We start from the raw sequence: 56,375 nt of genomic DNA, 5'->3' as shown, positions 1-56,375 counted from the left end.
GCCATCCAGGCAACGGCCACATGGGCGAATTTGAACAGGCGGTCGGTAATGCCGCTTTCGTTCATCAGGTGGCCGGCCAGGACAAAGAACGGGACGGCGAGCAGCGGGAAACTCTGGGAGACGGTGGCGATCTTCTGCACGCCGATGGAGACCGGCATGATGTCGGACGTCAGAAAGAAGGTGAAACCGGCCAGGCCGATGGCGAAGGCGACCGGGGCGCCCAGAATGAGCAGCACGAAAAAGACGAGGGTGATCGCCAGCATGGTTCAGATGTCCTCGATCTCACCGGCTTCGACCGGGCTCATGTCGCGGGAGAAGATGTAGCGGCCTTCCGCGATCCGTCCGCGCCAGGCTTCGATCAGGTTGGAGATCATCGAGCCGAGGAGCAGCAGGCAGCCGGCCGGCACCGCAATGGTCACCCAGGCGTAGGAGAGGCCTGAATCGCCGAACAGCCGTTCCTTGTTGAGGATCGTCAGTTTGTAGCCTTCCCAGGCCAGAACCAGAAAGAACGCCGCGAACAGCATGGTGAGGAGCGTTTCCAGGACAAGACGCATCCGGGGCGGCAGGAGCCGGGTCAGGAAATCGACGCCGAGATGGGATCGTTCCCGCATCGCCTTGGCGGCGCCGAAGAAACAGAGCCAGATGAACAGAAGCTGCGCGAGATCCACCGACCAGATCAGCGGATAGCCCACAAAGCGCATGACGGCGGCGATGAAGACCAGCACCGTGATGACGGCCAGCAGGACGCAGCCGGCGATGATCTCGAGTTTGGCGAAAAGTCTGGACATGGCAGTTCAGCCCGGCTGCAGTTGACGTCAATCGGGTGACAAGGGACGGAGCGTGCAGGCTCCGTCCCTGTTTAAGTACACTGTGCTGGAAAACTCAGTTCGCGGCCATGGCGCGCAGCGTATCGCGCAACTCGCCGTAACCGAGATCGTCGTAGACTTTCGCGGTGGCTTCCTTGAACGGCGTGACGTCTACTTCGCGGACGGAAATGCCTTCGTCCTTGAGCTTCTGTTCGATGGATGCAAGCGAATCCTGGGTGCCGTAGGAAGCGACATCGCCGGCCTTCAGGGATTCGTCGCGCAGGATCTTCTGCAGATCCGGGGGCAGGGTGTCGAACCAGGGGCCGGAGGTGACGAGGCCGGTGATCAGGTTGATGTGGCCGGTCTTGGTGATATGGGTGATCACCTCGTCCAGCTTGGCGCCGACGATGGCCGGAAACTGCGCTTCCGCGCCATCGATCACATGAGCGGAAAGGGCGGAATAGACCTCGCCCCATGCCATCGGCGTCGGGGTGGCGCCCATGGCGGAGATGGTTCCGGTCCAGACCGGCGCGCCCGGTGTGCGCATCCGGATACCCGCAAGATCGGCCGGTGTGTTGATTTCCTTCTGGGTCAGCAGATGACGCTCGCCCTGCCACCAGTTGAAGGAGAGAACCTGAAGTTGGCCGTTGTCGTGGAGTTTCTTGACCCAGCCCTCGAACATGTCCGAGGTGACGACCTTGCGAATGCCGTCGTAACCGGATGCCAGGAACGGGGCGCCGAGGACGCCGAATTCGTGCTGGAAGACGGCGAGGCGGCTGCCGTCGACGACCACGGCAACAGGTGCGCCGGCGCGGGCCTGTTCCAGGACGTCCTCATCCGGGCCGAGCTGGGAATTCGGGAACAGTTTGACCTCGAGACGGCCGCCCGAGGCTTCGGCGACGTTTTTCTGCAGGGCTTCCAGGCCCTTGTAGAGCGGATCTGTCGTTGCCAGCGCGGTATTGACGGACAGCGTGTAGTCGGCGGCCAGGGCCTGGCCTGCGAAGAGTGCGGTGCCGGTCAGAATGGCGGTCGCGCCGAGTGTCTTGAGTGTCGACCTCCGGGTCGTCTTCCGATTCAGCATGAGTTCCTCCCTTTTGCTGAGACATGTCGGGTTTGGACGATCCGGATTGATGTCCTTGTCCCGCTTCATTTGTTTCCAGGTCGCGCATCCTCGAAGAATTCCGGCTTGCTCTCGGCAATGGCCGGCAGGTCATTGAGAATTTCTCTCAGATGCGTTCGCACAGCTTGTTCGGCAGCATTCGCGTCTGCAGCGGTGATCGCGCTCACAATCGCGGAATGCTGTTCAACCAGTTTGTCCATGGGAAAACGGCGGGTACTGAGATGGCGTACCCGGTCCATTTGCGCTTTCACGCTTTCGATGACATCCCAGGCGTAGACCTTGCCTGCCGCTTCGGCCAGGGTCCGGTGAAACAGTTCGTCCAGTTCGATGAAGCGGACAGAGTCGCCGGTTTTGGCCGCACGGGCCTGTTCCTTCATCTGCTTGCGCAATTCCGCTTCGAGGCCTGCGATCTTGCCCGCAGCAAGTTCCTTGGCGATATCCGCCTCGATGGCTTCCCGGACAAACCGCGCATCCATCACGGCCGAGGTGGCGATCTTGCGAACGAAGGTGCCGCGTTGGGGGCGCACTTCGACAAGGCCTTCTTCGGCAAGCTTGATGAAGGCTTCGCGCACGGGCTGACGGCTGACGGCATATTCAGCTGCAATTTCCGATTCCGAGATCCGGGTGCCCGGCTCCAGATCGTTGCGAATGATCCGCTGCCTCAGGATTCGATAGAGCTGCGGGCCGACTGCGGCCGCGACATCCAGAATGCGCTGAGACTGTTGCTGGAAAGCCATCTCGAATTTCTCCTCCGCGAATTTGGTTACACCATACTTCCATACTAGTCAACAGATGAAAACATTGCTAAGAAATCCCCAGCCCGTGCGACCGGCTTAAAAACAACAACGTGCGGCAGGGGAGACGATCTTATGAAGCAGACCTGGCGCTGGTTCGGGCCGCAGGACCTGGTCACGATCGACGACATGTTGCAGGCAGGCGCGGAAGGTGTGGTGACGGCACTCCATCATGTGCCGACCGGCGCCCTGTGGACCCCTGAAGAAATTGCCCGGCGGCAGAGAGAACTGTCCGTCACCAAAGCGGGGCTGCCCTCGGGGCTGAAATGGCAGGTGGTCGAAAGCCTGCCGGTTTCCGAGGATATCAAGAAGCAGAAAGGCGACTGGCGCCTGCACCTGGAAACCTACAAGGTCAGCCTCAGGCATATTGCCGACGCCGGCATAGAGGTCGTCTGCTACAATTTCATGCCGGTGCTCGACTGGACCCGCACAGACCTGCGCTGGAAGTTGCCCACAGGTGCGACATGCATGCGGTTCGACTACGCCGATTTCGCGGCTTTCGACATTTGCATCCTGAAGCGGCCATGCGCGGCAAGCGACTATCCGAACGAAATTGCCGAAGCGGCCAAAGAGCGGCATGCGGCGATGGATGACGCGGAGCGTCTGGCGCTTGCAAAGACTGTCGTCTTCGGCTTGCCCGGAGCTGCGGAAGGTTTCTCTCTTGACGATATCCGTCTGCATCTCGCCGAATATGAAGCCGTCTCCTCAGACCGGCTGAGGGCGAACTTTATCGATTTCCTCAGTGAAGTGGTCCCGGTCGCGGAAGACCTCGGTCTCAGGCTTTGCTGCCATCCGGATGATCCGCCGTTTGGTCTGCTGGGTCTGCCCCGGGTCATGTCGACGGAAGCAGACTACGGTCAGATCATGGATGCGGTGCGCTCACCGGCCAACGGCATCACACTGTGTACCGGTTCGCTCGGGGCGCGGCCCGACAATGATCTGCCCGGGATGGTCGACCGGCTCGGCGACAGGATCCATTTCCTGCACCTCAGAAACGTCAAACGCGAAACGGCAGCCCTTCGCGGCTCGTTTCACGAAGCAGATCATCTCGGAGGGGATACGGATATGGTCGCGGTCATCGCCGCCGTCCTGCGTGAAGAGCGCAGGCGCAAGGCGGAAGGACGCGCCGACTGGTCCATTCCCATGCGTCCCGATCACGGTCAGGACATGCTCGACGACCTGAACCGCAACGCCCAGCCGGGCTATCCGGCGATCGGAGGACTCAAGGGGCTGGCCGAGCTGCGCGGCATCATCACGGCCCTGTCTCACCCGGTCGAGGGACTGCGGGCCCGGGCGTAAACGGTCCGCCGGAACCAGCGTCCACACCAATTAAATCCTGCACTTTCAAATACCTGCCCGGATCTGTTCATCCAGTTGGCTGAATTCCTGTATTTGCGTCGTCGGCGGTTTGTCGATGGCATGGCTCCGCGGCTCCGGGGAATGCCTTCCCGTAGTTTTCCCTTCCTCCTTAAAATGTGCAACATATTGCTTGAATAGCCGTGCCTGATATGTATTAAATTGCAGAAACCGAAAGAGAGGGAACTCTATAGGCAATATAATGCATAAAATGTGTTGCGACCGCGAACTGATGGAATAGCGGGTCGCTTTTTTCTGGGAGGAGAAAATATGAAGAACCATCTGCTTGCCGCGCTTATGGCGTGCGCATCCGCGGCATTTGTCGCGAATACCGCTCATGCCGCCGACATCAAGGTCGGCCTGCTGCTGCCGAAGAGCGGTCCCTATGCTGCCCTGGGCAAGGAAATCGAAGACGGTTTCAATATGGCCCTCGAAGAGGGCGGAAAGTCCGAAGACTTCAAGCTGGTTACCGAAGACAGCGAAGCCAAGCCCCAGGTCGGTGTGGCCAAGGCGCGCAAGCTCGTGCTTCAGGACGAGGTGGATGCCATGGTCGGTATCGTCTCCTCGGCTGTTCTCGGTGCGGTCCGTGACTTCGTGGACGGGTCCAAAGTGCCGCTGGTCGTGGCCAATGCCGGTAACGACGAGGCAACGGGCAAGAACTGCAGCCGCTACATCACCCGCGTGTCCTTCTCCAACGCCCAGATCAACCGGCCGATGGGCGAGTGGATGGCCAGGATCGGCGTCAAGAAGGTCTACACACTGGCTCCGGACTATGCGGCCGGTCATCAGATGATCGATGCGTTCGCGGAATCCTTCAAGGCAGCAGGTGGCGAAATCGTCGGCTCCGAGTACACGCCGTTTGGCAAGACCCAGGATTTCGGTCCCTACCTGACCAAGGCCAAGGCCGCCTCTCCCGACGCGATCTACGTCTTCTATGCCGGGAAAGAGGCGATCACTTTCGTCAAGCAGTACGACTCCTTCGGGTTGAAGAAGGATATTCCCCTTTACGGCTCCGGCTTCCTGACGTCTCCGCTTTATGTGGCGGCCGAAGGTCCGGCGGCAATCGGGGTGACGACGGCGCTGCACTACGTGCCGACCATCAACACGCCGGAAAACAAGGCGTTCGTGGCTGCCTTCAAGGCGAAGTTCGATCGTGCGCCGTCCGAGTTCGCCGTCCAGGGCTATGATGCAGGCCGTGTTCTCGTCGAAGCCGTCAAGGCTGGGGCGACCGACCGGGCGTCGATCACGGAGCAGCTTTCCAAGGTGTCCTATTCCGGGCCGCGCGGACCGCTGACTATCGATCCGGCGACCAACAACGTCATTCAGAACATCTACGTCTATGAAACCGTCGCAGACGGCGACGGGCTGACGCAGAAGATGATCGGCACCATCGGTCTGGTGCGCGATCCGGCCAATGGCTGTACACTGAAGTAATATAAAAGAACGCCCGGCGCGGGTCGCCCGCGCCGGGCTCTGCCAATAAGATATTCGGTGGGAGGGGCGAATATGGTTGCGGATGCCGACTTCTGGCTGACGCAGTTCCTCAATGGAATGCAGCTTTCCATGCTGCTGTTTCTGCTTTCGATCGGTCTGACGATCATTTTCGGTCTCATGCATTTCGTCAATCTGGCCCACGGCGCCCTCTACATGGTAGGGGCCTATGTGGGGGTCAGTGCGGCGGCCTCCCTTGGCAACTTCTGGCTCGCGCTGATCGCGGCACCACTCGCCGTCACGATCGTCGGGATCTTTCTCTACGTCGCCGTCATTCGACGCATGCGCAGGGCGGGGCCGATGAACCAGGTTCTGGTGACTTTCGGCCTGATCTTCGTGCTGGTCGATCTGGTGCGCATTCTGTGGGGCGATATCGCCCTCGGCATGGAGCAGCCGGCGATCCTGTCCGGCCCGGCAGAGATTTTCGGCGTCTCCTATCCGGCCTACCGGCTTTTCATTATCGCGGTCGGACTTGTTGTAATGGTCGCGCTCAGTCTCGTCCTTTCGCGCACACAGATCGGCGCCATGGTCCGCGCAGGCGTTGAAAATGACGCCATGGCCTCCTGCCTCGGCATCAACGTCGAACGCCTGTTCTTTGCCGTCTTCTGTGTCGGTTGTGCGCTGGCGGGGCTTGCCGGTGCCGTGGCGGCACCGGTTTTCTCGGCAACGCCGTCCATGGCGACCGACATCCTCATCCCGACTCTGATCGTGGTGGTGATCGGCGGGCTTGGAAGCCTTGGCGGCGCCATCGTCGGATCGTTGATCATCGGCTTCATTCAGACGTTCGGAGCCGTGGTCCTGCCGGGATTTGCGTCCGTGCTGGTCTATGTGCTGCTCGCAATCGTCCTCATTGCCAAGCCGGCCGGCCTGTTGCCGGCCAGGAGCTAGCGCATGTTCTATCAGACACCCCTCAAGTCGGTCACGGTGATCGTGATCCTTGCCGCGCTGGCTTTGTACGCGATCCTTGGCGGCTATTTTGCGGGTGAAATCGTCGTGGAGATTGCCGTCCTCGCGATCCTCGCGATCAGCCTGGATTTCGTGGCCGGATACGGCGGCATGGTTTCGCTCTGCCATGGCGCAATCGCCGGGATCGGCGCCTATACCTTCGCCGGCCTCACGGCGCTTGCCGGTTTCGACGGCTTTACCGCGACCCTTGCAGCCCTTGCCGCCACGGCCGCGTTCGGCCTTGTGGTCGGTGCGGTGACGGCCAATATTTCCGGCATCTTCTTCATCATGGCAACGCTCGCCTTCGGGCAGATGGCCTACGTGGTCGTCTTCGAATGGAAGGCGCTCGGCGGCGACGACGGAATGTCCGGCGTGTCGCGCTACGACTTTTCCGCCATCGGTCTCAACATGAACGGTTCCGTCGAGTTCGCGCTGTTCTGCCTGCTGGTGGTCCTGATCGTCTATGCGGTGGCTGCCTATGTGCTGCGCAGCAGTTTCGGCCGGACGCTGATCGGGGTCCATTCCAACGAGGACCGGATGCGGGCCCTCGGCCTCAGTGTCTGGAAACACAAGGCGGTCGCGTTTTCATTTTCCTCGCTTCTCGCCGGCTCCGCCGGCATTCTGGCGGCCCAGCACACGCTGTTCGTCTCGCCGGAGCTGCTGGTGTGGACCGTGTCCGGTGAAGTGCTGATCGTTGTCATCCTCGGCGGTCTTGGAACGCTCGCAGGTCCCATTGCGGGCGCGGCCCTTCTCGTCTTCCTGAAACAGCAGGTGAGTGACTACACCGAGCACTGGCATCTGGTGATCGGGCTGTTCTTGATTGCGGCCGTAATGGCCGGCGGGCGCGGCGTCTACGGCCAGGTGGAACATGTCCTCCAGCGCAAGGCCCGGAGCGACGCCAATGCTTGAGGTCCGTGATCTTAGCAAGAATTTCGGCGGTCTGCGGGTCTCGCGCCATATCCACATGGCGCTTGAAAAGGGCGAGCGGCGGGTGGTTCTCGGGCCGAACGGGGCAGGCAAAACCACCTTGTTCAACCTTCTTGCCGGTACCTTGCAGCCGACGTCCGGCGAGATCCTGCTCGACGGCAAACCGATAACCAACCTGAATGTGGAACAGCGCGCACGGCGCGGACTGTCGCGCAGCTACCAGAAGAACAACCTGTTCGAAGGACTGACCGTCGGCGAGAACCTCGCGCTTGCCGCCGCAACGGCCCAGGGCAGGACCTTTTCCTGTTTCTCTCGTGCGCACGAGAGCCGCGCTATCCGGGAGACGGTTGAGGAAGTGGCCGAAATGGTCGGTCTCAGTGACCGGCTCGATCTCGGGGTCGCGCATGCCTCCTATGGCAACCGCAGGCAGCTTGAGGTGGGGCTGGCGCTCGCCACGAAGCCGAAGCTCCTGTTGATGGACGAGCCGACCTCCGGTGTCGGTCCGGGCATGATCGATGCCTTCCACAAGCTGATTGCCACGCTGCCCCGCGAATTAACGATCGTCATCATCGAGCATGATCTCGATCTCGGCTTCGACGTGGCCGACAGGATCACCGTCCTGAACTACGGCGAGGTGGTGTTTGAAGGCACGCCCGAGGAGACAAAGGGAAGCGACGTGGTCAGGGAAATCTATCTGGGCGATTGGCAGGGCGATGCTTGAGGTTCGCGATCTTCACGCCGGCTACGGCGAGACCCAGGTCATTCATGGCGTCGATCTCACCGTCGACGAGGGGCGGTTTCACGCCATTCTCGGCCGGAACGGCGTCGGCAAGACGACGACCTTGAAAACCATCGTCGGCCTGCTGCCATCCTTCAGTGGCGAGGTCATGTTTGATGGTGCGTCGGTTTCCCGGAGCAGGCCCTTCGACATCGCCCGCATGGGTATCGCCTACGTGCCGGAGACGCGGGATGTGTTCGGTTCCCTGTCGGTCCTGGAAAACCTGAGGCTTGCGGCGCGGCTTGCGGCCGGGACGGACTGCAAGTGGACGGTGGAACGGGTGTTCAATTTCTTCCCCAATCTCGCCAGCCGGCGCGACAACGGAGGCAATCAGCTGTCCGGGGGGGAACAGCAGATGCTTGCCATCGGCCGTGCGCTGGTGATGAACCCGAAGCTGCTTATCCTGGACGAACCGACCGAGGGGCTCGCACCCATCGTCGTCCGCCAGATCTTCGACAAGCTGAAGGAACTGAAAGGCGAGGGCATGACCATGCTGCTTGTCGAGCAGAACTTCCATTTCGCTACCAGGCTTGCCGACACGGCCAGTGTTTTCGGGCGCGGCAAGTGCGTCTGGAGCGGGACCTGCGAAGCTCTGCGGGCGGACGAGGATCTGCACCGGCAATGGCTTGGCGTGTGAGAAAAGGCGATTTTTAAGAAGTGTATTATATTGCTTAAATTTCTTGAAATATGTATTATTATGCATAACACCGCCTAAGGCGGATCTCATCGCGCTGTCGGCACAAGGAGGAGGACGGAATGTCAAAGCAGCAGTTCCTGGACACGATATCAACGATTGCCGAGCGTATTGGCGACCGGCCGCTTGATGACGCGCTGGCGTCTTATCTTAACTCGGAATTTCCCGCTGACGGAGACACGTTCACCGCACTGAAATCGCTGTGTGCGGAAGGCGAGGCGGATGGCTGGCTGATGTCCCGCGAGGCGGGCGGCATCAAGTTCGGACGGGCCGTGAAACCGGGCGCGGAAGCCCGGAACTTCAGCGTCGACGTGGTGCGGATGAAGGACGTCAAGGGACCGCATCATGTTCACACCACGGGCGAAATCGGCGCCGTAATGCCGATTTCAGGGTCGCCGAAGTTCGATGACTTTCCCGAGGGCTGGTACGTCTACGGGCCCGGTTCCGATCACCATCCCACCGTCACGGGAGGAGATGCCTACGTCCTCTACCTGCTCCCCGACGGCGCAATCGAGTTTACCGGCCGATAGGTCGCGAGTTCTGTCCGGCTACTGAAGTACGGCTGGGCACGATAATGCATCAGCGCGCAGGAGGTGACGCGCGCGAGGGAGGACCGATGACGACTACGAACGAGAATGCCGCCGTCTACTTTGTGGACCGGCATGCGGATGAGGACTACAGCGACAAGGCGGCCTTCATCGAAAGCGAAACCGGTGTGAAGATCAGCTACGCGGACCTGTCGCACGAGACCGGCCGGGTGGCCGATCTCTACGAGCGCCACGGCATTCGCCGCGAGGAGCGGGTCGCGATGCTGGTCCTCGACTGTATCGCTTTTCCGGTCATCTTCTGGGGCAGCCTGAAGGCCGGCGTTGTCCCTGTTCCGCTGAACACGCTGCTCGGATCGGATGTCTACGAGACGATCCTGAAGGACAGCCGGGCGCGGGCGCTGTTCGTGTCCGCGCAGCTGCTGCCGGTCATCGAGCCGGTCCTGGCGAATTGTCCGTGTCTGGAACGGATCTTCGTCATCGGCGGAGCGGAGGAGGGAGACCATCTGTCCTTTCGCAAGGAACTTGCTGCCAGCTCGTTCCGCGAACCGATCGATGTGTCGTCTGACGAATGCGCGTTCTGGCTCTATTCCTCCGGCTCGACCGGCCAGCCCAAGGGCGTGCGCCATGTTCACGGCAATCTGAAATTTACAGCGGATACCTACGGCGCCCAGGTGCTTGGCATCGCGCACGACGACATTGTCTATTCCGTTGCCAAGCTTTTCTTTGCCTATGGTCTGGGCAATGCGATGACCTTTCCCATGTCCGTCGGCGCGACCACGGTGCTGCTGGACGCCCGTCCGACCCCGGATTCCGTCTGCAAGGTTCTGGATACCTACAAGCCGACCGTGTTCTGCGGCGTTCCGACTCTTTATGCAGCACTTCTGGCCCATATCGACAGCGGCCAGGGAAGCATTTCTGCGCCGCTGCGCCGCTGCATTTCCGCCGGTGAAGCGCTTCCGGAGAAGGTCGGATCCCGTTGGCGCGAACTGACCGGGTGCGACATCCTCGACGGTGTCGGCTCCACCGAAATGCTGCACATCTTCCTGTCCAACCGACCGGGCGATGTCGTCTACGGCACATCGGGCGTGGCCGTTCCGGGATACGATATCCGGGTCGTCGACGAAAACGGCGCGGATGTCGGCACCGGCGGCATCGGAGAGTTGCTGGTCAAGGGCGCGTCCTCGGCCTCCGACTACTGGAACCAGCGGGACAAGAGCCGGTCGACCTTCGAAGGCGCGTGGACCCGGACCGGGGACAAATACGAGGTGACCGAAAGCGGACGGCTGGTCTACTGCGGCCGGACGGACGACATGTTCAAGGTCAGCGGCATCTGGGTCGCGCCATTTGAAATCGAGCAGGCGCTGGTGTCCCATCCGGCGGTTCTGGAAGCGGCCGTGGTCGCGGCAAGGGACGAGGAGGGGCTGGAGAAGCCCAAGGCCTTTGTCGTCCTGAAGAACGGCTTTACCGGCGATCATCTGCCTGAAGAGCTGAAGGAAATCGTCAAGGAACACATCGGCAAGTGGAAATATCCCCGTTGGGTGGAGGTCGTTCCGGATCTGCCGAAGACCGCGACCGGCAAGATCCAGCGTTTCAAACTGAGGGACGATTACCATGCCTGAGTTCGAGTGGCGTGATGGTGTTGCAACCACCATCACCGTGAACGGCAAATCCCTGGAGGCGGTCTGTTACGGTCCATCGCCGGATCAGGCGCCGACCATCGTCCTGCTGCATGAAGGCCTCGGCTGTGTGGCTTTGTGGCGTGAGTTTCCGAAGAAGCTGGTGGAGGCGACCGGTTTCGGTGTCTTCGCGTGGTCCCGTGGCGGTTATGGGCAATCCGACACGGTCGACCTGCCACGGCCGCTCGACTACATGACCCGCGAGGCCGTGCATGTGCTGCCTGGGGTGCTCGACACCATCGGGTTCAAACACGGTATCCTTGTCGGTCACAGCGACGGTGCGTCGATCGCGGCGATCTATGCCGGCAGCGTGGAGGACCACCGGGTTCGCGGTCTGGTGCTGATGGCGCCGCATTTCTTTACCGAGGAAGGCGGACTGAAATCCATCGCCGAGGCGAAAGAGGCTTACGAGACCGGTGATCTCCGCTTCAGGCTTGCGAAGTACCACAAGGACGTCGACAACGCGTTTCGCGGCTGGAATGACGCCTGGCTCGATCCCGGGTTCAAGTCGTGGAATATCGCCGAGGCAATCGATTACCTGCGCATTCCGGTGCTCGCCATCCAGGGCGCCGACGATCAATACGGTACGCTGGCGCAGATTGAGGAAATCGAGAACCGGATCTATTCGCCGGTCGATGTCGAGATCCTGGCAGACTGCAAGCATTCGCCCTTCCTGGAACAGCCGGAGAAAACCCTGGCGGCGATCTCTGAATTCTGCGCGCGCCTTGAGCGCATCGAAACTGCGGAGGTCGAGATCGCATGAAGCTCGAGAACCTGATTTCGGGAAAATGGACTCCGGGCGCCGCGGACGGCCGTCCGCTGATCAATCCGGTCACCGGAGAGACCGTCGCGCACGCGGATGCGAGCGGGCTGGACCTGGCCGGTGCAATGGCATTCGCCCGGGAAAAGGGCGGTAGCGCCTTAAGGTCCATGAGCTTCGCCGAGCGGGGCGCGCTGCTCAAGGCGGTAGCCGATGTTCTGAGCGAGAACCGCGCCAGGTACGAGGACATTGCCCGGATCAACAGCGGCAATACAAAGGTCGACGCCTCCATCGATATCGACGGCGGTATCGGCACGCTGAAATATTATGCCCGCCTCGGCAAATCCCTCGGCGATGCGACGACGGTTCTCGAAACCGGTCAGGATCAACTGGCCAAGGACCCGGTGTTCTTCTCCCGTCATTTGTGGACGTCGCGGCCGGGCGTTGCCTTGCAGATCAACGCGTTCAACTTCCCGTCCTGGGGCATGTGGGAAAAGATTGCGGCTGCGACCATTGCCGGCGTGCCGAGCATGGCCAAGCCCGCGACGGCGACGGCATGGCTGTCCCACGAAATGATGCGCGACGTCATTGCCGCCAATGTGGTCCCGGCCGGCGCGTTCAATCTGGTGTGCGGCAACGGCGTAGGCCTGCTCGATGCCCTCGGGCCGATGGATTCCGTCGCCTTCACCGGGTCTGCAGATACCGGATCCACGATCCGCTCGCATCCGGTCGTCCTCAGCAGTGGCGCACGCGTGACCATCGAGGCAGACAGCGTCAATGCCACGATCCTCGCGCCGGATGTGGCGCCTGGTGATGCCCTGTTCGATCTTGCTGTCCGCGAGGCCGGCAAGGCGCTGTCGGTGAAGGCCGGGCAGCTTTGCACCAATATCCGGCGTATCCTTGTGCCCAAAGGCCATTTGGATGCGTTCTCCGAGGCGGTCGTAGCGGCGGTTTCCCGCTTCCCGGTCGGTGATCCGGCCGACGAGGCGGTTCGCGTCGGTCCGCTGGTCAACAAGCGGCAGCAACAGGACGCGTTGGAAGGGATTTCCCGGTTGGGCAGCGAGGCGCGTGTCCTGACAGGCGGTGGCATTCCGGCAGAGCTTGACGGGGCAGGAGCCTTTGTCGCGCCGACGCTGCTCGCCTGTAACGATCCGCACGGTGCGGAACTGGTCCATTCGGTGGAAGTCTTCGGTCCATGCGCGACGGTCATGCCCTATGACGGGATTGCAGACGGGTTGAAGATCGCGGCGAACGGCGGCGGCTCGCTGGCCTTGAGCCTGTTTTCGAACGATGCCGATGCACGGATGCAGACAGCGGTCGGACTGGGGCCCTGGCATGGCCGGATCCTGATGGTGGATGATGAGACAGGGCGTAATCACACCGGCCATTCGATCGTCATGCCGCAGTGTGTGCACGGCGGACCCGGTCGGGCCGGTGGCGGTGAGGAACTGGGCGGACTGCGGGGTCTGCGGCTGCACATGCAGCGCAGCGCGATCCAGGGCTCGCCGTCGGCCTTCAACGGTCTAGCGGAGCGCGCCGCGGAAGCGGCGCTGTGAGCGGCGATGGGTGCGGCGGATTTTCCCTTGCCGGACTACCGGCACATTCCGGGCCGGAACGAACGGCCGGCTGAAGGGGCATTCGCCGGGGTCAAGGCGACTGCACCCGCGGTCACGTCGTCGGGGACGGCTGGAGACAACACGGCATGGTGCTACGGGATCCGGCTTTTGAACGAGGGCTATTTCTGGGAGGCGCATGAGGTGCTGGAGCAGGTCTGGCTCAATGCGCCGCCGAACAGCCGGGAACGGCGCCTCGTTCAGGCGGTTATCCAGCTGGCCAACGGTTGCCTGAAGGAGACCATGGATCAGCCGAGGGCACGGCTTCGGATTGCGGATTTGTGCCGGGCCGCATTGGAAGAGGCCTATCCGGAAGGCCGGAGCACGCGGCTGATGGGACTGGAGAAAGACGTGGCGCTGCGGGCCGCTGCGAATCTTGCCGAAGGCAGGGCGCCGGTCCGCCTGATAATCGAATGTGAAATATAATACATAATACGCCAATTTGGCGGATAATCTCTCAACACATTGAAAAACAACGAGTAAAAAGTGCATTAAAATTCTTGTTTCGGCGTTGCTTTTCAAAGGAAGAGCATTATAATGCATAATTGCTTGGACGGAGCGGGAGTAAACAGGTGACCAAACGTATCGATTTTCAAACAGACCCTTCGCGTTACCGGCACTGGCGTGTCGAATATGACGGTCCGGTGGCGACGCTCTATATGGACGTGGATGAAAAGGGCGGCTTGTTCGACGGCTATGAGCTGAAGCTCAACTCCTATGATCTGGGTGTCGATATCGAACTGGCGGATGTCGTTCAGCGCATGCGTTTCGAGCATCCGGAAGTGGCTTCCGTGGTGCTTCGCTCGGGCAAGCCCAATGTCTTTTGCGCCGGCGCGAACATTCGCATGCTGGGCGGTGCCGCGCATGCGCACAAGGTCAACTTCTGCAAATTCACCAATGAAACCCGCAATACGTTCGAGGCGGCGGGTGCCGAATCCGGCCAGCATTATATTGCTGCGGTCAAGGGCGCCTGCGCCGGCGGCGGTTACGAACTGGCGCTCGCCTGCGACCGGATCATCATGACCGACGACGGCTCCACGACTGTTGCGCTTCCGGAAGTGCCGCTGCTGGCCGTGCTGCCGGGTACCGGCGGTCTGACCCGGGTCACCGACAAGCGCAAGGTGCGCCGGGACCTGGCCGACGTATTCTGTTCCACCGAGGAAGGCGTGAAGGGCCGCCGCGCGGTCGACTGGCGCCTTGTGGACGAAGTGGTGCCGAACTCCAAGTTCGACGAGAAAGTGGCTGAACGGGCAAAGGAAATTGCCGGAGGCGAAACCCGGAATACGGGCGCCAAGGGCATCGAACTCACCCCGCTGGATCGGCGGTTCGAGGACGACGGTTCCGTTATCTATTCGCTGGTCGAGGTTCAGGTCGATCGGGCCAAGGGCATTGCAACGATCATGATCACCGGACCGGACGGCGACGCTCCGGCTTCCGTGGACGCGTTGCATGAAGAGGGGGCGTCAGCCTGGATCCTCCGCCTGGCGCGGGAACTGGACGACGCCATTCTGCACCTGCGCCTCAACGAGCTTGAGGTCGGCGTGGTCGTCTTCAAGTCCCAGGGCGATCCGGAAAAGGTTGTGGCGCACGAGAAATTCCTTCTCGACAACAGGGACGCCGACTGGCTGTCCCGGGAAATCCTGCTCTACTGGAAGCGGGTGCTGAAGCGCATCGACCTGACGTCGCGCTCGCTGGTGGCGATGATCGAGAACGGCTCCTGCTTTGCCGGCTTCCTGGCCGAAATCCTTTTTGCCTGCGACCGCAGCTACATGATGGAAGGCGATTTCGAAGGCGACAATCGCCCCGTTGCCACCATCACCCTGACGGATGGCAATTTCGGCCCCTATCCGATGTCGAACGATCTGACGCGGCTGGAGACCCGGTTCCTCGGCGAGCCGGAGCGTGTCGATGCTGCCCGCGAACATGTCGGTGAAGCGCTTGAAGCCTTCGACGCCAATGATCTCGGCCTGGTGACCTTTGCCTATGACGATGTCGATTGGGAGGACGAGGTCCGCATCTTCCTGGAGGAGCGGGCGAGTTTCTCGCCGGATGCAATGACCGGCATGGAGGCCAATCTGCGTTTTGCCGGTCCGGAGACCATGGAAACCCGGATATTCGGCCGCCTGACCGCCTGGCAGAACTGGATCTTCCAGCGCCCGAATGCGGTCGGCGAGAGCGGTGCGTTGCAGCGTTACGGCACCGGCGTGCGCGGTGAATACGACATGCGCCGGGTCTGAGCGGCCGGCGACAGGAATTTTAAGGGAGACACCGAAATGCTTGATCTGATCAATGTCAGCTACGATACGCAGATACCCAACAACGTCGGGCTTTCCTCGGACAAGAGGGTGCTGAAGGCCCTGGAAAAGTGGCATCCCGGCTATATCAACTGGTGGAACGATCTCATTCCGGAGAATTTTCAGCAGAGCCTGGTTTATCTGCGCACGGCCGTCAGCGTGGATCCCAAGGGCTGGGCGAAGTTCGATTATGTGAAAATGCCGGAATACCGTTGGGGCGTTCTGCTTGCGCCGCAGGTCGAGGGCCGCAGGATCCCGTGCGGCGAGCATGCGGGCGAGCCGGCCTGGCAGGAAGTTCCGGGCGAATACCGTGCCCTGATGCGCCGCCTGATCGTGATCCAGGGCGACACCGAGCCGGCTTCGGTCGAACAGCAGCGCTTCCTCGGCCTGACCGCGCCGTCGCTCTACGACATGCGCAATCTGTTCCAGGTGAACGTGGAAGAGGGCCGCCACCTTTGGGCCATGGTCTATCTCTTGCACAAGTATTTCGGCGCCGATGGCCGTGAGGAAGCGGACGATCTGCTGCGGCGCCAGTCGGGGTCGGAAGAAGCCCCGCGCATGCTGGGGGCCTTCAACGAGGAAACCCCGGACTGGCTGTCCTTCTTCATGTTCACTTACTTTACCGACCGGGACGGCAAGATGCAGCTGGAAAGCCTGGCCCAGTCCGGTTTCGACCCGCTGTCACGCACCTGCCGGTTCATGCTGACGGAAGAAGCCCATCACATGTTCGTCGGGGAAACCGGCGTCGGGCGTACCATCGAGCGCACCTGCCAGGTGATGAACGAGAACGGCATCGAGGACCCCTATGACACCGACCGGATCCGCGCACTCGGCGTCATCGATCTTCCGACGATCCAGAAGAAGCTGAACCTGCATTACACCCTGTCCCTGGACCTGTTCGGCCAGGAGGTGTCCACCAATGCGGCCAATGCCTTCAACGCAGGGATCAAGGGCCGGTACATGGAAAGCCGGCTCGACGACGACCACAAGCTGACCGGCGACACCTACAAGGTTCTCGATGTGGACGGCGACAGGATCATCACCCGCGATGTGCCGGCCCTGACGGCGATCAACATGCGCCTGCGCGACGATTACACCCGCGATGCATCGGGCGGCGTCGGCCGCTGGAACAAGATCATCGAAAAGGCCGGCATCCAGTTCGAGATGAAGCTGCCGCATGAATCCTTCAACCGCAAGATCGGTGTCTTCGCCGACAAGCTGTTCAACCCGGACGGCGAACATGTCACCGGGGCCGAATACGACGAGGGCATGAAGAACTGGCTGCCGACCCATGCCGACGGCGATTTCATCCAGTCCCTGATGAAGCCGGAACGTGAGCCGGGTAAATATGCCAGCTGGATCGCACCGCCCAAGGTCGGCATCAACAACAAGCCCGGCGATTTCGAATATGTGAAGCTTCACATGGCGTAACGCCGGAAACAGGGGAGCGCGCCCATACCGCGCTCCCTACATAACAAAGCGCCGGAAAGAGCGCTGCGGGAGGACCGATGAGCCAACCTCAAAAACAGCACCTGATCGATCCGGAAATCTGCATTCGCTGCTACACCTGCGAAATGACCTGTCCGGTCGAGGCGATTGTGCACGACGACAGCAATGTCGTGGTCGATTTCGACAAATGCAATTTCTGCATGGACTGCATTCCGGTGTGCCCGACCGGGTCCATCGACGAATGGCGCGTTGTCGAAACGCCTTACTCCGTCGAAGATCAGTTTTCCTGGATGGAATTGCCGGAACAGCAGGACTTCGGTCCTGCCGGGAGCGGCGTCGACACGTCCATCGAGGCGCTGGACGAGCAAATGGCGGCCCTGCTCGCCGAGGCCCACTCCGGTGCCGGCGGCAAGTCGAAGGCGCCCGCATCGGCTTCGAAGCCTTCCGTCAATCTTTATACGATCGGCAAACCGGCCGAAGCGACGGTTCAGGGCAATTACCAGCTGACGGCGGAAGGCGCGGACAGCGACGTTCGTCATATCATCCTGGATTTCGACGGCCACCCGTTCCCGGTTCTCGAAGGCCAGAGCATCGGCATCATTCCGCCGGGCACCGACGACAACGGCAAACCCCACCTGCCGCGTCTCTACTCGGTTTCAAGCCCGCGCGACGGCGAACGGCCGAACTACAACAACCTGTCCCTGACGGTGAAGCGGGAGCCGAATGGCGTCTGCTCCAATTACGTCTGCGACCTGAAGGTCGGCGACAAGGTTCAGGTCACCGGGCCTTTCGGAGCGACCTTCCTGATGCCGGACGATCCGGATGCAAAACTCCTGATGATCTGCACGGGCACCGGATCCGCGCCGTTCCGGGCCTTCACCATGCGCCGCCAGCGCAATGCGGCCGGGCGGTCCGGAGGCATGACCCTGTTCTTCGGTGCGCGGACCCCGCAATCCCTGCCGTATTTCGGGCCTCTGAAGAAGGTACCGGAAACGATGCTGCGCAAGCATCTGGTGTTCAGCCGGATCGAGGGCGAGCCGAAACAATACGTCCAGGACAAGTTGCGCGAGGAGGCTGCGACCGTAGGCGATTTGCTGAAAGATCCGAACGCCTACATCTACATCTGCGGCCTGCGTTCCATGGAAGAAGGGGTGGAAAGCGCCTTTGCGGATATCGCACGGCGAAATGGACTGAACTGGACCGATGTGCGAAACGGGATGCGGGAAGAAGGCCGTTATCACGTAGAGACCTATTGATGGATGATATTTCAAACCGCGCTTCGCAATCGAAAGTCTTCACGCACGTCATCACCGTGCGGTGGGCGGACTGCGATCCAGCGAAGATCGCCTATACCGGGCGCCTGCCGTATTTCGCTCTCGAGGCGATCGACGAATGGTGGCTCGTGCACACTGGCTACGACTGGTTTCGCGGCAATGTCGAACGCAACGTCGGCACGCCCTTCGTGCACCTGTCGATGGATTTCCGCAGTCCGGTCACCCCGCGCCATCCGCTTGTCTGTGAAGTACGGCTGCTGAAGCTTGGGGAAAGTTCAATACGGTTTTCGGTCCGCGGCCTGCAGGACGGTGTCTTGTGTTTCGAAGGCGAATTCGTAGAGGTGTTCGTCGAGGCGGAAGCACACCGCAAGATACCGGCGCCGGATGACATGAGAGCCAAACTGGAGGCGCTGGTCGTCGATTAAGCGTGTTTTCGATAAAAGGGGGAGAATTTGGAACCGATCTGGAAATATATTGCACATCGTCATAGCGGCGAATAGTTTGCGTTTATAAGAACGCAATCGGACCCGGTGATGAACGAGATCACGAACTTTCGCGGCGAGGTGGTACCCGACGAGCGGCTTGTGTCGCGCGAAGGCGACGTGGATGCCTTTGTCGCTGCCGTCGGCGAACGGGTGCGCAAGGCGCGTGAGCGGAAAGGCATTGCCCGTCGGGTTCTGTCGGAGCTCTCCGGGGTCTCCCAGCGCTACCTTGCCCAGCTTGAAAGCGGCGGCGGGAATATCTCGATCGCGCTGCTGTTCAAGGTCGCCAATGCGCTCGACCATCGCGTGGAATGGCTGGTCGGCGAAGATGATCCGTGGAGTTCGGAAACCGCCCGGGTTGCCGAGTTCTACCGTCAGGCGACGACCGAACAGCGGCAGCGGGTCATGCAGATCCTCGATCCGGGCCGGCCGGCGCAGCTTCGCCGCCAACGCATCTGCCTGATCGGCTTGCGCGGCGCAGGCAAGTCGACGCTAGGACGTCTTCTCGGCGAGGAGCTGTCGGTTCCCTTTATCGAGCTCAACCGGGACATCGAAGAGCAGAGCGGCATGCCGGTCAGCGAACTCATGGCGCTTTACGGCCAGGAAGGATATCGCCGGCTGGAACGTCAGGCCATCGAACGTGTCGTGGCCACTTCGGACTCTGTGGTTCTGGCTGTCGGCGGGGGCATCGTGTCGGAGCCGGAGACCTACGGCTTCCTCCTGCGGAATTTCCACACGATCTGGCTCAAGGCGTCGCCGGAAGAGCACATGAACCGGGTGCGCGGTCAGGGTGACGAACGTCCCATGGCAGGCAATCCGAAAGCCATGGAAGAGCTGAAGTCCATCCTGACGAGCCGTGAGGTGCTTTATGCGAAGGCGGAAAGCATCGTCAACACCAGCGGCAAGAGCGTTGAGGACAGCCTGCAGGATCTGACGGCAACGATCCGGGACCTCGGTATCTTCTGAAGCCTTGTTTCCTTCCCGCAGCATCTCTTACAGCAATCCCTTGAGCCAGGGCGGCTTCGGCTGCCCCACGGCCTCGATTTCACTCTTTATTCCAACGAACAAACAAAGACTTGCACAGGCAGTTGCAACTGAAAGGTAAGCGTAGATGCCGGTAACGATCGAAAGGCGGGGAACCGCCGCTATCGTTTTGATTGATAACCCTCCCGTCAACGGCATCTCCGCCGAGATCCGCAAGGGGCTGTTCGACGCGGTGACCGGTCTCTCGGCCGCCGGCGATGTGGATCGGGTGATCGTGACCGGAGCCGGCAAGATCTTTTGCGCAGGCGCGGATACCCGCGAATTCGACCTGCCGCCGGTCGAGCCGCATCTGCCGGATGTGATCAACGCAATCGAGGCAAGTTCAGTTCCCTGGATCGCGGCGATCAACGGCGCGGCCCTAGGCGGCGGTGCAGAAATCGCGCTCGCCTGCCGCTACCGGATCGCCTCGCCGAAATCCACCATCGGCCTGCCGGAAGTGACGCTTGGCGTGGTTCCGGGCGCCAGCGGAACCCAGCGCCTGCCGCGACTGATCGGCATGGCAGCCGCGCTCGACATCATCCCGCAGGGCAAGGTGCTGAAGACCAAAGCGGCTCTTGAAATCGGTTTGATCGACCGGATCGAGGACGATCCGGTTGAGGCTGCGCTTGGTCTGGATGCGGACGTATTCTCAAGTGTTGTTCCGCTCGCCGAACGGGCCGCGCCGGAGGCTGACGAAGCGGCAGTGGAAGCCGCCAGGGCACAGGCTTCGAAGCGGATGCGCGGGCAGACGGCGCCTCTTGAAGCCATCGATCTGGTCGCCGCTTCTGCCAATACGCCCTTCACGGACGCCCTGACGCGGGAGCGGGAAGCCTTCCTGCGGCTGCGATCAGGCGATCAGGCGAAGGCCCTGAGGCATATCTTCTTTGCGGAGCGGGGAGCAAAGGTACCGGAACCGATTGCTTCTGCCGAGGCTGCCGATGTCCGACAGGCTATTGTGGTTGGCGGCGGCAATATGGGCGCCTCCATTGCCTATGCGCTCGACAGTGCGGGCATCAGCGCCACCATCGTCGAAACCGACGCGGATGGAGCGGAGCGGGCGGCCGCCAACGTGGCCCGGCTGGCCGATGGAGCGGCGAAGCGGGGGCTCTTGACGGCGGAACAGGCCGAGGCGTGCAAGGCCCGCATTGCCATTGTGACCGGCTACGACGACCTTCCGCCCGCGCAACTGGCGATCGAGGCGGCGTTCGAAGACATGGACGTCAAGAAGACCGTCTTCGCCAACCTTGAAAAGGCGCTGCCGGAAGACGCAGTGCTTGCGACCAACACCTCTTATCTGGATATCAACGAGATCGCGGCGAGCGTTTCGAACCCGGCGCGTGTAGTCGGTCTGCATTTCTTCAGTCCTGCCCACATCATGAAGCTTCTGGAAATCGTGCGAGGTTCGGCCAGCGCCGACACGGCGCTTGCCACCGGCTTTGCAGTTGCCAAACGGCTGCGGAAAATTCCCGTTCTCTCCGGCGTCTGCGACGGTTTCATCGGCAACCGGATCCTGGCCCGTTACCGGGAAGCGGCCGATACGGTGATGATGGACGGGTCGAACCCCTGGGAAGTCGACGAGGCGATGGTGGACTTCGGCTATCCGATGGGTCCCTACGAGGCGCAGGACCTCTCCGGTCTCGACATTGCCTATGCCAACCGAAAACGGCAGGCGGCAACCCGCGATCCGAACCGCCGTTACATCCCGATTGCCGACCGGATGGTCCACGAGGGACGGCTCGGCCGGAAGACCAGCGTGGGCTGGTACCGGTATCCCGGTGGAGGCGGAACGGTGGTCGATCCGCTGGTGGAGGATCTCGTCCGCGAGGAAGCGCATTTCGCCAAGGTGACGCGACGCGATTACACCCCCGACGAAATCCGCACCCGGCTCGTCTGCGCCATGATCAACGAGGCCGCCGATATCCTTGAGGAAGGGATTGCCCATCGGGCCAGCGACATCGATCTGGTAACGGTGCACGGTTACGGCTTCCCGCGCTGGCGCGGCGGGCTGATGTTCCACGCCGATCAGATCGGTCTGGATAAGGTGCTCGCGAATATCGACGCCTTCGCCGAGGAAGACCCGGTCGCGTGGAAGGCGTCGCCGCTGCTGCGGCGGCTTGCGGAGAGCGGCAAGACGTTTGCGGAGCTCTGAGGGGAAGGGACATCAGGTCCGGCCGGAGAACTCCGGCCGGATTTTCTTAGAAAGATCTATCGCTAATAGCGATTACTCGGCTGCGACGCCGGTCCGGTCGATCTGCTTTGCCTTGCGCTTGAACGGATTGTCTTCCGGTACGTCGAAGTCGAGCTTGATCTTGCCCTTGGCGTAGGCGTCCGCCATGTAGCGGAAGGCGTTCACGGTCATGCGCATCAGATGCTCGCCGGCCTTGATCGGCGGGTATCTTTCGATCGTCTCCGGCGTGCGGAACTTCGGCAGCGGTTCGACCACGGCGTCATAGTCGAGGCCGAAGAACAGGGGCATGGAGTAACGCTCCCGGCCGGAATTGACCACCCGATGCTGGGTCGACTTGTACTGGCCGCCGGACCAGGTCTCGAAGATATCGCCGATATTGACGATGAAGGTGCCGGGAAGGGGCGGAGCCTCCATCCAGTAGTCGTCCGCATTGAGCACCTGCAGACCCGGGCCGCCCTGGAGCAGGATTGTGAAACATTCGAAATCGGAGTGGGCGCCGATGCCGACCATGTCCTTGGACGCCGGGACATCGTTTTCGACATATTTCAGGAGGCGAAGCTGGGAGGTCGGATTGTTGATGTACTTGATCAAGGTGCCGGATTCGACGCCGAGTTCGAATTCCAGCGCGCTCAGCATCTTCAGGCCGAGCCCGAAGATGGCATCGTAATAGCTGGAGATGGTTTCCTTCCAGCCGGGAAGGTCCGGCCAGATATTGGGGCCGGTCATGCGCCAGCCGGCTAGGTAGTCCGGATGGTCGGCAGGTGCTTCAAAGGACATGTCCCAGGCTTCGTTGAAGTTGATCTTCTTCGGAAAATCGGAGCCGTTTTCCTCAAACGGTACATAGCCCCTGTGGTGCGTGGTGAAGCCGGACCAGTACTTCATCTTGTAACTGCGGGTCTGGTCGTGAAATTCGCGCGAGGCGGCCAGGGCTGCATCGATCAGGCCTTGGTCAACGCCATGGTTCTTGATGTAGAAAAAGCCCGATGTGCGGGCCGCTTCACCCAGGGCTTTGGCCACCGCGGCCATGTCTTCCTGGGAACCGGTATGCAGGCCGGTCAGGTCGATGACCGGCAATTCCACGTTTTCCGCGCTGAGTGCGATTTGATCGTCCGTACCATCGATCGGCGTTGCCGTTTCGGTGGCGGCAGTATCCAGAAGATCTCGCATGTTCGTCCCTCGGTAGTGACTTGTGCACGGGTCGGCCCGCGCGAACCCGGACATGCATTCCGGGCGGTTTTTGAGAGGAAACGGCACGTTCCGTTTTCCGGAGTTCGGGGTTGCAACACGGCAGGCCAGTCAATGGCGGCTGAGGCGAACTCCATTGAAATTGGTAACATTTGCACTAAAATAGGGCGTGATTAAAATTTATACTTCTTGCTGTTATTGAGGGCAGGGAAAAATTACTTGCCTCGGCGTAAATAACGCTAAAAATCATCATTTTATCGAAAAATCGAAATTGGCATGGTCGATGCATGCATCCTTTACCCGGTTGCTCGTGCCGTATGGCGCGGCAGCCGAAAAGCAGGGGAATCCCTTGCATTACGGGTTCAGGAGAAACTTCCCATGACACAGAAGAAGATCAGCGGCCGGTTCGACAGCTTGACGCGGCGCGACATCCTGCGTGCAGGCGCAGGCGCTGCCGCACTCACGGCCGGAACATCCGTTCTGGGCATGCCGGCCATTGCGCAGGAACGGTCCATCAAGATCGGGTCCTATGGCGGCTACTTCGAAGACAGCTTCAAGAAACACATCTATCCGGTCTTTACCGAAGCAACAGGCATCAAGGTGGAGTCCGTCACCCAGCCGAACTCCAGCGACTGGCTGGTGACCATGCAGCAGGCTGCGGCTTCCGGGACGGCTCCGGCCGATCTGTCGCTTTACGGCAAGGACACCATGATCAAGGCAATGCGTATCGGCGGGTTGCTGAAGCCGCTCGATGTCGCCAAGATCCCCAACGCCTCCAACATGAAAAAGGACTTCCTCTACGAAGGTTCGGACGGACTCGTGGGCGTGGGGGCAATGGCCTGGTTCACCGCGATGGTGATCAATCCGAACGAGATCAAGCCGGCGCCGACCAGCTGGAAGGAATTCTGGGAAAATCCGGCCCTGGAATCGTCCCTGGGTCTTTCCAAACAGTATGACGCCCGCTTCCTGGATATTACGGCTGCCACCTATTTCGACGGCGCCGAAACGCTGATGACCGAGGAAGGCATCACCGCGGTGATCGACAAGGTCGCCGAAATCAAGCCGAACGTTGCCCTGTGGTGGACGGCCGAAAGCCAGATGGAACAGGCCATGAAGAATGAGGACGTCATCGGCGGCATGTACTACCTCGACGTTGCCGGCCTGATGGCAGCTGACGGCTTCCCGATCGCGCCGATCTTCCCGAAGGAAGGCAATCCGATCGGTTACGGTTCCTGGTGCCTGAGCCCGCTTTCGGAAAAGTCCGAGGAAGCGGCCGAGTTCATCAGCTTCTCCTGCGATCCGGCAACCCAGGCCCTGATGTCGCGCAAGATCGGCACCGCTCCGCTGGTGGACAAGAGCCTCACCGGTCTTTCCGACGAGGAATATGCTGGCGTGTCGGGCGAACCCTACATTACGCCGGCCTATGAGGCCTATCTCGATAAGGAGAGCTTCATCAAGGAGAAGTGGGACGCAATGCTCGCAGGCGCCTAAGGGCGCTTGTCCGATCTGAAACTCGGCGGGAGTGTGTCGTTCCTCCCGCCGACCGTCCCTGAATTTCTCTCTCAACCCGAAAGGAACGGCATGCCCGGTCTCGTCCTTGCTGGTATCAAGAAAACCTACGGCCCTGTAACGGCGGTCGACAACATCGACCTCACCTTTCCGAAGGGAAAGCTGACGGCGCTTCTTGGGCCGTCCGGTTGTGGCAAGACGACACTCCTTCGCATGATTGCCGGTCTGGAAGACCCGAGCCGGGGAACGATCTCGCTGGACGGCGACGACATTACCGAAAAGCCGGCCAACAAACGCAAGTTCGGCATGGTCTTCCAGTCCTTTGCGCTGTTTCCGCACATGTCGGTCGCCGAGAACGTTGCCTACAGCCTGGCGATCGCGGGCGTGGACAAGGCCACCCGGCGGGCGCGCGCCGAAGAATTGCTCGATCTGGTCAAGATGGCCGGGTTCGAGGACCGGCGGATCGGGCAGCTTTCGGGCGGACAGCGCCAGCGTGTCGCGATCGCCCGTGCGCTCGCGCAGAAACCGGATGTGTTCCTGCTCGACGAGCCGATGTCGGCGCTCGACGCCCAGTTGCGCGAAGCCATGCAGGTGGAACTGCGGCTCCTGCAGCAGAAACTCGATATCACCACGATCGTTGTCACCCACGACCAGCGCGAAGCGATGACCATGGCCGACCAGATCGTGGTCATGAGCAACGGCCGCTACGAACAGGTCGGCAGTCCTTCCGAAATCTATCACCGGCCGGCGACTGCCTTTGTCGCGTCCTTCATCGGCAAGGCGAATTTTCTGAAAGGAAAGGCCAAGGACGGCGGCGTTGATGTCGGCGAATTTCATTTCCGTCCCGAACCGGCGGCCTCGTTCCTCAACGGGTCCGCGGTCCAGATCGCCTGCCGGCCGGAAAACGTGACAATCGGCGCGGCCGATGAAACCGGGCCGAACCGGGTTTCGGGAACGGTCACCTTCCTGCGCGATATCGGACCGACCCGGGAAATCTATGTCGAAACGCCGGTCGGCTCCGTCATCAGTGAGATGCCTGCATCCACTGAACTGGTCTTTGCCAAAGGCGAGACGGTATCAGCCGAATTTCCGGCGCATGCGCTCCGCCTGTTTCCCGATACGGGGGACACCGCCGGTGCAAGTCACGGATCCGGCGCCGGAGACCGCAAGGTTACAGCCGTGTCGGACAAGCGGGACGTAGCGGCATGAGCTATCCGGCTGTCTCCGGTGATATTGAGGTTGACCGCGAGGCCGGAAAAGGCGGCCCGGCTTTCGCCGCCTACATACGGGGGCTGGGTCCTGCGAACATCATCATGGGCGTCATTACGGCGGTTATTCTGTTCGTTTTCGTGGCGCCGTTTCTCCTCGTCATCGTGGTCAGCTTTGGAGAAAAGATCGAAGGCGCCAGCTGGGTCTGGGGCTTCGATTTCAGCAACTACATCCGGGTGTTCGTGGGGGTCGACTGGCCGAACAGCGTCACCCTGCTTTATGCGCTAAAACTCTATTACACGCTCGCCTATGCGGTGCTTGGGTCGCTGATTGCCGTCGGCTTTGCCTTTCCCTTCACCTATTTCATGACCCAGGGGTCGAGGCGCAGCCAGGCCATGTGGCTGGTGTTCGTGCTCGCCAGCCTGTCCATGTCGGAAGTCTTCGTGGTCATGGGCTGGGATATTCTGTTGTCGAACCGGTCCGGCCTTCCTGCACTCCTGAAGGCCGTCGGGATCACGAGTTGGCTGAAAGATACCGGCTGGCTCGCCGTCTTGCGCGACTGGGACCTGGCAAGCCCGCGGAACGTGAAATTCAAGACCTCCCAGCTCGCCACGGTGCTGACCATGGCCTATCTGGTCTGGCCCTACGCGGTGATCCTCCTGTTTGCCCCGCTGTCGCGGATCGACCGGTCGATGATCGAGGCGGCGCGAACCATGGGGGCGGGATCGCTGACGGTCCTGCGCACGATCGTTCTTCCCGCTGTGCGTCTGCCGGTTCTGGGGTCTCTGCTGCTGCTCTTTGTCTATCTGCTCGGCACCTATGTGTCCGTGACCTATTTCGCAGCGCCCGCCCATCAGACACTGCCGGTGTCGATCTACGAATCCATTCGCGGAGCGACCCTGAACGCGCCGTTCGGGGCAGCCCAGGCGGTGATCCTGCTGATAACGGCGGGCATATTCATCGGTTTCAGTCTGATGCTGGCACGACTGGCGGAGCGCAAGGCATGATCAAGGCCGCGTTCAAACAGGGGTTCATGGTGCTGTGCGCGATCTATGTCGCCCTGCCGATCATGGTGGTCTGCCTGTCGGCGCTGAATGGCGGACGCTCCATGCTGTTTCCGCCGGAGGATCCGACCCTTGGCCGGTTTCTGGATTTCTTCGTCAACGAGCCGGTGTGGCTGAACTCGCTGGAAAACTCGGTCATTATTGCGCTTTCGGCTGCGACGCTCGCCATCCTGATTACCTGGCCGATCGCCTATGATCAGTGGAAGAAGGACACCAAATTTTCCAAGGTCCTGGCGAGCCTCGCCGGGCTGCCCTTTGCCTTGCCGCCGATTGTCTTCGGGGTCGGCCTGAGCTTCCTGTGGACCTTCATCGGCGGACTTGGACACATGTTCACCGGCATCCTGAGCCACACCGCGCTTCTGGCGGCCTTGCCGCTGGTGACGATTTCCATCGGGCTGCAGTCGATCGACCGGGCACATCTGGACGCAGCTGCAACGATGGGGGCGAGCGAGGGAACCATCCTCAGGACCATCATCCTGCCGCAGACCCTGTCCTATACGCTGTCGGGTTTCTTCTTCGTGGTTGTGCTCAGCTTCCACGAGTTCATCGTGATGTTTTTCGTCTCAGCGTCGTCCTACGCGACCGTGACGCTGCAGATCTTCAATTCGCTGCGCAACGGCTTCACGCCGACCATGGCGGTCGGGGCGATCACGTTCCTGATCGTTTCGCTCATCGTGTTCAGCCTGACGGCCCGTTTCGGCGACTTGCCCCGTTTGATGGGCGCCGATCAGGCGCGGAAAGATTAGAGAGAAAGGGAATATCACATGGCTGCGCAACCGCTTCTCGTCGGAAATCCCGTGCTTCTGGTGATCGATATCCAGAAGAGCGCCTTTCTTGAAAACTATGACGGCGGCATTCCGAAGATGACCGCCTACACCCAGGCGATGCGCCAGGCGCGCAAGGTGATCGATGCCGCCCGGGCAAACGACGTTCCGGTGATCTTCTTCCAGGAGGCGCACCGGCCGAACATGGTCGACTTCGGCCGGGAACTGGACGGGACTGAGGACGTGCACTGCGTCGAAGGGCGCGAGGGCACCGAGATCGCTGAGGATATCGTCGGCCTGCGTCCCGACGATTACGTGATCAAGAAACGCCGGTATTCCTGTTTCATCGGGACCGATCTCGACATCCTGCTGCGCGGTCTTCGGGCGGATACGCTGGTCATGGTCGGCGGGCTGACCAATGTCTGCGTGCACTACACCTTTGCCGACGGCCATCAGAAGGATTTCTACTGCCGGGTGGTGAAGGACTGTGTCGGCGGTTCGAGCGACGATGCCCATGACGCCGCACTCAATGCCATGGAATATCTGCAGACCGGCGCGGTGCGCATGAGCGAAGAGGTGATCTCCGCCTTTTCCAGCCACAAGGCGGCGGCCGCTTGAGCGCGCTGGCCGAAACCCTGACCGGGGACATTACCGATCGGGATGTGCTCGGTCTCTGGCGGCGGGCCTATATCAAGGCACCTGCCGAAAACCCGTCCCATGAGGATCACGAAACCCGGGTCTACTGGTTTCAGGCGCCGGAACTCTACGCCGATCTGCGGGTGCCTGCGGAATTCGCATCGGGCTTCGGCGGTGCGGCGCTCAAGGACCTGGACACCGATACGCTGTTCCGTCTGGGGAAATGCGAGGGCTTCGCCGGCATTTCGACGGTGGAGGACAGCGTCTGCACCTGGCGCCGCTTCATCAACCTTCAGGGACCGGAGGAGGGCAAGGACATCGGCCGCCTGTGCCACGCGCCGGACGGCATGTACGAATACGGGGTCGAGGCCGATTTCGTCGAACTCTGGCAGAATGATCCGTCAAGGTCGTCGGGAATGCGCGCGGAAATCTATTCAGACGGTGACGGACGGATTGCGATCCTCGTTCATTCGGCGACGCATTTCCTGTTCGCCTGCGATCGTCCCGAGCGAACGCGGCGGCTGACGCCGTTCCAGGTTGAACTCGCCGACGCCCTGATCTGTCCGAACCCGCAGATGGACCTGCTCAACAGCCTGTTCGAAGCCGAATACAGTTTCGGCCATCTGCACAGCGGGGCTGCGGTCATCGACCTGTCCACCTTGCCGACCCGGGTCGGGGACTGCCTGTTTGAAGACGTCCCTGTCAACGGTGATCCGTTCCGGACGAACCACCGTTCCTTTGACGGGCTGCCTTATAACAGGCAGTGGTACAAGGTGGCGCGGGACCGTCTGCCGGAATTGCTCTAGACGCCCCAGATCCGGAAGTAATGCTCGACGATCTCATCGAGCCGCTTCTTGTCGAAACTCGGATCGTGGCCGCCATGGACGATGGACACGTCCAGCGCCTGCAGCTTTTTCATGGTCGCCACATACTCGTCCACGCTCATGCCCGGACCGTCATAGATGAGCGGTCCGTCGTAGATCGCATCGCCGGCAAACAGGATGCCGGTCTTTTCTTCAAACAGCGCAATGCTGCCGGGTGAGTGTCCCGGCACATGCAGCACCGAGAATTGGCGGTCGCCGAGATCGACGGTATCGCCTTCCTCCAGAATACCGGTCGCCGGAGCGCCCGTCAGGGAATAGCTCTTCGGATCGTAGCCCGCATAGGGCAGGGCATCGATCAGGAGTTCATCCAGCGGCGGGTAGCCGGCCTCTTCGAACAGGACGACCAGCTTGGGGTCGATTTCGTCCCGGATGATGGTGTTCATGCCGGACGGGGCGGCCATTTCATCGGCCTCGATCGGGTGAACGAGGCGGATATCGAATTCATGCACGCCGCCGATGTGGTCGATGTGGGTGTGCGTCGAGACGCAGACAATCTCCGAAAACGGCTTTTCCGTCAGCGGTTCCACATAGGGGCGGATCGGCACGATGCCCATGCCGGTGTCGATCATCATGTCCCGGTCGCTGCCGCGCACGAAGAACAGGTTGGCCTGTTCGAGCACATGGACATGAGGCTCCAACAGCATGTCTGTGGTGTCATCGACCTTGGTGACCGAAAACCATTTTTCCGCGATCGGGTAGCTCTGGAGATCCATTCTTTTCCGCCTTCTGTTTTTCTGTCGTCCCGAGACGAGCCGGTTTTGACCGGACTGTTTCAAGGTGTGCAGTCGCAAGGTGTATGCCAGATGAGGCACGCCCTACGGAAACGTCGAAAAAGGGGCCGATCTTTAGCTATTCGGGGCGTTTCGGGGCTGCTGGTCCCGGCGGAAAATGTTGGTTTCGGATAATCCTTGAGCGCCCGTTGCCGTCTTTTTGATCAGGGATCGGACCGTCGGCCGATGACCGCGCAGGGACCGCCGCCATCCGGGCCCTGGTGTTCCGCGCCGCCGGAGACGAAGAGCTCGGTCTGGCCGATGAGGCCGGCCAGAACGCCGGCGACGAACCCGCGGGCATGGCGGGTCGAGGAAATATCGCTGTCATCCAGCATTGTGTGCCGGAAACCGCGCGCATGTCCGGACTTGGACGCCTCCGCCTTGACGAGGACGGCTGTAACCCGCTCGCGGGTTTCTTCGGGGAATTGCCCCGGTGCGGATATGCCGAGATTGGAAAGCGTCTCTCGGATCGGATCGATGTCCAGCGCATCGCGCATCAGCGCGTGCCCGATGGTGAGCGGTCCGGACCACATATCGCTCATGCCCATGACCAGGATTTCGCAGCCCATGAGTTCGACACCGGCTGAACAGGACGCGCGGGTGCTGTAAAGCGAGAGATCATCGCCGATCGCGGTATCCGAAAGCGCGGTCTCGTCGATTTCCCCGAGAGCCACTGCCACGCCAAGGGCCGATGCGCCCCGGGACAGACCCATCGAGCGCAACGTGTCGGCGGTTGCGACCGCATGGGCGCCGCCGGCCGCGCGAACACGTTCGGCCGTGAGCAACGGGCATTTGATCTGGACGAAGTGAACGTCTTTCGGATCGGAAATGCCTGCCTGCACCATCGCCTTGCGAACGCCATCGGCGACTTTTGTCACCTGGGCCATCCGGCCGATTTCAACGGGCGCGAAGTCCTCCGTGACATGGACACCGAGGGCGAGGGCGGGCGTTTGCGTCACGCCGGTGGCGGGCAGGGCCTCCAGCACGATCCAGTGGGGCGAAAGCGCCCCTTCCGTTCCGCCGGACATGACCATGCAGATCCGGTCCAGATCCGCGGGCTCCATGTAACGGCCAAACAGGAAGCGCAGGGACTGGACCGCATAGCCCCGTGTGAAGTCGTTGACGCAGCCGTTGCCCTCGGTCTTGCCGAGGACGGCGACCACGGCTTTCGGGTCGATCTTGCCCTGTTCGACCAGGGTCTCGATGGCGGAGGTGTCATCCGGGCTGGACATCGGCAGCCGATGCACGCGCGCCTCGCGCAGCAAGGGGTCCATCAGCAGCATCCCTTGTAGAATTCGGCCACATGCGGTTCGATCGCGGCGAACGCCTTCCGGGACTCTTCCGTGGTGGGCAGGGCCGCGCGGTATTGGGCGCGCAGCTCGGTCTCGACCGCTTCGAGATCGAGACCGGTCAGCTTGCCGTTCTGAAGAGTCGTCCGGCCGCCTGAGACCAGTTCGACGATGTGATCCTGTTTCGCGCGGGCAAACAGATACTGGCGCGGATCGACCGGCATGAGGCCGTCGCGGTCGAGGGCGTCCAGATCGAGGAACATCAGGTCCGCCGGCTGTCCGACCTCGATCGTTCCGCCCGGTGTCAGACCCATGGCGGCGCGTCCGGTCGAGCAGGCGGCTTTCAGGGCATCACCCGGTGTCAGGTCCTCAGCGAAACTCCAGCCGGCATTGAGCAACCGGAACAGGCGCAGTTCGCGCAAGGCATCGTCGTCTTCGTCGAAGGCGCAGCCGTCGAGGCCCATGGCAAAGGCTACGCCTGCCTTCTTCATTTCGGCAACCGGTGCGATGCCCGAGGCCAGATGCAGATTGGACGAGGGATTGACGGATATGCGTGCACCGTATTCGGCGATCAGTTCCAGTTCGTCGGGCCGTGCCCAGACGCAATGCGCCAGTGTGAGCCGGGGAGACAAAAGGCCGATATCGGCCAGGTGGCGGACGATGCCCTGCGGATAGGCCTGATCCGCCCAGGTCCGCTGCGGGAGTGTTTCCAGAAGGTGCATGTGCACGCGCCGGCCGGTGCGTTCGGAGGCTTCGGCTATTGCGGTCAGGAAATCGTCGGTGCACCACTGCACGCCGTTGGGGCCGTATTGCACGTCAACTCCGGGCATGTCGGCGACGGCGTCTGCGACAGTCTCCACCAGGGCAATCTGGTCCGCCGATGGCCGCGGTGCGCCAAGCCAGGTCTGACGGACAAGGTCCTGGATGTCCTGGGGCAGGCCGCGCAACATCGGTTCGTGATCGCCGTAGACCAGGGGATTGCGGTCGCGAATGGCGATGGCAAGACCGATTTTGAGACCGGCATCGGACGCCGCCCGGGCGATCTCCTTTGCTTCCTCCGGCAGAGATGTTAGGCCCATCGGGCGCGTCAGGTGCGCCATGGCGCCGACACAGCCGCCGCGAACTGAGCGGCCGAAGGCGGCTGCGGTTGCCAGGTAAGGGTCAACGGATGGCATGGCGACCAGGCTCGGCAGCCATGTTTCCAGCGGTTTCAGCCCGCAGCCGAAGGAGGTGGTCGAAATGGGACGGGCGTGGTTATGAGCGTCCGCCAATGCGGGCATGGCGAGCAGCCGTGTGCCGGAAGGGACTTCTTCCAGCGGTTCTATTGCCGAGATGAGCCCGTCTTGAACCGTGATTTCCAACGGTCCACCCGGTTCATAGGCCGCTCCGAGCAAGGCATCGGCAACCTGAAAGACACGTGCGCCGGTCATTTTGTTCTGATCCCTTTCATTGGCCGTTTCCCGGTTATTGCGGCAGGCCGACATAGGCTTTCGGGTTGGGCGGTGCGTAGGCGCCCGTCTTCGACGTGACAAGTTTCATGCGAACCAGAGCTTCGGCCAGTGTGACCGCCGCCCGGACGCCATCGATGACCGGGATCCCGAACCGGTCGGACAGTCTATCGGCGAGATCGGTCATGCCGGCGCAACCCAGGACAACGGCTTCCGCATGGTCGTCCGTGAGAGACGCCTCGATCTCCAGCGCCAATCGTTTTTCTGCGGTTTCAAGGTCTTCGTCGAAGGCGAGAACAGGCGTCTCCGCCGCGCGGACCCGAATGCACCGCTTGGCCAGTCCGTAAGACGCCAGATTGCGTTCGATGACAGGGATCGAACGGGACAGGGTCGTAATGACGGAAAACCTGTGACTGACAAGGCTGGCTACGTGAAAGGCGGCTTCCCCGATCCCGATCACAGGTGCGGCGGCGGCAGAGCGCGCTGCGTCCAGTCCGGTATCGTCGAAACAGGCGATGACGTGGGCGGCGGCACCTGCGTCTTCTGCCCTTGCGATTTCCCGCAGGAGGCCGGGCACGGCGAGGGCGCCGTCATAGGGGCCCTCGATTGACGCCGGTCCCGCCGCGGAGGTTATAGCGAGGATTTCAGTTCCCGGTGCCGCAGTGGCAGTCGCCACACGGCCGATGGCCGTAGTCATCGATGCTGTCGTATTCGGATTGATGACGGCGATTTTCATTCCGTGTTACCGCGCCTTTAGACCATGCCCTTGCCGGCATCCGATCCATGCCGCTTGCGGCGGCGCTGGACGATCATCACGGCAACAAGGGACGTGATGATGACGGCGAGCGAAATTGCTGTTGTCAGAGTGCCAAGGGCATAGATCGCCGGCGTGGTGACCGTCGTGGTCAGTCCGCGCAACGTGATCGGCAGCGTGTTGTCGGAACCGACCGCCTGGCTGGAGCGGGCGATTTCGTCCCACGACAGGGTGAACCCGAACAGGGCCACGCCGAAGACCGAAGGAACGATGATCGGCAGCACTACATGGCGAAAGGTCTGCCAGGGCGTCGCGCCGAGATCGCGCGCGGCTTCCTCGAAGGCCGGATTGAAGCGGTTGAACACCGCGAACATGATCAGGAGCCCGAAGGGGAAGGTCCAGGTCAGATGGGCGCCGAGACCGGAGGAGAACAGGCCCATCAACGTGGTGAAGTTGTCCCAGATCCATTCCACCTCATAGGCATCGCCGATCGCGTTGATCGTGTCGTCGGCGATCCGGAATTCCAGGGCGATGCCGAGGGAGACGACGATCGAGGGAACGATCAGGCTCGCGATGGCCGTATAGAACAGGAAGCCCGAGCCCTTGAAATTGCGCCGGAAGGCAAGGCCGGCCATGACCGAGGCAACGACCGTGATTGCCATCGTCAGCAGGCCGAGTTTCAGGGAATTCACCAGTGCGGAGCCGATGTCGACGACGCCGATGCCTTCGAACAACTGGTAAAACCAGTGCAGGGAGACACCGTTCATCGGAAAGGTCAGGCCGCCCTGCGGCCCCTGGAAGGAGAGGACCATGATGGTGAGCGTCGGGCCGTAGAGGAACAGCACGAAAACGCAGAAGAAGGCGGCGAGCCAGTAGAATGAGGCCGGTCGGCGGTCCATGGTCACAGCTCCTTCCGGATGTCGACGATGCGGGTCAGAAGCAGGATCATCGACAGGACGGTCACCAGCAGCAGAACCGCGTTTGCGGCTGCAAGCGGGAACTGAAGGAAGTTGGTCTGGACCTGAATGATCTTTCCCACCGAGGCGATCTGCTGGCCGCCCATGACACCGATGGTGATGTAGTCGCCCATGACGATGGTGATGACGAAGATCGAGCCGATGGCGATCCCGGTCTTGGAGAGCGGAATGACCACATTGACCAGGGTCTGCCAGCCGCTGGCGCCGGTGTCATAAGCCGCCTCGATCAGGGATTTGTCGATGCGGAACATGGAGTTCAGCAGCGGGATGATCATGAACACCGTATTGAGGTGCACGAAGGCCAGCACCACGGAAAAATTCGAGTAGAGCAGCCAGTCGAGCGGCTGGTCGGTGATCCCGAGGCCGAGCAGCGCCTGGTTGACCAGCCCGTTGCGGCCGAGCAACGGGATCCAGGAGATCATGCGGATGACGTTCGAAGTCAGGAAGGGGATCGTACAGACCAGCGCGAGAATGATCTGCATCGTCAGGGTTCGGATGTGGAAGACCAGGAAATAGGCGATCGTGAAGCCGATCACGAGGGTCAGGGCCCAGACGATTGCGGCGAACTTGAGGGTCGAGAGGTAGGTCTTGAAGATCGTGCACAGTTCCGGCAATCCGGCGATGCAACCGTCGAAGATCTCCGTGTAGTTTTCCCCGGTCATCGCCGGCTGGATGGAATACTGATTGTATTCCCAGAAACTGACGACGAAGGTTGCGATCAGCGGGACGATGAAGAAGACGGCGAAGACCAGCGTCATCGGCGCGGCTTGCCAGTAGGGTGTCCAGCGGGACTGTGCGATCATGTCGGCCTCTCGGCGGCGGAGCCCTGTATTTGAGCGGATTGCCCCGGGGATCGGCTCCCCGGGGCAGATGGTCGTTGCCGGTTATCAGGCGGCGATGAACTCGTTCCACTTCTTGATCATGTACTCGTTCTCGTCCATGACCGAGTTCCAGCAGGCGACCGAGCCCATGCGATCTTCGTAGGAACCGCCGTCGCGGACCGCGCCGGCCTTTTCCAGAAGGCTGCCGTCCGGCGCGTGGATGTCCTTTTCCGCCGGCTTGCCTTCCATCCAGAAGGCCCACTCGTAGGGCTCCATGTTTTCCTTGGCCGTTTCCAGAACGGCGGAGTAGTAGCCCTGGCGGTTCAGATAGGCGCCGGCCCAGCCGGACAGGAACCAGTTGATGAACTCGTAGGCCGCGTCGAGCTTCTTGCCCTTGAGCGTCTTGGGCAGGCCGAAGCCGGACGCCCAGGCGCGGTAGCCTTCCTTGAGCGGCTGGTAGGTGCAGGCAATGCCCTTGGACCGGACGGCGGTGACGGCCGGGGACCACATGGACTGGATCACGACTTCGCCGGAGGCCATCAGGTTGACGCTCTCGTTGAAGTCGGACCAGAACGCGCGGAACTGACCGGCCTTCTTGGCCTCGATCAGGAGAGCGATCGTCATGTCGATCTCTTCCTTGGTCATGTTGCCCTTGTCCGGGTAGGTGTACTTGCCCATGGACTCGACGACCATTGCGGCGTCCATGATACCGATCGAGGGAATGTTGAGGATCGAGGCCTTGCCCTTGAATTCCGGGTTGAGCAGTTCCGCCCAGGTTTCGATCGGACGGCCGATCAGGTCCGGTCGGATGCCGAGCGTGTCGGCATTGTAGGTCGTCGGGATCAGGGTGATCCATTCGGTCTGTTCGGACGCGAAGGTCTTGCCGCGCTGCTTTTCCAGGTAGAATACCTTGGCCGGAGCCGTGCCCTGCAGGCCGATCTTCTTGCCGTTGATTTCGCCCTTGGTCATCACGGTGGCGAGCTTGTCGGCATATTTGATCTTGTTGGCGTCCATGCCGATCAGGTTGCCGGACGGGATCAGGTTCGGCAGGGAGAAATACTCGGAATCAACGATATCGAAGGAGTTCGGCTGGGTGATGATGCGCTTGGTCACGTCATCGGTGGTGACCGGGATGTATTCGATCTTGATCCCCAGGTCTTCCTCGACCTTCTTGGCGATGTCGGCGGACTGGTTCACGGCGGTGCCGAGATAGCGCAGTGTCACCGGTTCGGATGCGATCACGGCCGGGAAGCCGGTGATCAGCTGAGATCCGGCAGCTGCGCCTGCAATGGCAGCGGAGCCTTTCAGCACGCTGCGGCGGGAGATCCCTGAGTTGTTTTTACTGCTCATTATGTTGCTCCTGTTGGAAGGTCTGATTCGTGATCACAGGGTTATGCGAGCGCGTGGGCGTCCTCCGATGCCCATGCGACTGAAACCTTCTCCCCGGTTTCCATGGGGGACTCGAAGAAACTGCGTTCCGGAAGAGTGACCGAGATGTCACCCGCCTGTTCCGTGACAAGGGTCAGCAGAACCGTTGATCCCTGGTATTCGATGCCGGTTACCGTGCCGGCGAGGGACGTCGGGGAAGACGGTTCAGACGGGTCGACGATCTTCAGCCGGTCGCTGCGGATGCTGATTTCGCCGCCATCCACGGGCACCACATTGTGTCCGCCGATGAATTGCGCGACGAATTTCGTGCGCGGTGCGTTGAAGACGTCCCGGGGGGAGCCGGACTGCTCGATAACGCCGTTGTTCATGACCACGACCAGATCGGCGAGCGCCATGGCCTCTTCCTGGCTGTGGGTGACGTGGATGAAGGAAATGCCGAGATCGCGCTGAAGCCTCTTCAGTTCCGCCCGCATGCGGATCCGCAGGAACGGGTCGAGGGCGGACAGGGGTTCGTCGAGAAGCAGGATGGAGGGCTCGGTGACGAGCGCGCGGGCCAGGGCGACACGCTGCTGCTGCCCGCCGGACAGTTGGGCCGGAAGCCGTTCCGCATAGGCTTCCATGTCGACGGTTTCAAGCATGGCGCGGGCGCGCTCGTGGCGAACGGCCTTGGTTTCGCCGCGCATTTTCAGGCTGAAGGCCACGTTGTCGAGAACAGACAGGTGCGGAAACAGCGCATAGCTCTGGAACATCATTGCCGTTCCGCGCTTTGCCGGCGGATCGTCGTTCACGACCCGGGGACCGAGAACGATATCGCCGTCGGAGACCAGCTCGTGACCGGCGATCATCCGCAATGTCGACGACTTGCCGCAGCCGGACGGGCCCAGCAGGCAGCAATAGGTTCCCGCCTTGATTTTCAGATTGATGGCTTCGACGGCGATCGTGTCGCCGTATTTCTTGGAGACTGACGCAAGTTCCAGATCCGCCGGCTGACTCATTAGGCTTGGCTCCGCTACCGAGACTGTGTACCGGTATCCGCAAGGGGCGTGCCAGTTTTGAGAATGCTCTGGGTGAAAGGCCTAAGGCATTGAAAAGTAATAGAGAAAAATACTTATTCTGCCTGTGGCTACAGAATGTGCGGCGCGCTGAAGATGATTAATAAATATGCGTGAGTGCACGTTTATCCGGCAAATCGTATACAATCTGGAAGTTGATTGGGATACAGCCTATCTCTCGGTTATGAATGGAACCTGCGGGCAACAGCGCGCGCACTGTTCAGGAGACGTGAGATGGACGAAATCGTCCGGATCAATTCGGATTTGCCGCCGCTTCGCCGGTTGCCGTTGGCCGGGCGGGCAGGGGAAGTCTATGACGGGATTCTGAAGGCGGTTCTCGATCACCGGCTGATGCCGGGGATGAAATTGTCCGAAGACGAGGTGGGTGCCGTTTTCGGGGTCTCCCGCACCGTGGTCCGTGCCGCGCTTCAGGCGCTGGCCTTTGAAGGAATTGCCGAGATATTTCCAAATCGCGGCGCCTTCGTCGCGAAGCCTTCGACCGAAACCGCAAAGCAGGTATTCGAAGCACGGGCCCTGATCGAGCCGGAACTGGCAGCCAACGCGGCTGGCCGGCTGTCTCCCGAAGATCTCGAAGGACTGCGCCAGCATATCGAACGGGAACATGCGGCTCTCCACGCGGAAAATCAGGGCGAAGCCATCGCGCTGTCCGGGGCATTCCATATCCGGATCGCCGAACTGTCCGGGCAGGCGGTGCTGACGGGCTTTGTCCGAGAGCTGATCTCACAGTCCTCACTCATCGTCGCGCTCTACTGGACGCGGCGGGAGACAACCTGCGAAAGCGACGATCATGGCGCCCTGATGGAGGCTTTCTCCGCAGGCGACAGTGCGCTTGCCCGCTCGGTGATGCGGGATCATATCGAGCGCCTTCGCGACGGGCTTGACCTGACAGACCGGGAAACCAGGCCGGTCAGCATTGCAGAGGCGCTCGGCCGGGTTATGGCTTGAGGTCGGGATTGAGGCTTGTAGTTACAAATTAACGATTGGCAGCGTTGGGCTAAAATCGTTCCTGAAAAGGAGAAAAGCGCAAGAAAGTGTGGCCCACTTTCGAGCATTTTCGACGTCTTCAGGGGCGATTTTGGCCCAACCCCGGAGGGGCCATAGGGAAAACGGGCCATTTCCGCGTCCTTCGTCGTCGAATATGCCCCGCATGTCCTCCTCCTCACTCCTAAAACTGGCCCGTTTTCCCTGTGGCGATGCCAACCGCTAATTTGTAACTACAAGCCTAGGATCCGTTCCGCGCTTTCGTTCCAGACATCCATCCGCGTGATCTTGCCGTTGCGGACTTCGAAACGGTCGATATAGCGGTTGCCCTCGAACGGGGTGCCGTCGGGCCATTCGCCGTAGAGCGTGCCAAGGCTGTAGACGACGGTGTGATCATCCTTTTCGACCACATCCATCTTCTCGTACTGCTTTTTCACCCATTTGTAGCGCCTGGCATTGAAGGCGGACGCTTCATGAGGGCTTGTGAACTTGCGCCCGGTGAAGCCGATCTGGATATCCGGCGCGAGATAGAGCGCGGCTGTATCCGGATCCGGCTTCATGGAAGCGTCAAGGAAGGCGGTGACGATTTCGGCATCAGTCATTTTGGAGGTCCCTGGATTCAAGAAAAGTAGGTCTTCAAGTGGCGGGAATCAGATTGGCGAAATGGTCCGCGATCGCACCTGACGTGGTCCACCAGACGCGCTCATCGGCAAGGGTCTTTAATTCGGTGAGTGCCCGGCGAAGATGTCTCAGCCGGTAGGGCTGTCCGAACAGATAGGGGTGCAGGGCTATTCCCATGACCAGAGGCTGATCGGCCGATTGCTCCAGCATTTCGGCGAAGTTGTCGATCACCATGTCGGCGAAGGGGGCTGCGTCCATCTTCCGGCCGACGATCATCGGAATGTCATTGAGTTCCTGCGGATAGGGGACGCTGAGGATCGGGCCGGACCGGGTTGCGAACCAAACCGGCTGGTCGTCGTGGCACCAGTCCAGCAGATAGCTGTAGCCTGCCTCTTTCAGAAGGTCCGGTGTGACCGGGCTCTGCGAGATCCAGGGGCCGAGCCAACCGTTGGGCCGGTTGCCTTCGGCCTGTTCAATCCGGTCCGTGGCTTCCTTGATCAGGGCCATTTCTTCGGCTTCGGGCAGAATGCCCTGGCGTTCGGAATTGGTGCGGCCATGGCCCACAATTTCATCGCCGCGGGACCGGAACCGGTCGACCAGGCCCGGACAGTCGTCATAGAGATTGGAATTCACCAGAACGCTCAGGGACAATCCGAGGTCATCGAAGAGATCGGCCATGCGGAATGCCCCGACACGGTTACCGTAGTCGCGCCAGGCATAGTTCAGCACGTCCGGCTGCGGTCCGCCCGGCGCCAGTTCCGCGCCCAGTCCTTCGCCGAAGCGGAACGTCTCCAGGTTCAGGCCGATATAGACCGCGAGCCGGCGTCCCTCCGGCCAGGAGAAATCAGGCCGTTGGGTAATGGGGACATATGAATAGCGCCTGTGCATCGGTCAGCCTCTAAGATGTGCAAGCGTTACACGGCGCAAGCGGAAAGCCCGCGCGGCATAACATCTGCTGTCTGTTTGCCGGATTTGAAAGCAACAACCGTGCCGGTTCAAGAATGGATCTGGCCGGGAGGCGAGTATCAGGCTTTCGGCGGGAACAGGGAACCGAACTCGACCCGGGGCAGGCTGTTGAGGTTACCGCCGACGCCGGCATTGGCCAGCAGACGCCCGTCGCGCTCAAACGCGGTTCGCGCGAAGGCGAATTCCTCGTTGGCATTGTCCATCAGCGGCCGGCGCGCCTGCACCTTCTTGTCCGCTTCATGGACGTTGTCCTTGCCGGTCATGGAATAGAAATACGGCTGCTCGCCGCCGTAATCCAGATCGACGCCGGCGACATAGACCTCGTCATAGCCGAGGAAATACAGGATCTGCAGGGCGATGATCATCACCGTGCCGCAACTGCCGTAGCCGAGATAAGGCGTCGGCTTGAAGCCGCGCTCGAAAATGCTCTTATGGCCGACAACCATGAAATACGGAACAGACCCCTTCTTCGGCAGCCGTTTCCAGGTTTTCCGTCCCCAGATGCCGAAGAAGCGCAGCGGGATGTCGTAGCGGAGCGCATAGTCCTCGATGTCCTCGGCAAAACGGACATAGCGGTTCTTGTCCGTCGCCACATGGATCGTGACATGGGGCAGGATGCTGTCGAGTGCGCGCAGGCCCATGTTGACCACGCAGACGTCTTCGCCTTCCAGGTGGCTCAGATCGAGCTTGGCAAGCGAGGGGCCGTTTGCCAGGAGAAAGACCCGCTTGCCTTTCTTGGAACCCTGAAGCCTCAGCAGTCCCGGTAGGCCCAGGTTCATTTTCGCCAGGTACCAGACGTAGCGCATGCGGCGCGAAAAGGCTTTGCGCAGGGCAGATATCGGTCCGCGAGCTTCCATCGAAATCATCTGTCTTTCCGGCTGATGTCTGAGGGTGTCCGGGATCGGGTCGTCTCATCGCCTGCGCGCACGAAAAACGCATTTTCCTGCGATTTCAGGCGATGCCTGCTCGGCAATTCCGGGCGCTTTTCAGCCTTTCAACGGCAGGCTGAATTTGCTAAGTGTCGCCGAGTTCGTCAGTTCTAGTTATTCGGCGATGTCCGTGTCAATCGGCAAACGGCCGCCGCAAAATCCGGTCACAGGACCATATTCCGACAGGTGCCGGGATCCAGGGAGCATGGAACAAGAATGAGAGAGCGGTATTTCGCAACCGCCCGGAAAGAGGTTTTGCCTTATCTGCCCGAGGGTCCCTTGCGCATTCTCGAACTCGGCTGCGGCGCCGGTTCGACGATCAATCTGATCCGGCAAAACCGGCAGGTCGACTGGACCGGGGGACTGGAACTGGACGATGAAGCGGCAGTCGAGGCCGAAAAGACCCTGGACAAGGTCTGGCATGTCAATGTCGAGACCTATCCGGTCGAAAACGAGATCGAGAAAGGCTCGGTCAATCTCATTCTCTGTCTCGACGTTCTGGAGCATCTGGTCGATCCCTGGTCGGTGGTCAAGCGGATCAGCCCGCTGTTGGCGCCGGGCGGACGGCTGATCATTTCCCTGCCGAACATCCGGAACTGGAAGTTCATCCGGCGCCTTCTGTTCAAGGGCGATTTCCACTACCAGGATGCGGGACTTTTGGACCGGACCCATCTTCGCTTCTTTGTCAGGGATACCGCGATCGAACTGGCTGAATGCGGCGGATTGGACCTCGCCGTTTGCGCCGACGCCCGTCAGTACAAGCCGTTCGAATTCCGCAAACTGCTGCTTGCTGCCACGTTCGGCGGCCTCACGGACCTGATCGCCAAGCAATATATTGTGGTCGCCGAACGCAGGTGAGGCAAACGGAGACGGTTTGGTGTCGCTGCGCAAGAAAATCCGACGTTTCAAGAACCCGCATAACCTGACGCGGATCCACCTTGCCAGGCTGATCGGCAAGGGAAGGGCGGAGATTGGCGACTTTACCTATGGCCGGCCCCGCGTGCGTTTTTCCGACGGCGGGCGTCTGACCATGGGCCGGTTCTGCTCGATCGCGGATGGCGTGGAGATTTTCCTGGGCGGCAACCATCGCCCCGATTTCGTGACGACCTATCCCTTTGCCGAATTCGCCAAGCTTTGGCCGCAGGAGAAGCCGCTGACCTCGAACGTGAGCTCCAACGGCGATGTCGTCATCGGCAACGACGTCTGGCTCGCGACCTCGGTGCGCGTGATGTCGGGCGTGACGATCGGCGATGGCGCGATTATCGCGGCGGGCGCCACGGTAACGAAGGACATTCCGCCTTACGCCATCTATGGCGGCAATCCCGCGAAACTGATCCGCTACCGGTTCGAACCGGAGGTCATCGAGCAGTTGCTTTCAATCCGCTGGTGGGACCTGCCGGATGCAACGATCAACACGCTGGCTCCCCTGTTGCAGGGACCGGACATATCGGCATTGATCAAAGCCTGTGAGGGATTGCGTGACAGCGGCCAGTGAACGATCGGCAGAGCCGGATGGGTCTGTTCGTGGCGCCGCGATCGCGGACGTTACCCGCCTGCTCGTCACCTATAACAGCGCGGATATTCTTTCCTATTCCATGTTGCCGGAAGGCACGATTGCGACGGTCGCGGTCGACAATGCCAGCCGGGACGGGACAGCCGAACAGGCGCGGGCAATCGGCTACCGGGTGATCGAGATGGAGAGCAACGCCGGCTATTCCAGCGCGATCATGACCGGGCTGAAATCCATCGGAACCGAATTCGCACTGATCACGAACCCGGATCTCAAGATAGAGCCTGACGATATCCGCAAACTGGTTGAGGCCGCGCGGACCTATCCGGATTGCGATGTTTTCGTCCCGCGGATCTTCAAGCCCGATGGCGGTGAATTCTTTCGCTATGAAACCCGGTTCGAACCACGGGTGAAGGACCGGCGGCCGCCTGAGGGCGATGCCTGCGTGCCGACACTGAGCGGTGCCGCGCTCCTGGTCAGGACGCAGCCTTTCATTGCCAACGGCGGCTTCGACACGAGGATTTTCCTCTATTTCGAAGACGATGAACTGTCGCTCAGATATCAGAGGAACAACTGGCCGATGATATTCGTCGGCTCCGCTTCGGCTGTTCATGTCGGCGACGCGTCATCCCCGCCGGATGCCGCCGTGAACCGGATCAAGAACGTGTCGTTCGGCTGGTCTTGGGCCTATGTGATGGCATTGCACGGGATCGGCAATCGGTGGCTTTCGCTTGCCGGGGTCCTGGGCAAGCTTTTCATCTACGCGATTTCATTCCGCAGCCGGAAGCTGCGGCGGCAGATCGGTATACTGGAAGGCTTCGCGCGCAATCTAGCCGGACAACCGGCACCGTTTTTCCAGCAAAAAGGGCAGGGCGAATAAACGCTCAGCCGGCGCGCTTGAAAATCGCGTTGTGGGCGATTTCGTCGTTGCTTAGTCCCTGTTTCGCCAGTTTTTCGCCATTCATGGTGTAATGGCGGCTGTCGATGACATAGCCGCAGGACTTCATGAAGGCTTCGATCTTCGAGCTTTCGCCCTTGTTGATCTCGATCTGGACCGAGCGGGGACCGTCTGCCGAGTTGAGCAGGTTGGACATGCCATTCAGGATCGGCAGTTCGAGGCCGTCGACGTCGATCTTGATCAGATTGGGCTTCGTGATCGAGCCGTCCTCAATCAGTCCGTCGACGGTCATGGCCGGCACAAGTTCGGAGGCAACCGGCGTGAAGGTCTCGTCGGATGTGTCGACCCGGTTGTGCCCGAGCTGGCTTCCCGTCGAGGCCGAAGCCAGCGACACGTAATTGAACCGGACGATGCCCTTCGTATCGGACAAGCCGACGGGAAGGATGTCGACGCGGTCCTCGAAACCGTTGGCCGCAACATTCTTGAGCAGGGTGAGCGAATTCACCTTGTGCGGTTCGACAGCAATGACGCGGCCGCCGGGGCCGACGCGATGCGCGGCTGCGAGCGTGTAGATGCCGATATTCGCCCCGATGTCCAGGAAGCAGTCGCCGGGCTTCGTCTCCCGGTCGATCCAGGCCATGGTTCCCGGTTCCTTGATCCACAGGGACAACGGGCGATAGGCGTCTGTCAGGTTTTCGGCAACGAAGCGGATTTTCGTGCCCTTATCGTCGATTTCGACCGTCGACCCCAGGCGCTTCCTGATTCGCGTCAAAAACTTGAGGACGGTCTTTTCCCAACGGGTCGGCAGGCGGTCGCCGGAGGAGCGCAGAAACATCAGACCTTGCTTTCGATGTTGATCGTCAGCGTCTTGCGCATGGCGGAACCCTCGGGCGCCTTGATCGGCAAGACCTGGTGCCAGGAATTGTAGGTCTTGATGAAGAGGACGCACTGGTTGGGATGGAATTCGAATTCCTTGATCGTCTCGACGTCCTCGAAGGCCATGTACTCGTTCACCTGGTTGTAGATCCGGGTGCGGTCCTTCGGCAGGCACACCTCCGTGCCGCCGCCCCATTCCGTGTTCCATTCGCCGGGCTTCATCATGGAAATGACGAGCGTGATCAGCTTATTGGGTGCATCCGTATGGGGCAGGATGTTCCCGCCTTGCGGCGACATCATTGAAAACTCGAAGCGAGCGCTCAGCTCCGTCTTCCGGCGCAGCCGGGCGTAGAGGCTGGCGTGGCGGCCCTTCCGGCCGGACACGATCCGCCGCCGCTTCAGTCCGAGATCGAGATGGTGGTCCTTCAGGAAGGCCAGCGTGTTTTCGATGAAATCGGGCGACTTGATATAGGCGTGGAATTTCTTCCATTCGGGATTTGCCGCGATGAAGTCCGCGTAATTCGACGGATTGTTGAACTCGGACAGGGAATATTTGTGGCCGAGGCGGGGCATGTATTCGAACAGGTCCTGAGCCGGATAATTCTCCGTCAGGGTCTGATAGAGGCCGTCGTCCAGAACATTCGGGATGTAGCAGACGGGGTAGGGTTCGTATTCAAAGGCGGCGTTTTCGGTCTTGAGCATGGTTGCTACCCGGATGGATAAGATGTCTGCGATTGCGTGCCGGGAAGTCCGGCGGGTAAACGGTCCGCCGATCGTCCCCGACACTTGGAGGGATCAGACCCCGAATTCGATGTTGGTGGCTTTCCATTTCGACAGGCCGCAGAGACGGCGCAGATTGCCGTGTATACCGCGTTTGCGCTCCAGAACCTGAAAGACATAAGCCTCTCCGCGCCAGCCGGCAGCCGCCTTGCGGATGCGCTCGCGCCACCAGCCCGGCTTTTCGATCGTCACGTGCGCGTTCCAACCGTTCGGCAACATCTTTCGGGCCGGGTAGGATGCGATGTTGGCGTAGACGAACTTGTCGGCGTAGCGGAACAGTTCGGCCAGGAACCAGTCGATATCCTCCGCCGGAATATGCTCAAGCACGTCGGTGCAGACCACGCCGTCGCAGGGATCGTCGGGCAATTGGGCGTATTCGGCAACGCCGGGGTCGTAGCAGTGGATCGTCTCCACACCCCAGTAATCCTTGATGGACGGGGTTACGGTGCCGTCGGGCAGGGTCAGGTCTTTCTGCTTGTAGAGCACACCCTTGCCCGATCCGTAATCAAGAATGGTCTTGGCCCTGGTCTGCGCCGCAAGTTCGCGTACCCGCGGGATATGGTCGTAGAGACTGCTTCCGGAGAAAATGTCTTCCGGGGTCAGATCGCCGACCAGGGCATCGTCCCCCTGCAGCCCGCCTTCCTCATGCACTTCGGAATAGATCTTTCCCAGAGTGATGTATCTCGGGCTCGGATTTTCTCGGGAGTAGGTGGTCAATGTCATTCCTTGGAGTACTGCCGAATTGCGTATTTTCCCGCGGATCTTGCGCAGGGCGGTTATTTGGCCCCGATTTATGGCGATGTCCCGCGGTTTTTACAAGCTTTCTGTTTCCTGTCCCCAGGAAGCCGGGGGTAGGGTGACGCCGCATTTAATTTTGAGGCTTTAGCCACCTCCGGGCTTGACCGGAAACATCTGTTTGCATCAAACCGGATTTGATTGTGACCGGCCATGCGAAATCGGATTTGCCATTAGCCGGAAAACAAAAGGACTTTTCCTTCGTGACAGAAGATACTCCGGCATCGGATACCGACAATCCGGCCTCAAAACCCGCGTCACTTTATAAAAACCGGAACTTCCTGCTTTTCCTGCTGAGCCGCACCGGGTCTGTCACGGGAACGCAGATCCTTGCCGTGGCGATCGGCTGGCACGTTTATCAGAAGACCGGAGAGGTTCTTTATCTCGGTCTGATCGGCCTTTTCATGTTTCTGCCCGTCCTGTGCCTGTTCCTGGTCGCAGGCTTCGCGGCGGACCGGTTCGACCGGCGCTTCATCGTCGGCATCTGCAATTGCGTCAATTTCGTCGCCATGACCGCGATCGGCTTCTATCTGATGACCGGGTCGGCGGCGGTCTGGCCGATTTTCGCGCTCCTGGCGCTTAACGGGTCGGCGCAGGCCTTCATTTTTCCCGCCCTGCAGGCAACGCTTCCGAACATCGTGCCTCGGGACGTCTTCGCAAAAGCCGTGGCAACAAACTCCTCCGTGATGACAATCGGGCAGTTGGGCGGGCCGGCAATCGGCGGTTTTCTCATCGCGCTGATCGATGAGAAGGTCTATTTCGTTGCCGCGGTGCTTTTCCTCATTGCCGCAGCGGCCATGTTTCTTGTTCGGGCGGATCTGAAGATCGAGGGCAGGGAGCCGTTCGGGATACCCATGCTCCTTGGCGGGTTCCTCCATATCTGGCGAACGAAAGCCGTTCTGGGGGCCATTTCCATCGATCTTGTCGCGGTTCTTTTCGGCGGTGTCATGGGGCTTCTTCCGGTTTTTGCCGTCGACATCCTGAAGGTCGGACCGGAAGCGCTGGGAGTGATGCGGGCAATGCCGGCCATCGGCGCCCTGGTGGTGGCGGTATCACTTGCGAGATGGGGACTGATCTGGCGGACCGGCCCGAGCTTTTTCATCTCGCTGGCCATTTTCGGTCTTTCCATCCTGGTTCTCAGCCTGTCGACCTCCTTCTGGCTTTCCGTCCTGGCGCTGGCCGTCTATGGCGCATCCGACATGGTCAGCGTCTATGTCCGCCAGACACTGGTGCAGATCGAAACGCCGAACGATTTGCGCGGCCGGGTGAGTGCGGTCAATTCGGTCTCGATCAATGCGTCGAACCAACTCGGCGATTTCCGGGCCGGCACCATGTCGGCTCTGATCGGGACGCCCGCCGCCGTTGCCGTCGGCGCTTGCGCAACGCTCGGCCTGACGCTGCTCTGGTACAAACTGTTTCCCCAGCTGCGCGAGCTGACGAAATTCTGAGACAGGTTACCGGGAGAAACGAACGGGAACGGTGAAACTCAGTGTGCTGCCCCTGATGTCGTCGGGAACCTTCGGCATGGGCGCGGCGCGGTGCACCATCTCGAGGGCTGCCTGATCCAGCAGCGTGTGCCCTGAAGACCGTGCGAGCCGGATACCGCTGACCGCGCCGCTTCGGGCCACCGTAAATCGAACGGTTACCGTCCCCTGGAGATGTTCCCGCCGAGCCTGGGTCGGATAGCGTTTGGCCCGCCGCAGTTTGACGAGCACCTTGCCGTTGTAGTTCGAACGGGCCTTCGTGCCGCCGTCGTTGGATTTGCCGTCCTTGCGGCCGTTGGCGTTGGAGCCACCTGTCTTTCCGGTGATCTGCTCTCCGCCGCGGCGTGCGTTGCGGTCGGATCCCGGAGTCTTCTTTTTCTGTGCCTGCAGCTTTGCGACTTTTTGCTTTTTAGGCGCCTTCGGCTTGACCGGCGGTGCCGGAGTTGCCGCTTCGAGCGCTTTGGCCGGTTTGGCTTCGACAGTCTCCTGGATAACCGGTTGCACTGGAGGCTCCGGCGTAATGGGATTGGTCTCCGGCGCTTCAGCCTTAAGGACAGGGGGCGTTGCAGCTGCGACTTCAGTCTTGGGCGAGGTCGCTGCCGTTTCCTTTTGTGGCTCGACCGCCTTAAGCGCTTCTATCGGGGCTTTCCGAGGGGCTGCGTGGGGTGTTTCGGGAGGGACGGTTTCGGCCGTCACTTGCCTTGTGTCGGTCACGCCCTGAGCTGTTGGCTCGATCGTAGCTGTCTGAACCTGCACGGCCTTTTCTACATCCTGCCTGGTCTGAGGCGCCTGTACCGGTTGGACAGCGGCTAACTCTGGTGCATTTTCGACCGGTTGGATTTCCTCAGGCGGCGCCTCGACTGCTTCCAGAGCGCCGTCGGTCCCGGCAACCAGGTCTTCCAGGGAACCGATCACGGAGACCGCGCCGCCTTCGGAAGCAGCGATCTCCACCTGATCGGGATCCGGTGCGAAATAAGCCGAGATTGCCGCATGGGATGCCACGGACAGGAAAACACCGGCTGCCACAAGACGTGAGAATTTCACCGGGCGCTCTTTCTGGTAATCAGGACCACGTTCGTACCGCCAGCCTTGGAGAGGGCTGCAAGGACATCCTCGAGCTTGTCGGCTGGAAGATCTCCGTCTGCCGCCATCTTCAGCGGGCTCTCTTCAGAGGCGGCGCTCTTTTCGGCCTCCAGCCAGGCTTCGACAGAGATCTCCGCGTCCCGGGCGTGGGTATTGCCGTCGCGATCGATGATGAGGGCGCCTGTCGAGCGGATGTTTTCGTCCTCGGTGATGTCGGCCGGCGGTTCCACACGCCGGGCATCATCCCGGGCGATGGAGCCCGCAAAGAGGAAAAAGATCAGCATCAGGAACACCACGTTGATCAGCGGAATGGTGTTTTCCGGCGGCGTTCTGCGGGCGGGACGTTTCAGGCGCATCGGAGTTCCTATTTCCCGGTCACAAGCACGGTGTTGAGGCCTTCGCGGCGGGCAGCGGACATGACATCGACAACGTCCTGAACCGTTGCGTCCGGGCCTGACCAGATTGCCAGCAGTGTCTTCCTGTCGGTTGCGAGGGTTGAAAACAGGCCGGCCAGGTTTTGACGTTCGGCCGGCTGTCCGTTGAGGTCCATCCGGTTGCTGTCATGGATCCTGAAATAGGCCGGCTTTATCTCGGCGCCGCCGCCTTCGCCGCCATTGGCAACAGGCATGGCCTGATAGCGGGTGAAGCTGGAGGTGAGCATGAAGAACAGCAGCAGTAAGAAGATGACGTCGATGAGCGATGTCAGCCCGACAGGCTTTCTCCTGGTTCTTTGCCTAAATCGCATACCTCGGCTCCGCCTGCTGGGCCTCGAGGGTGACAACGCGGGAGGGACCGCGGTCCGCGGCGGCACCGGTAAAGAACGCGGTGACCACGGCTTCCATTTCCGCCTGTTCAGCCTCGATCCTGCCGTCGAACCAGCCGACGATGGCGGAGACCGGAATGGCGATGGTCAGGCCGACGGCGGTCGTCAGCAGGGCAACCCAGATCCCGCCGGCAAGGACCGAGGGATCAACGGCGGCGCCTGCACCCTGCATGGCCTGAAAGGCCTGGATCATGCCGAGCACGGTTCCAAGCAACCCGATCAGCGGCGCGGTCTGTGCGATCATGTCCAAGGGCCTGAGCCAGGCACGGAGCGTGTTGATGCGGACGTTGCAGACCCGTTCGATGTCTTCCTTCAGGTGATCCCGGTCCGTGCTGCCATGAAGGGCGCGGCGCATGAGCTTCTGCAGGATGTCGCTCAGGATGCTGCTGCAGGCGGAAACCTGCTTCAGGGCTTCCGGGCGTGCTCCGTCTAGCCACAGGTCGAGCGCCTTGCGCGATGGTCCGTGGCGGCCAACGCGCAGCAGCATGAATTGCAGCAGCTTTGCAATGATCAGGGCAAAGGCAACCACCGATAAAATCAGGAGAAGCGCCACGACCGGGCCACCGGATTTTACCAACCCTGCCAGCGGTTTGGTAAAAGGCGGTAGATATTCAAGAGATGTGGAAAGCATAGCAAAATCCGTAGAATGTCCCGTAATATTAAGGTGATTGTTTAACTCAGGAGGATTTCAGAAATCGTCACTGGACGACACATCGCGATCCTTCCATTCGGGAGACCCGAATGGACTGGACACGTTCAACCAGTATGAGGTGGCTAATAAACTTGAGTATTGGCTTCAGGTATTCTTGCTCAAGCAAATATGTTTGGCAAGCAGGAAATGACGGTCAGAGCTGCGCCCCGATGCTCTCCTTGATCCAATTATCAGGTCGGGGTCGGTCCGCCGGATGTTTCGGCGATGAGGTCGCGCAGCAACTTTTCGAAACACCGCAGCACGTCGCTTGGACCTCCGGCTTTCCTGTATGTGATACCGACGGCGGTGCGCGAGTCCGGCAGGTGCACATCCAGTTTCTTCAGGCCATCCGGCAGGGTCTTCAATTGTTGTTCGCCGTAACACAGCAGGGCAATGGAATTGCTGTTGAGGATTACCTTTTCCGCATTGGTGAAGGAATGGATCTCGCAGGTCTGAGCCGGCGGCACCGCGCCCGCGCTCCGGAACAGGGTCTCGAAATAGCTTCTGATCGGTGTTCCGTGCTGCGCCACGATCCAGCTTTCGTCGCGCAGGTCAGCAATCGACAGGTTCTTTTGGTGGCAGGGATGGTCGCACCTTGCCACCAGCGTGAATGTTTCCTCATAGAGATAGGTTTCCCGGAGATCCGGATAGGGCGCGGGATTTCGCAGGACGCCGACCATACAGTCCAGCTCGCCGCGCCGCAGGGCTTCCGCAAGCATGGAATAACTCCCCGGAACGGCGATGAGGCGGAGATCCGGGTTGCTCTTCGTCAACTCGCCGAAGGCTCTGGCGATGAGGTCCTGTCCGGAAAAAGGCAGCATTCCCACAGCAAGTCGTCCGATCAAGCCGGAGCGCGGCCGATGCACCAGATCTTCAATGATGGTCAGCTCCCGTTCCAGTGCGTCGTGAAGTTCCTTCAGACGGCGGGCCTGTGGCTTTGCCTCCAATCCGTCGCGTTTGCGTTCGAACAGGGGTTGCTTCGAATATTCCGTTGCCGCTCCGATGGCGCGACTGACCGCGGGCTGGGTAATGCCGAGTTGCCGGGAAGCCGCAGACGCACCGCCGTAGGTTATGACGGCCGCAATCGCATCGAGATGATGGGAACGCAGGAAGGTGGCGAGCCGGGGCCTGATGCCGTGCATGGCCTCGATATCGTCTTCGGCCGCTTGAATAAGCTTGAGGGCATTGGAGCAGTGGCGCAGGACACCTTCTCCAAGAGCGGTCGGTTCGGTTCCACCCCAGCCTCTTTGAAACAAAGGTACGCCAAGAAGGTTTTCCGCCGAAGCGACTGTCCGTGAAATGGCCGGCTGCGTTGTGGCCAGTCTGTTGGCCGCCTCCGCAAAGCCACGGGCGGACGCGACCGCATCGATTGCTCGTATTTGTTTGAGCGTCAGGCGTTTTTCGCCGGGCATTTCGTAATATTACCAGAATGAAGCCAGTTATTCTTAATGAGCATAAGGCGAAAGTGGCACGGGATGCTAGTCGTGGAGGGACAACGGAACAGGGAGGACCGGCAGAAAATGGCCGACACGTCGCTAGAGGATAAAATCAAACGGATCGGCAATCCGTCCCACATGCTGCAGAATGCGCCGGAGGGGGCTTATGCGTTTCCCATCGCCCCGCAATATACCAACTGGATCGAGGAGGTACGGTCCTGGCGCAACAGCGTGGTCCTGCTGAACCAGTCCTATCACATGACCGACCTTTATGTGCGCGGACCGGATGCGCTGAAGTTGCTGTCTTATGTGGGCGTGAACAGCTTTGCCAAGTTCGGCCGCAACAAGGCCAAGCAGCTCGTTTGCGTGAACCCGGACGGCTACGTGATCGGTGACGGAATCCTGTTCGGCCTGGAGGACGAAGAGTACCTCTATATCGGTCGTCCGCCTCTGGCGAACTGGATCGCGTATCAGGCGGAGATCGGCGATTTCGATGTCACCACCGAATACGACATCCGCAGCCTGGAAAACCCGGACAAGCCGCGCAAGCTCTACCGCTATGAAATCCAGGGCCCGCTCGCGCTCGATCTCCTGAACGAGGTTAATGAAGGCGGTCCGCTGACCACCAAGTTCTTCAACATGGGCGAAATCGTCATTGCCGGCTGCAAGGCAAGGACGCTTTGCCACGGCATGGGCGGCGCTCAGGGGCTGGAACTGTGGGGGCCATACGAAGAGGGCCGGAAAGTCTACGACCGGCTTCTCGAGGTCGGCAAGAAATACGGTCTGCTGAGGGCAGGGTCGCGCGCCTATTCGACGTCGGCGATGGAATCGGGCTGGATCCCGTCGCCGCTGCCGGCGATCTATACCGGTGAGGCCATGAAGGGATACCGCGAGTGGCTGCCGGCGACCAGCTTCGAGGCGGTCTGTTCGGTGGGCGGCAGTTTCCAGCCGGACAATGTGGAAGAGTTCTACCTGACACCCTGGGATCTCGACTACGGCCGCGTCGTCAAGTTCGATCACGACTTCATTGGCCGCGAAGCCCTTGAGAAAATGGCCGGTGAAGAGCACCGGACGAAGGTCACCCTCGTCTGGGACAAGGACGACGTCCTGAAGATCTTCGCCGGCATGATGGATGACTTCCCGGCGCCCAAGCTGATGGAACTGCCGACCGGCAACTATGCGGCCCACCCATACGATCAGGTCCTGCTCGACGGCATGATGGTCGGCATTTCGACCTATCCGGTCTATTCGGCAAATGAACGGGCCTGGATTTCCCTCGCCATGGTGCGCAGCGACCTGGCTGAGCAAGGGACCAGACTCGATATCCTTTGGGGCGAGGCGAACGGCGGCACCGACAAGCCGCATGTGGAAGAGCACAGGCAGATCGAGATCGGCGCGGAGGTTCACCCGTGGCCGATCCACGAGGCCTCGCGTGTGGGATACCGGGCCCAGAAATAACCGGAGACGGACGTGCTGAACAGTGCGGCTGCCGGGGAGGAAACTCTCCGGCAGTTTTCATTTTGTGCGGCGATCAGGGCATCGGAATGGGGGTGGTCACCTTGGGCACGTCGTATCCGGCCTGAACCGCGGGCCGGGCCGCGATCCGCAGATACCACGCCTTCACGTTCGGAAAGTCATTCAGGTCGATCTTCTGCCATTCGAAGCGGGAGACCCAGGGCCAACAGGCCATGTCGGCGATGGAATAGTCGTCGACGATGTAGTCGCGGCCTTCCAGGCGTTTGTCGAGGACGCCGTAAAGGCGGCGGGCCTCGGCGGCATAGCGCTCCTCGGCATATTCGGCCTTGCCCGGGTTGAAATGGCAGAAGTGGTGGGCCTGACCGAGCATGGGGCCGAGGCCGCCCATCTGCCACATCAGCCATTCGATGGTGCGCATGCGTTGTTCGCCGTCCTTGGCAAGGAATTTTCCGTACTTGTCGGCGAGGTAGATCATGATCGCCCCGGATTCCATGAGCTTCAGTCCGTTGTCGCGATCGACGATCGCCGGGATCTTGTTGTTCGGACTGATGTCCAGGAACTCCGGCTTGTTCTGATCGCCTTCCATGATGTTGATCGCGTGGCTGGTGTAGTCGACACCGAGTTCTTCCAGGAGGATGGAGACCTTGCGGCCGTTCGGCGTGGTCCAGGTGTAAAGATCGATCATGTGAGACGGCTCCCCGATTTGATTTGTCTGCATATGCTTTTGAAATGCTTGTTCCCGTCATGATTTAGCTTTCCGGAGCGGTCCGCAATGGGGCGGTGCCCGATTTGGCCTTTCAGCACAGAATTTCGGACGGAATGCGATGCACAAGAGGCGCGCATCTGGCTTTATTCCTGCTCATTCCCGGATCGATGTGCAGGTCATTCAGGACAGGAATTCCTTCAAAGAGCGCGGCAAGCTGAAAATCGAAATATCCTTCGGCATCCCTCCTTGCGTCGATTGACATGAATACTGATTCATGTTTCATATATTTTGCATGTGCCGGCTGGTTCTGTCGTTCCTGGAGGGTGGAACGAGGGAAAGCGCGATAGCTCCCAGCCGGGATGACACGGGAGGAATTTCAGCATGACGTTCGATTACAAACGGCTGACCGGGACCGTCTTTGCCGGTCTTCTGGCGCTGTCCGCAGGGGCCGCACAGGCCGATGACATCAAGATTGCCCATGTCTACGGCAAGACCGGGCCATATAAAGCCTACGCCAAGCAGTCTCATGTGGGGCTGATGATGGGGCTGGAATACGCCACCGACGGCACCATGGAAGTCAACGGCAACAAGCTGGTCGTGATCGAGAAGGACACCCAGCTCAAGCCGGATATCGGCAAGACCGCGCTCGCCGAAGCCTTTGGCGATGACGAGGCCGACATTGCCGTCGGGCCGGTCTCCTCCGGTGTGGCGCTTGCCATGCTTCCGGTGGCGGAAGAATACGAGAAGGTGCTGATCGTCGAGCCGGCGGTTGCCGACAGCATCACCGGTTCGAACTGGAACCGCTATATCTTCCGCACGGGGCGCAATTCGTCCCAGGATGCCATCGCCAACGCAGTGGCTCTGGGTGCGGACAACGTTTCCATCGCGACGCTGGCCCAGGATTATGCCTTCGGCCGTGACGGTGTGGCTGCGTTCAAGGAAGCGCTCGCCGGCACCGGCGCCAAGCTGGTGTTCGAGGAATACGCACCGACCGACACCAAGGACTTCACTGCCAGCGCCCAGCGGATCTTCGATGCGCTCAAGGATCAGCCGGGCCGCAAGTTCCTGTTCGTGATCTGGGCCGGCGGCGGCAATCCGATCGGCAAGATCAAGGCCATGGATCCGGAGCGCTACGGTGTCGAGATCGCCACCGGCGGCAACATTCTGGCGGCCATGAAGGCCTATAAGGAACTTCCGGGCATGGAAGGCGCGACCTACTACTACTACGACATTCCGAAGAACCCGGTGAACGACTGGCTCGTCGCCGAACACCAGAAGCGCTACAACGCACCGCCGGATTTCTTCACCGCGGGCGGCATGTCGGCCGGTATCGCGATTGTCGATGCGCTCAAGAAGGCGGGTTCCACGGATACGGAAGACCTGATCAAGGCCATGGAAGGCATGGAATTCCAGACGCCGAAGGGCAAGATGGTGTTCCGCAAGGAAGATCACCAGGCGCTGCAGTCCATGTATCACTTCAAGATCAAAGTGGACCCGAATGTCGAATGGGGCATTCCGGAGCTCGTGCGTGAGCTCAAGATCGAAGACATGAACATCCCCATTCGCAACCAGTAACAACAGCGTTCGGGGGAAGACCATCCAACCCTTTCCCCGGCCGCCCATCCCTTGAGACCGGCAACGAATTCCGCTTCGTTGAGACGCGGCATATACGGGACGGCCAGACGGATCGCGTTCGACTTCATCCAACCACGAATGCGTGTCCGACGACCGATCCGGCCAGATGTCTCAGGGGATGGGCCCTTATTGAGCCCCATCGGCCACGACAGATCACAACAAACGAACAGGCCGGACACGTGACCAGCGAACATCCCATTCTCGAAACGCGCGATCTGACCATCCGCTTCGGCGGTCATGTCGCCGTCGATCATGTCAGCTGCACGTTTCAGCGCGGCACGCTGACGGCAATCGTCGGTCCGAACGGCGCCGGCAAGACGACCTATTTCAACCTGATCTCGGGCCAGTTGAAGGCAACATCCGGTCAGGTCTTCCTGAATGGCGCGGATATCACCCGCATCCCGGTGCCCGAACGGACCGACCGCGGGATCGGCCGGGCCTTTCAGCTCACCAACCTGTTTCCATCCCTGACCGTTCGCGAAAACGTGCGCCTCGTGGCCCAGGCGAAAGCCGGCAAGGGCTTCGACATGGTGTCGGTTGCGGAAAGCCATGTGGAGCTGATCGAACGGGCGGAGCACGTGCTCGCGGAAGTCAGGCTGATCGACGTCGCCGATCAGGTCGTGGCGGTGTTGCCGCACGGCGATCAGAGGAAGCTGGAGGTGGCGATGATGATCGCGCTCGGCCCCCAGGTGCTG

The 56,375-nt window shown here is 60.7% G+C and carries 57 protein-coding genes (2 of these 57 running past the window's edge); 31 read left to right on the top strand and 26 right to left on the bottom strand.

Annotated elements, in window-relative coordinates:
• The 4 genes from HK439_RS20495 to HK439_RS20480 all read right to left on the bottom strand — a co-directional run.
• On the bottom strand, positions 1–263 hold the beginning of the coding sequence (locus HK439_RS20495) for a TRAP transporter large permease (protein ID WP_190293342.1). It extends 1,018 nt beyond the left edge of the window; 263 of the gene's 1,281 nt are visible here — the first part of the coding sequence; its start codon is at positions 261–263; the stop codon falls past the left edge of the window.
• Positions 264–266: 3 nt separating this feature from the next.
• Positions 267–788 carry a TRAP transporter small permease gene (locus tag HK439_RS20490; RefSeq protein ID WP_190293341.1) on the bottom strand — a complete coding sequence of 174 codons (522 nt, stop codon included), beginning with the start codon at positions 786–788 and terminating at the stop codon, positions 267–269.
• A 94-nt stretch (positions 789–882) separates the two neighbouring features.
• The gene (locus tag HK439_RS20485) at positions 883–1,887 is read right to left on the bottom strand and encodes a C4-dicarboxylate TRAP transporter substrate-binding protein (protein ID WP_190293340.1); all 1,005 of its coding nucleotides are present in this window, start codon (positions 1,885–1,887) and stop codon (positions 883–885) included.
• 65 nt (positions 1,888–1,952) lie between these two features.
• Complete coding sequence (locus HK439_RS20480) at positions 1,953–2,663, bottom strand: GntR family transcriptional regulator (protein WP_190293339.1); 711 nt, start codon at positions 2,661–2,663, stop codon at positions 1,953–1,955.
• A gap of 132 nt (positions 2,664–2,795) precedes the next feature.
• Between HK439_RS20480 and uxuA the strand changes: the two genes are divergently transcribed.
• The 17 genes from uxuA (at position 2,796) to HK439_RS20395 (ending at position 22,179) form a co-directional block, all read left to right on the top strand.
• The gene (gene uxuA, locus HK439_RS20475) at positions 2,796–4,019 is read left to right on the top strand and encodes a mannonate dehydratase (RefSeq protein WP_190293338.1); all 1,224 of its coding nucleotides are present in this window, start codon (positions 2,796–2,798) and stop codon (positions 4,017–4,019) included.
• A 327-nt stretch (positions 4,020–4,346) separates the two neighbouring features.
• Positions 4,347–5,510 (top strand): ABC transporter substrate-binding protein, encoded by a 1,164-nt coding sequence (locus tag HK439_RS20470; protein ID WP_209011957.1) that lies wholly within the window; start codon positions 4,347–4,349, stop codon positions 5,508–5,510.
• Positions 5,511–5,582: 72 nt separating this feature from the next.
• Positions 5,583–6,455 carry a branched-chain amino acid ABC transporter permease gene (locus HK439_RS20465; RefSeq protein WP_190293337.1) on the top strand — a complete coding sequence of 291 codons (873 nt, stop codon included), beginning with the start codon at positions 5,583–5,585 and terminating at the stop codon, positions 6,453–6,455.
• Between the two features lie 3 nt (positions 6,456–6,458).
• Positions 6,459–7,421 (top strand): branched-chain amino acid ABC transporter permease, encoded by a 963-nt coding sequence (locus tag HK439_RS20460; RefSeq protein WP_190293336.1) that lies wholly within the window; start codon positions 6,459–6,461, stop codon positions 7,419–7,421.
• Entirely contained in the window at positions 7,414–8,160 is a 747-nt protein-coding gene (locus HK439_RS20455; RefSeq protein ID WP_190293335.1) for an ABC transporter ATP-binding protein, read from the top strand. The genes HK439_RS20460 and HK439_RS20455 overlap by 8 nt, the downstream gene beginning before the upstream one ends.
• Positions 8,153–8,854 carry an ABC transporter ATP-binding protein gene (locus tag HK439_RS20450; protein ID WP_190293334.1) on the top strand — a complete coding sequence of 234 codons (702 nt, stop codon included), beginning with the start codon at positions 8,153–8,155 and terminating at the stop codon, positions 8,852–8,854. The genes HK439_RS20455 and HK439_RS20450 overlap by 8 nt, the downstream gene beginning before the upstream one ends.
• Positions 8,855–8,973: 119 nt before the next feature.
• A complete protein-coding gene (locus tag HK439_RS20445) occupies positions 8,974–9,441 on the top strand; it encodes a DUF4863 family protein (RefSeq protein WP_190293333.1) in 468 nt (155 codons plus the stop codon).
• Between the two features lie 86 nt (positions 9,442–9,527).
• Positions 9,528–11,078, top strand: a complete 1,551-nt coding sequence (locus HK439_RS20440) for a benzoate-CoA ligase family protein (protein WP_190293332.1) — start codon at positions 9,528–9,530, stop codon at positions 11,076–11,078.
• The gene (locus tag HK439_RS20435) at positions 11,071–11,898 is read left to right on the top strand and encodes an alpha/beta fold hydrolase (RefSeq protein WP_190293331.1); all 828 of its coding nucleotides are present in this window, start codon (positions 11,071–11,073) and stop codon (positions 11,896–11,898) included. Before HK439_RS20440 ends, HK439_RS20435 begins: the two co-directional genes overlap by 8 nt.
• Positions 11,895–13,451 carry a 3,4-dehydroadipyl-CoA semialdehyde dehydrogenase gene (locus tag HK439_RS20430; protein ID WP_190293330.1) on the top strand — a complete coding sequence of 519 codons (1,557 nt, stop codon included), beginning with the start codon at positions 11,895–11,897 and terminating at the stop codon, positions 13,449–13,451. Before HK439_RS20435 ends, HK439_RS20430 begins: the two co-directional genes overlap by 4 nt.
• Positions 13,452–13,457: 6 nt before the next feature.
• Positions 13,458–13,934 (top strand): DUF309 domain-containing protein, encoded by a 477-nt coding sequence (locus tag HK439_RS20425; protein WP_190293329.1) that lies wholly within the window; start codon positions 13,458–13,460, stop codon positions 13,932–13,934.
• 146 nt (positions 13,935–14,080) lie between these two features.
• A complete protein-coding gene (gene boxC / locus HK439_RS20420) occupies positions 14,081–15,745 on the top strand; it encodes a 2,3-epoxybenzoyl-CoA dihydrolase (protein ID WP_190293328.1) in 1,665 nt (554 codons plus the stop codon).
• 36 nt (positions 15,746–15,781) lie between these two features.
• On the top strand, positions 15,782–17,233 hold the full coding sequence (gene boxB, locus HK439_RS20415; protein ID WP_190293327.1) for a benzoyl-CoA 2,3-epoxidase subunit BoxB: 1,452 nt from the start codon (positions 15,782–15,784) through the stop codon (positions 17,231–17,233).
• A gap of 77 nt (positions 17,234–17,310) precedes the next feature.
• Positions 17,311–18,507, top strand: coding sequence for a benzoyl-CoA 2,3-epoxidase subunit BoxA (gene boxA, locus HK439_RS20410; RefSeq protein WP_190293326.1), 1,197 nt, complete (start codon positions 17,311–17,313; stop codon positions 18,505–18,507).
• Positions 18,507–18,950 carry an acyl-CoA thioesterase gene (locus HK439_RS20405; RefSeq protein WP_190293325.1) on the top strand — a complete coding sequence of 148 codons (444 nt, stop codon included), beginning with the start codon at positions 18,507–18,509 and terminating at the stop codon, positions 18,948–18,950. The genes boxA and HK439_RS20405 overlap by 1 nt, the downstream gene beginning before the upstream one ends.
• 108 nt (positions 18,951–19,058) lie before the next feature.
• The gene (locus HK439_RS20400; protein ID WP_190293324.1) at positions 19,059–19,973 is read left to right on the top strand and encodes a helix-turn-helix transcriptional regulator; all 915 of its coding nucleotides are present in this window, start codon (positions 19,059–19,061) and stop codon (positions 19,971–19,973) included.
• Positions 19,974–20,160: 187 nt separating this feature from the next.
• On the top strand, positions 20,161–22,179 hold the full coding sequence (locus HK439_RS20395; protein WP_235988033.1) for a 3-hydroxyacyl-CoA dehydrogenase NAD-binding domain-containing protein: 2,019 nt from the start codon (positions 20,161–20,163) through the stop codon (positions 22,177–22,179).
• A gap of 72 nt (positions 22,180–22,251) precedes the next feature.
• Here HK439_RS20395 and HK439_RS20390 read toward each other — a convergent pair whose 3' ends face one another.
• Entirely contained in the window at positions 22,252–23,385 is a 1,134-nt protein-coding gene (locus tag HK439_RS20390; protein ID WP_190293322.1) for an isopenicillin N synthase family dioxygenase, read from the bottom strand.
• A gap of 396 nt (positions 23,386–23,781) precedes the next feature.
• On the opposite strand from HK439_RS20390, the gene HK439_RS20385 reads away from it, so the two are divergent.
• From HK439_RS20385 to HK439_RS20360, 6 genes are all read left to right on the top strand, one after another.
• Positions 23,782–24,894: an ABC transporter substrate-binding protein gene (locus HK439_RS20385; protein WP_190293321.1), complete on the top strand. Its 1,113-nt coding sequence runs from the start codon at positions 23,782–23,784 to the stop codon at positions 24,892–24,894.
• A gap of 90 nt (positions 24,895–24,984) precedes the next feature.
• Complete coding sequence (locus HK439_RS20380) at positions 24,985–26,121, top strand: ABC transporter ATP-binding protein (protein ID WP_190293320.1); 1,137 nt, start codon at positions 24,985–24,987, stop codon at positions 26,119–26,121.
• Positions 26,118–27,128, top strand: coding sequence for an ABC transporter permease (locus tag HK439_RS20375; protein WP_190293319.1), 1,011 nt, complete (start codon positions 26,118–26,120; stop codon positions 27,126–27,128). The genes HK439_RS20380 and HK439_RS20375 overlap by 4 nt, the downstream gene beginning before the upstream one ends.
• Entirely contained in the window at positions 27,125–27,931 is an 807-nt protein-coding gene (locus HK439_RS20370) for an ABC transporter permease (protein ID WP_190293318.1), read from the top strand. The genes HK439_RS20375 and HK439_RS20370 overlap by 4 nt, the downstream gene beginning before the upstream one ends.
• Before the next feature lie 18 nt (positions 27,932–27,949).
• A complete protein-coding gene (locus HK439_RS20365) occupies positions 27,950–28,567 on the top strand; it encodes a cysteine hydrolase family protein (RefSeq protein WP_190293317.1) in 618 nt (205 codons plus the stop codon).
• Entirely contained in the window at positions 28,564–29,391 is an 828-nt protein-coding gene (locus tag HK439_RS20360; protein WP_190293316.1) for a hypothetical protein, read from the top strand. Before HK439_RS20365 ends, HK439_RS20360 begins: the two co-directional genes overlap by 4 nt.
• Here HK439_RS20360 and HK439_RS20355 read toward each other — a convergent pair.
• The 8 genes from HK439_RS20355 to HK439_RS20320 all read right to left on the bottom strand — a co-directional run bounded on the left by HK439_RS20355 (position 29,388) and on the right by HK439_RS20320 (position 37,912).
• Positions 29,388–30,182, bottom strand: a complete 795-nt coding sequence (locus HK439_RS20355; RefSeq protein ID WP_190293315.1) for an MBL fold metallo-hydrolase — start codon at positions 30,180–30,182, stop codon at positions 29,388–29,390. The genes HK439_RS20360 and HK439_RS20355 overlap by 4 nt on opposite strands.
• 221 nt (positions 30,183–30,403) lie before the next feature.
• Positions 30,404–31,513, bottom strand: coding sequence for a ring-opening amidohydrolase (locus tag HK439_RS20350; protein WP_190293314.1), 1,110 nt, complete (start codon positions 31,511–31,513; stop codon positions 30,404–30,406).
• Positions 31,513–32,958, bottom strand: coding sequence for an amidohydrolase family protein (locus tag HK439_RS20345; RefSeq protein ID WP_190293313.1), 1,446 nt, complete (start codon positions 32,956–32,958; stop codon positions 31,513–31,515). The genes HK439_RS20350 and HK439_RS20345 overlap by 1 nt, the downstream gene beginning before the upstream one ends.
• 34 nt (positions 32,959–32,992) lie before the next feature.
• Positions 32,993–33,712, bottom strand: coding sequence for an aspartate/glutamate racemase family protein (locus tag HK439_RS20340; protein ID WP_190293312.1), 720 nt, complete (start codon positions 33,710–33,712; stop codon positions 32,993–32,995).
• Between the two features lie 17 nt (positions 33,713–33,729).
• Entirely contained in the window at positions 33,730–34,629 is a 900-nt protein-coding gene (locus HK439_RS20335; RefSeq protein ID WP_190293311.1) for an ABC transporter permease, read from the bottom strand.
• A gap of 2 nt (positions 34,630–34,631) precedes the next feature.
• Positions 34,632–35,510: an ABC transporter permease gene (locus HK439_RS20330; protein WP_190293310.1), complete on the bottom strand. Its 879-nt coding sequence runs from the start codon at positions 35,508–35,510 to the stop codon at positions 34,632–34,634.
• Positions 35,511–35,594: 84 nt separating this feature from the next.
• A complete protein-coding gene (locus HK439_RS20325) occupies positions 35,595–36,878 on the bottom strand; it encodes an ABC transporter substrate-binding protein (protein ID WP_190293309.1) in 1,284 nt (427 codons plus the stop codon).
• 41 nt (positions 36,879–36,919) lie between these two features.
• Positions 36,920–37,912 (bottom strand): ABC transporter ATP-binding protein, encoded by a 993-nt coding sequence (locus tag HK439_RS20320; RefSeq protein ID WP_190293308.1) that lies wholly within the window; start codon positions 37,910–37,912, stop codon positions 36,920–36,922.
• A 291-nt stretch (positions 37,913–38,203) separates the two neighbouring features.
• Between HK439_RS20320 and HK439_RS20315 the strand changes: the two genes are divergently transcribed.
• Entirely contained in the window at positions 38,204–38,935 is a 732-nt protein-coding gene (locus HK439_RS20315; RefSeq protein ID WP_190293307.1) for a GntR family transcriptional regulator, read from the top strand.
• A 269-nt stretch (positions 38,936–39,204) separates the two neighbouring features.
• On the opposite strand, the gene HK439_RS20310 is transcribed toward HK439_RS20315, so the two are convergent.
• From HK439_RS20310 to HK439_RS20300, 3 genes are all read right to left on the bottom strand, one after another.
• Positions 39,205–39,573, bottom strand: coding sequence for a nuclear transport factor 2 family protein (locus tag HK439_RS20310; RefSeq protein WP_190293306.1), 369 nt, complete (start codon positions 39,571–39,573; stop codon positions 39,205–39,207).
• A 34-nt stretch (positions 39,574–39,607) separates the two neighbouring features.
• The gene (locus tag HK439_RS20305) at positions 39,608–40,480 is read right to left on the bottom strand and encodes a polysaccharide deacetylase family protein (protein WP_190293305.1); all 873 of its coding nucleotides are present in this window, start codon (positions 40,478–40,480) and stop codon (positions 39,608–39,610) included.
• Between the two features lie 137 nt (positions 40,481–40,617).
• The gene (locus tag HK439_RS20300; RefSeq protein WP_190293304.1) at positions 40,618–41,424 is read right to left on the bottom strand and encodes a hypothetical protein; all 807 of its coding nucleotides are present in this window, start codon (positions 41,422–41,424) and stop codon (positions 40,618–40,620) included.
• A gap of 279 nt (positions 41,425–41,703) precedes the next feature.
• On the opposite strand from HK439_RS20300, the gene HK439_RS20295 reads away from it, so the two are divergent.
• From HK439_RS20295 to HK439_RS20285, 3 genes are read left to right on the top strand one after another with little or no spacing between them, the layout of a single operon-like run.
• Positions 41,704–42,345, top strand: coding sequence for a class I SAM-dependent methyltransferase (locus tag HK439_RS20295; RefSeq protein WP_190293303.1), 642 nt, complete (start codon positions 41,704–41,706; stop codon positions 42,343–42,345).
• Positions 42,346–42,364: 19 nt separating this feature from the next.
• A complete protein-coding gene (locus HK439_RS20290; RefSeq protein ID WP_190293302.1) occupies positions 42,365–42,982 on the top strand; it encodes a CatB-related O-acetyltransferase in 618 nt (205 codons plus the stop codon).
• The gene (locus tag HK439_RS20285; RefSeq protein WP_190293301.1) at positions 42,966–43,877 is read left to right on the top strand and encodes a glycosyltransferase; all 912 of its coding nucleotides are present in this window, start codon (positions 42,966–42,968) and stop codon (positions 43,875–43,877) included. Before HK439_RS20290 ends, HK439_RS20285 begins: the two co-directional genes overlap by 17 nt.
• 4 nt (positions 43,878–43,881) lie before the next feature.
• Here the strand turns inward: HK439_RS20285 and HK439_RS20280 are convergent, their stop codons facing one another.
• The 3 genes from HK439_RS20280 to HK439_RS20270 all read right to left on the bottom strand — a co-directional run bounded on the left by HK439_RS20280 (position 43,882) and on the right by HK439_RS20270 (position 46,274).
• Complete coding sequence (locus tag HK439_RS20280) at positions 43,882–44,730, bottom strand: FkbM family methyltransferase (protein WP_190293300.1); 849 nt, start codon at positions 44,728–44,730, stop codon at positions 43,882–43,884.
• A complete protein-coding gene (locus HK439_RS20275) occupies positions 44,730–45,473 on the bottom strand; it encodes a 2OG-Fe(II) oxygenase (RefSeq protein ID WP_190293299.1) in 744 nt (247 codons plus the stop codon). Before HK439_RS20275 ends, HK439_RS20280 begins: the two co-directional genes overlap by 1 nt.
• Before the next feature lie 93 nt (positions 45,474–45,566).
• A complete protein-coding gene (locus tag HK439_RS20270; RefSeq protein WP_190293298.1) occupies positions 45,567–46,274 on the bottom strand; it encodes a class I SAM-dependent methyltransferase in 708 nt (235 codons plus the stop codon).
• 275 nt (positions 46,275–46,549) lie between these two features.
• On the opposite strand from HK439_RS20270, the gene HK439_RS20265 reads away from it, so the two are divergent.
• Positions 46,550–47,794: an MFS transporter gene (locus HK439_RS20265; protein WP_190293297.1), complete on the top strand. Its 1,245-nt coding sequence runs from the start codon at positions 46,550–46,552 to the stop codon at positions 47,792–47,794.
• 6 nt (positions 47,795–47,800) lie between these two features.
• Here the strand turns inward: HK439_RS20265 and HK439_RS27270 are convergent, their stop codons facing one another.
• From HK439_RS27270 to HK439_RS20240, 5 genes are all read right to left on the bottom strand, one after another.
• Entirely contained in the window at positions 47,801–48,874 is a 1,074-nt protein-coding gene (locus HK439_RS27270; RefSeq protein ID WP_190293296.1) for an energy transducer TonB, read from the bottom strand.
• Positions 48,871–49,269, bottom strand: a complete 399-nt coding sequence (locus HK439_RS20255) for an ExbD/TolR family protein (protein ID WP_190293295.1) — start codon at positions 49,267–49,269, stop codon at positions 48,871–48,873. Before HK439_RS20255 ends, HK439_RS27270 begins: the two co-directional genes overlap by 4 nt.
• Before the next feature lie 8 nt (positions 49,270–49,277).
• Complete coding sequence (locus HK439_RS20250; protein WP_190293294.1) at positions 49,278–49,658, bottom strand: ExbD/TolR family protein; 381 nt, start codon at positions 49,656–49,658, stop codon at positions 49,278–49,280.
• Positions 49,648–50,289 (bottom strand): MotA/TolQ/ExbB proton channel family protein, encoded by a 642-nt coding sequence (locus HK439_RS20245; RefSeq protein WP_209011954.1) that lies wholly within the window; start codon positions 50,287–50,289, stop codon positions 49,648–49,650. The genes HK439_RS20250 and HK439_RS20245 overlap by 11 nt, the downstream gene beginning before the upstream one ends.
• Positions 50,290–50,618: 329 nt before the next feature.
• Complete coding sequence (locus tag HK439_RS20240) at positions 50,619–51,839, bottom strand: LysR family transcriptional regulator (protein WP_190293292.1); 1,221 nt, start codon at positions 51,837–51,839, stop codon at positions 50,619–50,621.
• Positions 51,840–51,947: 108 nt separating this feature from the next.
• On the opposite strand from HK439_RS20240, the gene HK439_RS20235 reads away from it, so the two are divergent.
• Positions 51,948–53,321 carry an aminomethyl transferase family protein gene (locus tag HK439_RS20235; protein WP_190293291.1) on the top strand — a complete coding sequence of 458 codons (1,374 nt, stop codon included), beginning with the start codon at positions 51,948–51,950 and terminating at the stop codon, positions 53,319–53,321.
• 73 nt (positions 53,322–53,394) lie between these two features.
• Here the strand turns inward: HK439_RS20235 and HK439_RS20230 are convergent, their stop codons facing one another.
• Both HK439_RS20230 and HK439_RS20225 read right to left on the bottom strand, forming a co-directional pair.
• The gene (locus tag HK439_RS20230; protein ID WP_190293290.1) at positions 53,395–54,024 is read right to left on the bottom strand and encodes a glutathione S-transferase family protein; all 630 of its coding nucleotides are present in this window, start codon (positions 54,022–54,024) and stop codon (positions 53,395–53,397) included.
• A gap of 112 nt (positions 54,025–54,136) precedes the next feature.
• The gene (locus tag HK439_RS20225) at positions 54,137–54,307 is read right to left on the bottom strand and encodes a hypothetical protein (RefSeq protein WP_190293289.1); all 171 of its coding nucleotides are present in this window, start codon (positions 54,305–54,307) and stop codon (positions 54,137–54,139) included.
• A 119-nt stretch (positions 54,308–54,426) separates the two neighbouring features.
• On the opposite strand from HK439_RS20225, the gene HK439_RS20220 reads away from it, so the two are divergent.
• Positions 54,427–55,620, top strand: coding sequence for a substrate-binding domain-containing protein (locus HK439_RS20220; RefSeq protein WP_190293288.1), 1,194 nt, complete (start codon positions 54,427–54,429; stop codon positions 55,618–55,620).
• 239 nt (positions 55,621–55,859) lie between these two features.
• Positions 55,860–56,375, top strand: partial view of an ABC transporter ATP-binding protein gene (locus HK439_RS20215; protein ID WP_190293287.1) — the 5' portion only. It continues 255 nt past the right edge of the window; only the first 516 of its 771 coding nucleotides appear in the window; its start codon is at positions 55,860–55,862; the stop codon falls past the right edge of the window.

Source organism: Roseibium aggregatum, from assembly GCF_014692675.1.
Taxonomy (GTDB): domain Bacteria; phylum Pseudomonadota; class Alphaproteobacteria; order Rhizobiales; family Stappiaceae; genus Roseibium; species Roseibium aggregatum_C.
Note: the sequence above shows the minus strand (reverse complement) of the source record. Positions and strands in the feature narration are given on the sequence as shown.

Bases quoted from the DNA above. Each gene is read 5' to 3' on its own strand.
- uxuA (WP_190293338.1), top strand. From the start codon at position 2,796: ATGAAGCAGACCTGGCGCTGGTTCGGGCCGCAGGACCTGGTCACGATC.
- HK439_RS20425 (WP_190293329.1), top strand. From the start codon at position 13,458: ATGGGTGCGGCGGATTTTCCCTTGCCGGACTACCGGCACATTCCGGGC.
- boxB (WP_190293327.1), top strand. From the start codon at position 15,782: ATGCTTGATCTGATCAATGTCAGCTACGATACGCAGATACCCAACAAC.
- HK439_RS20235 (WP_190293291.1), top strand. From the start codon at position 51,948: ATGGCCGACACGTCGCTAGAGGATAAAATCAAACGGATCGGCAATCCG.
- HK439_RS20365 (WP_190293317.1), top strand. From the start codon at position 27,950: ATGGCTGCGCAACCGCTTCTCGTCGGAAATCCCGTGCTTCTGGTGATC.
- HK439_RS20460 (WP_190293336.1), top strand. From the start codon at position 6,459: ATGTTCTATCAGACACCCCTCAAGTCGGTCACGGTGATCGTGATCCTT.
- HK439_RS20450 (WP_190293334.1), top strand. From the start codon at position 8,153: ATGCTTGAGGTTCGCGATCTTCACGCCGGCTACGGCGAGACCCAGGTC.
- HK439_RS20355 (WP_190293315.1), bottom strand. From the start codon at position 30,182: ATGGATCTCCAGAGCTACCCGATCGCGGAAAAATGGTTTTCGGTCACC.
- HK439_RS20490 (WP_190293341.1), bottom strand. From the start codon at position 788: ATGTCCAGACTTTTCGCCAAACTCGAGATCATCGCCGGCTGCGTCCTG.
- HK439_RS20295 (WP_190293303.1), top strand. From the start codon at position 41,704: ATGAGAGAGCGGTATTTCGCAACCGCCCGGAAAGAGGTTTTGCCTTAT.
- HK439_RS20405 (WP_190293325.1), top strand. From the start codon at position 18,507: ATGGATGATATTTCAAACCGCGCTTCGCAATCGAAAGTCTTCACGCAC.
- HK439_RS20455 (WP_190293335.1), top strand. From the start codon at position 7,414: ATGCTTGAGGTCCGTGATCTTAGCAAGAATTTCGGCGGTCTGCGGGTC.
- HK439_RS20485 (WP_190293340.1), bottom strand. From the start codon at position 1,887: ATGCTGAATCGGAAGACGACCCGGAGGTCGACACTCAAGACACTCGGC.
- HK439_RS20255 (WP_190293295.1), bottom strand. From the start codon at position 49,269: ATGCGCCTGAAACGTCCCGCCCGCAGAACGCCGCCGGAAAACACCATT.
- HK439_RS20330 (WP_190293310.1), bottom strand. From the start codon at position 35,510: ATGATCGCACAGTCCCGCTGGACACCCTACTGGCAAGCCGCGCCGATG.
- HK439_RS20225 (WP_190293289.1), bottom strand. From the start codon at position 54,307: ATGTCAATCGACGCAAGGAGGGATGCCGAAGGATATTTCGATTTTCAG.
- HK439_RS20350 (WP_190293314.1), bottom strand. From the start codon at position 31,513: ATGGACCCCTTGCTGCGCGAGGCGCGCGTGCATCGGCTGCCGATGTCC.
- HK439_RS20385 (WP_190293321.1), top strand. From the start codon at position 23,782: ATGACACAGAAGAAGATCAGCGGCCGGTTCGACAGCTTGACGCGGCGC.
- HK439_RS20440 (WP_190293332.1), top strand. From the start codon at position 9,528: ATGACGACTACGAACGAGAATGCCGCCGTCTACTTTGTGGACCGGCAT.
- HK439_RS20345 (WP_190293313.1), bottom strand. From the start codon at position 32,958: ATGACCGGCGCACGTGTCTTTCAGGTTGCCGATGCCTTGCTCGGAGCG.
- HK439_RS20435 (WP_190293331.1), top strand. From the start codon at position 11,071: ATGCCTGAGTTCGAGTGGCGTGATGGTGTTGCAACCACCATCACCGTG.
- HK439_RS20280 (WP_190293300.1), bottom strand. From the start codon at position 44,730: ATGTTTCTGCGCTCCTCCGGCGACCGCCTGCCGACCCGTTGGGAAAAG.
- HK439_RS20430 (WP_190293330.1), top strand. From the start codon at position 11,895: ATGAAGCTCGAGAACCTGATTTCGGGAAAATGGACTCCGGGCGCCGCG.
- HK439_RS20310 (WP_190293306.1), bottom strand. From the start codon at position 39,573: ATGACTGATGCCGAAATCGTCACCGCCTTCCTTGACGCTTCCATGAAG.
- HK439_RS20230 (WP_190293290.1), bottom strand. From the start codon at position 54,024: ATGATCGATCTTTACACCTGGACCACGCCGAACGGCCGCAAGGTCTCC.
- HK439_RS20380 (WP_190293320.1), top strand. From the start codon at position 24,985: ATGCCCGGTCTCGTCCTTGCTGGTATCAAGAAAACCTACGGCCCTGTA.
- boxA (WP_190293326.1), top strand. From the start codon at position 17,311: ATGAGCCAACCTCAAAAACAGCACCTGATCGATCCGGAAATCTGCATT.
- HK439_RS20390 (WP_190293322.1), bottom strand. From the start codon at position 23,385: ATGCGAGATCTTCTGGATACTGCCGCCACCGAAACGGCAACGCCGATC.
- HK439_RS20470 (WP_209011957.1), top strand. From the start codon at position 4,347: ATGAAGAACCATCTGCTTGCCGCGCTTATGGCGTGCGCATCCGCGGCA.
- HK439_RS20270 (WP_190293298.1), bottom strand. From the start codon at position 46,274: ATGACATTGACCACCTACTCCCGAGAAAATCCGAGCCCGAGATACATC.
- HK439_RS20335 (WP_190293311.1), bottom strand. From the start codon at position 34,629: ATGGACCGCCGACCGGCCTCATTCTACTGGCTCGCCGCCTTCTTCTGC.
- HK439_RS20480 (WP_190293339.1), bottom strand. From the start codon at position 2,663: ATGGCTTTCCAGCAACAGTCTCAGCGCATTCTGGATGTCGCGGCCGCA.
- HK439_RS20325 (WP_190293309.1), bottom strand. From the start codon at position 36,878: ATGAGCAGTAAAAACAACTCAGGGATCTCCCGCCGCAGCGTGCTGAAA.
- HK439_RS20315 (WP_190293307.1), top strand. From the start codon at position 38,204: ATGGACGAAATCGTCCGGATCAATTCGGATTTGCCGCCGCTTCGCCGG.
- HK439_RS20240 (WP_190293292.1), bottom strand. From the start codon at position 51,839: ATGCCCGGCGAAAAACGCCTGACGCTCAAACAAATACGAGCAATCGAT.
- HK439_RS20370 (WP_190293318.1), top strand. From the start codon at position 27,125: ATGATCAAGGCCGCGTTCAAACAGGGGTTCATGGTGCTGTGCGCGATC.
- HK439_RS20275 (WP_190293299.1), bottom strand. From the start codon at position 45,473: ATGCTCAAGACCGAAAACGCCGCCTTTGAATACGAACCCTACCCCGTC.
- HK439_RS20375 (WP_190293319.1), top strand. From the start codon at position 26,118: ATGAGCTATCCGGCTGTCTCCGGTGATATTGAGGTTGACCGCGAGGCC.
- HK439_RS20305 (WP_190293305.1), bottom strand. From the start codon at position 40,480: ATGCACAGGCGCTATTCATATGTCCCCATTACCCAACGGCCTGATTTC.
- HK439_RS20400 (WP_190293324.1), top strand. From the start codon at position 19,059: ATGAACGAGATCACGAACTTTCGCGGCGAGGTGGTACCCGACGAGCGG.
- HK439_RS20445 (WP_190293333.1), top strand. From the start codon at position 8,974: ATGTCAAAGCAGCAGTTCCTGGACACGATATCAACGATTGCCGAGCGT.
- HK439_RS20320 (WP_190293308.1), bottom strand. From the start codon at position 37,912: ATGAGTCAGCCGGCGGATCTGGAACTTGCGTCAGTCTCCAAGAAATAC.
- HK439_RS20250 (WP_190293294.1), bottom strand. From the start codon at position 49,658: ATGCGATTTAGGCAAAGAACCAGGAGAAAGCCTGTCGGGCTGACATCG.
- HK439_RS20465 (WP_190293337.1), top strand. From the start codon at position 5,583: ATGGTTGCGGATGCCGACTTCTGGCTGACGCAGTTCCTCAATGGAATG.
- HK439_RS20300 (WP_190293304.1), bottom strand. From the start codon at position 41,424: ATGATTTCGATGGAAGCTCGCGGACCGATATCTGCCCTGCGCAAAGCC.
- HK439_RS20220 (WP_190293288.1), top strand. From the start codon at position 54,427: ATGACGTTCGATTACAAACGGCTGACCGGGACCGTCTTTGCCGGTCTT.
- HK439_RS20340 (WP_190293312.1), bottom strand. From the start codon at position 33,712: ATGAAAATCGCCGTCATCAATCCGAATACGACAGCATCGATGACTACG.